This is a genomic window from Hamadaea sp. (genome assembly GCF_013362815.1).
In the GTDB taxonomy this organism is placed as follows: domain Bacteria; phylum Actinomycetota; class Actinomycetes; order Mycobacteriales; family Micromonosporaceae; genus Hamadaea.
This window is the reverse complement of record NZ_JABFVK010000096.1, coordinates 1-45,130: the sequence shown is the minus strand read 5'-3', so window position 1 is coordinate 45,130 and position 45,130 is coordinate 1. Positions and strand designations below refer to the sequence as shown.

General features: G+C 68.8%; 44 protein-coding genes and 1 pseudogene. 25 read left to right on the top strand and 20 right to left on the bottom strand.

Annotated features, from left to right (window positions below; genetic code table 11):
* The first annotated feature begins 34 nt into the window (after nt 1-34).
* Nucleotides 35-1,936: a transcription termination factor Rho gene (gene rho / locus HOV77_RS31315; RefSeq protein ID WP_290868842.1), complete on the top strand. Its 1,902-nt coding sequence runs from the start codon at nt 35-37 to the stop codon at nt 1,934-1,936.
* Nucleotides 1,937-2,258: 322 nt separating this feature from the next.
* Here the strand turns inward: rho and HOV77_RS31310 are convergent, their stop codons facing one another.
* From HOV77_RS31310 to HOV77_RS31300, 3 genes are read right to left on the bottom strand one after another with little or no spacing between them, the layout of a single operon-like run.
* Nucleotides 2,259-3,146: an AAA family ATPase gene (locus HOV77_RS31310; protein WP_290868834.1), complete on the bottom strand. Its 888-nt coding sequence runs from the start codon at nt 3,144-3,146 to the stop codon at nt 2,259-2,261.
* Entirely contained in the window at nt 3,146-3,850 is a 705-nt protein-coding gene (locus tag HOV77_RS31305; protein ID WP_290868831.1) for a nucleotidyltransferase domain-containing protein, read from the bottom strand. The genes HOV77_RS31310 and HOV77_RS31305 overlap by 1 nt, the downstream gene beginning before the upstream one ends.
* Entirely contained in the window at nt 3,840-4,916 is a 1,077-nt protein-coding gene (locus tag HOV77_RS31300) for an RNA ligase (RefSeq protein WP_290868828.1), read from the bottom strand. The genes HOV77_RS31305 and HOV77_RS31300 overlap by 11 nt, the downstream gene beginning before the upstream one ends.
* A gap of 208 nt (nt 4,917-5,124) precedes the next feature.
* On the opposite strand from HOV77_RS31300, the gene rpmE reads away from it, so the two are divergent.
* From rpmE to prmC, 3 genes are all read left to right on the top strand, one after another.
* Nucleotides 5,125-5,346 carry a 50S ribosomal protein L31 gene (gene rpmE / locus HOV77_RS31295; protein ID WP_290868825.1) on the top strand — a complete coding sequence of 74 codons (222 nt, stop codon included), beginning with the start codon at nt 5,125-5,127 and terminating at the stop codon, nt 5,344-5,346.
* A gap of 88 nt (nt 5,347-5,434) precedes the next feature.
* Entirely contained in the window at nt 5,435-6,523 is a 1,089-nt protein-coding gene (prfA, locus tag HOV77_RS31290; RefSeq protein WP_290868822.1) for a peptide chain release factor 1, read from the top strand.
* Nucleotides 6,524-6,533: 10 nt separating this feature from the next.
* Nucleotides 6,534-7,376: a peptide chain release factor N(5)-glutamine methyltransferase gene (prmC, locus tag HOV77_RS31285; protein ID WP_290868819.1), complete on the top strand. Its 843-nt coding sequence runs from the start codon at nt 6,534-6,536 to the stop codon at nt 7,374-7,376.
* A 2-nt stretch (nt 7,377-7,378) separates the two neighbouring features.
* Here prmC and HOV77_RS31280 read toward each other — a convergent pair whose 3' ends face one another.
* Nucleotides 7,379-7,969, bottom strand: coding sequence for a Uma2 family endonuclease (locus HOV77_RS31280; protein ID WP_290868816.1), 591 nt, complete (start codon nt 7,967-7,969; stop codon nt 7,379-7,381).
* Between the two features lie 110 nt (nt 7,970-8,079).
* On the opposite strand from HOV77_RS31280, the gene HOV77_RS31275 reads away from it, so the two are divergent.
* From HOV77_RS31275 to HOV77_RS31265, 3 genes are read left to right on the top strand one after another with little or no spacing between them, the layout of a single operon-like run.
* Nucleotides 8,080-8,733, top strand: coding sequence for an L-threonylcarbamoyladenylate synthase (locus tag HOV77_RS31275; RefSeq protein WP_290868814.1), 654 nt, complete (start codon nt 8,080-8,082; stop codon nt 8,731-8,733).
* Between the two features lie 14 nt (nt 8,734-8,747).
* Entirely contained in the window at nt 8,748-9,338 is a 591-nt protein-coding gene (locus HOV77_RS31270; protein ID WP_290868839.1) for a phosphotyrosine protein phosphatase, read from the top strand.
* Between the two features lie 9 nt (nt 9,339-9,347).
* Nucleotides 9,348-9,737, top strand: coding sequence for a hypothetical protein (locus HOV77_RS31265; protein ID WP_290868811.1), 390 nt, complete (start codon nt 9,348-9,350; stop codon nt 9,735-9,737).
* A gap of 4 nt (nt 9,738-9,741) precedes the next feature.
* Here the strand turns inward: HOV77_RS31265 and HOV77_RS31260 are convergent, their stop codons facing one another.
* Entirely contained in the window at nt 9,742-10,155 is a 414-nt protein-coding gene (locus HOV77_RS31260) for a hypothetical protein (protein ID WP_290868808.1), read from the bottom strand.
* A gap of 213 nt (nt 10,156-10,368) precedes the next feature.
* Here HOV77_RS31260 and HOV77_RS31255 point away from each other — a divergent pair, with 213 nt between their 5' ends.
* The 10 genes from HOV77_RS31255 to HOV77_RS31210 all read left to right on the top strand — a co-directional run bounded on the left by HOV77_RS31255 (nt 10,369) and on the right by HOV77_RS31210 (nt 17,985).
* On the top strand, nt 10,369-10,593 hold the full coding sequence (locus HOV77_RS31255; protein WP_290868805.1) for a hypothetical protein: 225 nt from the start codon (nt 10,369-10,371) through the stop codon (nt 10,591-10,593).
* 16 nt (nt 10,594-10,609) lie between these two features.
* A complete protein-coding gene (gene atpB, locus HOV77_RS31250; RefSeq protein ID WP_290868802.1) occupies nt 10,610-11,392 on the top strand; it encodes a F0F1 ATP synthase subunit A in 783 nt (260 codons plus the stop codon).
* 72 nt (nt 11,393-11,464) lie between these two features.
* A complete protein-coding gene (atpE, locus tag HOV77_RS31245) occupies nt 11,465-11,695 on the top strand; it encodes an ATP synthase F0 subunit C (protein ID WP_290868799.1) in 231 nt (76 codons plus the stop codon).
* Between the two features lie 32 nt (nt 11,696-11,727).
* Nucleotides 11,728-12,252 (top strand): F0F1 ATP synthase subunit B, encoded by a 525-nt coding sequence (locus HOV77_RS31240; RefSeq protein WP_290868796.1) that lies wholly within the window; start codon nt 11,728-11,730, stop codon nt 12,250-12,252.
* A complete protein-coding gene (locus HOV77_RS31235) occupies nt 12,252-13,064 on the top strand; it encodes a F0F1 ATP synthase subunit delta (protein ID WP_290868793.1) in 813 nt (270 codons plus the stop codon). The genes HOV77_RS31240 and HOV77_RS31235 overlap by 1 nt, the downstream gene beginning before the upstream one ends.
* 90 nt (nt 13,065-13,154) lie before the next feature.
* Nucleotides 13,155-14,792 (top strand): F0F1 ATP synthase subunit alpha, encoded by a 1,638-nt coding sequence (atpA, locus tag HOV77_RS31230; RefSeq protein WP_290868790.1) that lies wholly within the window; start codon nt 13,155-13,157, stop codon nt 14,790-14,792.
* A gap of 4 nt (nt 14,793-14,796) precedes the next feature.
* The gene (locus HOV77_RS31225; protein ID WP_290868787.1) at nt 14,797-15,729 is read left to right on the top strand and encodes a F0F1 ATP synthase subunit gamma; all 933 of its coding nucleotides are present in this window, start codon (nt 14,797-14,799) and stop codon (nt 15,727-15,729) included.
* Complete coding sequence (gene atpD / locus HOV77_RS31220) at nt 15,729-17,156, top strand: F0F1 ATP synthase subunit beta (protein WP_290868785.1); 1,428 nt, start codon at nt 15,729-15,731, stop codon at nt 17,154-17,156. The genes HOV77_RS31225 and atpD overlap by 1 nt, the downstream gene beginning before the upstream one ends.
* Nucleotides 17,157-17,220: 64 nt before the next feature.
* On the top strand, nt 17,221-17,505 hold the full coding sequence (locus tag HOV77_RS31215) for a F0F1 ATP synthase subunit epsilon (protein WP_290868783.1): 285 nt from the start codon (nt 17,221-17,223) through the stop codon (nt 17,503-17,505).
* 18 nt (nt 17,506-17,523) lie between these two features.
* Nucleotides 17,524-17,985, top strand: coding sequence for a DUF2550 domain-containing protein (locus HOV77_RS31210; RefSeq protein ID WP_290868780.1), 462 nt, complete (start codon nt 17,524-17,526; stop codon nt 17,983-17,985).
* 127 nt (nt 17,986-18,112) lie between these two features.
* Here HOV77_RS31210 and HOV77_RS31205 read toward each other — a convergent pair whose 3' ends face one another.
* From HOV77_RS31205 to HOV77_RS31195, 3 genes are all read right to left on the bottom strand, one after another.
* On the bottom strand, nt 18,113-18,919 hold the full coding sequence (locus HOV77_RS31205) for an ABC transporter permease (RefSeq protein WP_290868777.1): 807 nt from the start codon (nt 18,917-18,919) through the stop codon (nt 18,113-18,115).
* Nucleotides 18,916-19,878, bottom strand: coding sequence for an ATP-binding cassette domain-containing protein (locus tag HOV77_RS31200; protein ID WP_290868774.1), 963 nt, complete (start codon nt 19,876-19,878; stop codon nt 18,916-18,918). Before HOV77_RS31200 ends, HOV77_RS31205 begins: the two co-directional genes overlap by 4 nt.
* 77 nt (nt 19,879-19,955) lie before the next feature.
* Entirely contained in the window at nt 19,956-20,534 is a 579-nt protein-coding gene (locus HOV77_RS31195; protein WP_290868771.1) for a cob(I)yrinic acid a,c-diamide adenosyltransferase, read from the bottom strand.
* A gap of 64 nt (nt 20,535-20,598) precedes the next feature.
* Between HOV77_RS31195 and murA the strand changes: the two genes are divergently transcribed.
* Together murA and HOV77_RS31185 are read left to right on the top strand one after the other, a co-directional pair.
* Nucleotides 20,599-21,912 (top strand): UDP-N-acetylglucosamine 1-carboxyvinyltransferase, encoded by a 1,314-nt coding sequence (murA, locus tag HOV77_RS31190; protein WP_290868837.1) that lies wholly within the window; start codon nt 20,599-20,601, stop codon nt 21,910-21,912.
* Between the two features lie 32 nt (nt 21,913-21,944).
* Complete coding sequence (locus HOV77_RS31185; protein WP_290868769.1) at nt 21,945-23,186, top strand: enolase C-terminal domain-like protein; 1,242 nt, start codon at nt 21,945-21,947, stop codon at nt 23,184-23,186.
* Here HOV77_RS31185 and HOV77_RS31180 read toward each other — a convergent pair.
* Complete coding sequence (locus tag HOV77_RS31180) at nt 23,180-24,028, bottom strand: 3-hydroxyacyl-CoA dehydrogenase family protein (RefSeq protein WP_290868766.1); 849 nt, start codon at nt 24,026-24,028, stop codon at nt 23,180-23,182. The two genes, HOV77_RS31185 and HOV77_RS31180, sit on opposite strands and share 7 nt — an antisense overlap.
* 112 nt (nt 24,029-24,140) lie before the next feature.
* Here HOV77_RS31180 and HOV77_RS31175 point away from each other — a divergent pair, with 112 nt between their 5' ends.
* Complete coding sequence (locus tag HOV77_RS31175) at nt 24,141-24,458, top strand: hypothetical protein (protein ID WP_290868762.1); 318 nt, start codon at nt 24,141-24,143, stop codon at nt 24,456-24,458.
* Nucleotides 24,459-24,559: 101 nt separating this feature from the next.
* On the opposite strand, the gene HOV77_RS31170 is transcribed toward HOV77_RS31175, so the two are convergent.
* Both HOV77_RS31170 and HOV77_RS31165 read right to left on the bottom strand, forming a co-directional pair.
* Nucleotides 24,560-25,339 (bottom strand): ABC transporter permease, encoded by a 780-nt coding sequence (locus HOV77_RS31170; protein WP_363261284.1) that lies wholly within the window; start codon nt 25,337-25,339, stop codon nt 24,560-24,562.
* Nucleotides 25,336-26,187 (bottom strand): ABC transporter ATP-binding protein, encoded by an 852-nt coding sequence (locus HOV77_RS31165; RefSeq protein ID WP_290868760.1) that lies wholly within the window; start codon nt 26,185-26,187, stop codon nt 25,336-25,338. Before HOV77_RS31165 ends, HOV77_RS31170 begins: the two co-directional genes overlap by 4 nt.
* A gap of 100 nt (nt 26,188-26,287) precedes the next feature.
* Between HOV77_RS31165 and HOV77_RS31160 the strand changes: the two genes are divergently transcribed.
* Nucleotides 26,288-28,267 carry a protein meaA gene (locus tag HOV77_RS31160; protein WP_290868757.1) on the top strand — a complete coding sequence of 660 codons (1,980 nt, stop codon included), beginning with the start codon at nt 26,288-26,290 and terminating at the stop codon, nt 28,265-28,267.
* Between the two features lie 212 nt (nt 28,268-28,479).
* Here the strand turns inward: HOV77_RS31160 and HOV77_RS31155 are convergent, their stop codons facing one another.
* The 6 genes from HOV77_RS31155 to HOV77_RS31130 all read right to left on the bottom strand — a co-directional run bounded on the left by HOV77_RS31155 (nt 28,480) and on the right by HOV77_RS31130 (nt 34,850).
* Nucleotides 28,480-29,103 carry a hypothetical protein gene (locus tag HOV77_RS31155; protein ID WP_290868754.1) on the bottom strand — a complete coding sequence of 208 codons (624 nt, stop codon included), beginning with the start codon at nt 29,101-29,103 and terminating at the stop codon, nt 28,480-28,482.
* On the bottom strand, nt 29,100-31,736 hold the full coding sequence (locus HOV77_RS31150) for an FtsK/SpoIIIE domain-containing protein (protein WP_290868751.1): 2,637 nt from the start codon (nt 31,734-31,736) through the stop codon (nt 29,100-29,102). The genes HOV77_RS31155 and HOV77_RS31150 overlap by 4 nt, the downstream gene beginning before the upstream one ends.
* Nucleotides 31,723-32,691: a hypothetical protein gene (locus tag HOV77_RS31145; protein ID WP_290868747.1), complete on the bottom strand. Its 969-nt coding sequence runs from the start codon at nt 32,689-32,691 to the stop codon at nt 31,723-31,725. Before HOV77_RS31145 ends, HOV77_RS31150 begins: the two co-directional genes overlap by 14 nt.
* On the bottom strand, nt 32,691-32,951 hold the full coding sequence (locus HOV77_RS31140; protein ID WP_290868745.1) for a hypothetical protein: 261 nt from the start codon (nt 32,949-32,951) through the stop codon (nt 32,691-32,693). The genes HOV77_RS31145 and HOV77_RS31140 overlap by 1 nt, the downstream gene beginning before the upstream one ends.
* Nucleotides 32,952-33,116: 165 nt before the next feature.
* Nucleotides 33,117-34,178, bottom strand: a complete 1,062-nt coding sequence (locus HOV77_RS31135; protein ID WP_290868743.1) for a hypothetical protein — start codon at nt 34,176-34,178, stop codon at nt 33,117-33,119.
* Between the two features lie 54 nt (nt 34,179-34,232).
* Nucleotides 34,233-34,850, bottom strand: coding sequence for a DUF4126 domain-containing protein (locus HOV77_RS31130; protein WP_290868740.1), 618 nt, complete (start codon nt 34,848-34,850; stop codon nt 34,233-34,235).
* 242 nt (nt 34,851-35,092) lie between these two features.
* On the opposite strand from HOV77_RS31130, the gene nucS reads away from it, so the two are divergent.
* The gene (gene nucS / locus HOV77_RS31125; protein ID WP_290868738.1) at nt 35,093-35,752 is read left to right on the top strand and encodes an endonuclease NucS; all 660 of its coding nucleotides are present in this window, start codon (nt 35,093-35,095) and stop codon (nt 35,750-35,752) included.
* An 18-nt stretch (nt 35,753-35,770) separates the two neighbouring features.
* Here the strand turns inward: nucS and HOV77_RS31120 are convergent, their stop codons facing one another.
* The gene (locus HOV77_RS31120; RefSeq protein WP_290868734.1) at nt 35,771-37,297 is read right to left on the bottom strand and encodes an aldehyde dehydrogenase family protein; all 1,527 of its coding nucleotides are present in this window, start codon (nt 37,295-37,297) and stop codon (nt 35,771-35,773) included.
* Between the two features lie 133 nt (nt 37,298-37,430).
* A complete protein-coding gene (locus HOV77_RS31115) occupies nt 37,431-38,129 on the bottom strand; it encodes an SDR family NAD(P)-dependent oxidoreductase (RefSeq protein WP_290868731.1) in 699 nt (232 codons plus the stop codon).
* Nucleotides 38,130-38,198: 69 nt separating this feature from the next.
* On the opposite strand from HOV77_RS31115, the gene HOV77_RS31110 reads away from it, so the two are divergent.
* From HOV77_RS31110 to HOV77_RS31100, 3 genes are all read left to right on the top strand, one after another.
* Nucleotides 38,199-39,083, top strand: a complete 885-nt coding sequence (locus tag HOV77_RS31110) for an alpha/beta hydrolase (RefSeq protein ID WP_290868728.1) — start codon at nt 38,199-38,201, stop codon at nt 39,081-39,083.
* A 96-nt stretch (nt 39,084-39,179) separates the two neighbouring features.
* A complete protein-coding gene (locus HOV77_RS31105) occupies nt 39,180-42,872 on the top strand; it encodes a PQQ-dependent sugar dehydrogenase (protein ID WP_290868725.1) in 3,693 nt (1,230 codons plus the stop codon).
* Between the two features lie 89 nt (nt 42,873-42,961).
* Nucleotides 42,962-44,743, top strand: coding sequence for a 3-hydroxybutyryl-CoA dehydrogenase (locus tag HOV77_RS31100; protein ID WP_290868722.1), 1,782 nt, complete (start codon nt 42,962-42,964; stop codon nt 44,741-44,743).
* A gap of 66 nt (nt 44,744-44,809) precedes the next feature.
* Here HOV77_RS31100 and HOV77_RS31095 read toward each other — a convergent pair.
* Nucleotides 44,810-45,130: pseudogene (locus HOV77_RS31095) on the bottom strand (hypothetical protein); the annotation flags it as partial.

The following is a 45,130-nucleotide window of genomic DNA, read 5'->3' as shown; positions in this document are numbered from 1 at the left end:
CCGGGCAGCTCGGCCCATCGAGGGAAGGAATCCATTGAGCGACACCACCGACACCACGTCGGATGTCTCCACCGTCGCTGACGACGCCTCCGCCGGCACCGCCCGGCGCCGCCGGTCGGGCAGCGGCCTGACAGCGATGCTGCTCCCCGAACTGCAGAGCATGGCCGCCTCGCTCGGCATCTCGGGCACCGCCCGGATGCGCAAGGGCGAGCTCATCTCCGCCATTCAGGAGCGTCAAGCCGGTACGCCTCGGCCGCGCGCCGAGGTAGCCGCCACCGCCGGCAACACCCGCGATGAGGTGCGAGCCGAGGTACGCGACGCGGCCGCCACGACCACGGAAGCGCCCGCCGAGCGCCCGGCCGAGCGGGAGCGTCCGCGTCGGGCCAGCCGCGCCGCCGGTCCGCCCGCCGAGCGGACTCGCGACACCGACCGGTCCCGTGACACGGCCCAGTCGGCCGAGACCGCTGCGGCACCGGCCGCCCAGGAGGAAGGCCGCGCCGAAGCGGCCGAACGCCCGCAGCGCGAGCGCCGGGACCGTCGCGAGCGCAACAGCGACCGCAGCGGCAACGAGCGTGGCGAGCGCACTGAGCGTGGCGAGCGCAACGAACGGGGCAACCGCGACCAGTCCGGCGACGGCGACGGCGACGACAAGCCGCGCGGCGAGCGGGGCAACGATCGCGATCGCAACTTCGACGACGACGAGGACGGCGGCCGCCGTGGACGGCGCAGCCGCTTCCGGGACCGTCGCCGTGGCCGTAACGAGCGCGACGGCGACAGCCCGCGCGAGCCGCAGGTCAACGAGGACGAGGTGCTCATCCCGGTCGCCGGCATCGTCGACGTGCTGGAGAACTACGCGTTCGTCCGCACGAGCGGCTACCTCTCCGGGCCGAACGACGTCTACGTCGCGATGTCTCAGGTCAAGAAGTACGGCCTGCGCCGCGGTGACGCCATCACCGGTGCGGTTCGGTCCGCCCGCGAGGGTGAAGGCCGCCGCGACAAGTACAACCCGCTGGTCCGGCTCGACACGATCAACGGCATGGAAGCGGAGGAGGCCAAGCGCCGCCCCGAGTTCTACAAGCTGACCCCGCTCTACCCGCAGGATCGCCTGCGGCTGGAGACCGAGCCCAACGTGCTCACCACCCGGGTCATCGACCTGGTGATGCCGATCGGCAAGGGCCAGCGTGCGCTGATCGTCTCCCCGCCGAAGGCGGGTAAGACCATGGTGCTGCAGGCGATCGCCAACGCGATCACCCACAACAACCCGGAGACCCACCTGATGGTCGTGCTCGTCGACGAGCGCCCGGAAGAGGTCACCGACATGCAGCGCTCGGTCAAGGGTGAGGTCATCGCCTCCACCTTCGACCGTCCGCCGATGGACCACACCACCGTCGCCGAGCTGGCCATCGAGCGCGCCAAGCGACTCGTCGAGCTCGGACACGACGTGGTCGTGCTGCTGGACTCGATCACCCGTCTCGGCCGGGCGTACAACCTGGCCGCGCCGGCCTCGGGCCGCATCCTCTCCGGCGGTATCGACTCGACCGCGCTCTACCCGCCCAAGCGCTTCCTCGGCGCCGCCCGCAACATCGAGAACGGCGGCTCGCTCACCATCATCGCCACGGCGCTGGTGGAGACGGGCTCCATGATGGACACGGTCATCTTCGAGGAGTTCAAGGGCACCGGCAACGCGGAGCTCAAGCTCGACCGGAAGATCGCCGACAAGCGCATCTTCCCGGCGATCGACATCGACCCGTCCGGTACGCGTAAGGAAGAGATCCTGCTCGCGCCGGAGGAGCTGGCGATCGTCCACAAGCTCCGCAAGGTCCTGCACTCGCTGGATTCGCAGGCCGCGCTGGACCTTCTGCTCGACAAGCTCAAGCAGACGCGGACCAACATCGAGTTCCTCATGCAGATCGCTAAGACGACTCCTGGGGAGTAGTCCTCGCGAACAGAGGGGGATGGGTTCCCACGGAGGGCGGTCAGGCTTGATCCCTCCGTGGGAACCCATCCCCCTCTTGCGTGGGCGATCTCCGCAGAGTCGGCGCGGCCTGCGTGAGAAACGCGGTGGTCCGTGTCGGCGGGCTTGCCGAGCGAGGTCCTGCGCGGCGCGCCGGCCGCTCGTTTCGGTGGCGGTCGGTGGTTGCCCGACGTGGGAAGTTGACCTTGGCTAGTTTGGGTCGCTATGGCGACCGAAAGTCGCCAAGGTCAACTTGGCCGCCCCCCGGTGGGCACCCGCGACGTGCGCAAGGGCGGGGCGCGGGTTAGAAGTTGCCTTCGGCTACTTGGAAGACTGTGAGGCCCAGGTCTCGCCACATGCGTACGACTTGGTTGCGATCGTCGAAGACGCAGGTCACTCGGAACGAGCTGCGGATGTGCTGCTCGAACAGTTCACGCTTCACCACCGAGTCCTTCCGGCTGTCGCCGGTCGCTCGCATGTAGAGGCCGGCGTACGGGACGCCGACGTGCTTGTCGAGCCAGGCCTCCGTCTTCGCCCGGCCGTCGTCGGTCCGGCCGGAGCAGTAGACGATGGTGTGCCCGGCGGCGTGCATGGCGCGTACCGCCGCGATGACGGGTTCGTTGGGCGAGTCCAGGTGCACCCGGGTCACGTCGTAGGGCGAGCGGTCGCCCATCAGGGCCACCGTCCCGTCGAGGTCGACGAGGATCGCGCTCGGCCGGTCCGCGGGCGGCTCATAGGCCGCTGTAGGCGCGGCCACGGGCAGGTCCAGCCGCGTTCGCTTGCCCGCCAGGTAGCGGGCGTGCATGGCTCGGATCGCCTCCTCGCCGACCGGGTTCGGTCGCCCGGCGTCGCGTTCGATGCACACCTCCAGCGGTACGCCGGTGAAGTCCTCGACGACGACAGCGGCTCCGCAGGCCATCCCGAGGTCGGCGAGTTCCCGGACGTAGCGGGACCGTAGGTTGGTGTCGTCGCAGATGACGTCGACCCCGGCGCGCAGCAGGGCCTCGATCGACGCCCGGTGGGCCATCGTGACCTGGTTCTCCGCCCACGACTCGCCCAGCCGGCCGCCGTGCAGCATCGCCCGCAGGTCGTCTCGGTTGACCCGGGTCGCCTTCGGCTGCTGAGCCTTCGCCCAGGTGGTCTTCCCGGAGCCGGGCAGGCCTCGGGTGATCGTGAGGGTGGGGGTACGCATCAGTCTCCATCCAGATAGAAAGCGCGTACGCGCAGCAGCCAGCGTTCGACCGCCGCCTCGTCGGGCTCTTCCGGGAGAACGGTACGCGCGGCGGCGAACCGTTCCCGGGCCTCTTCGAGCACCGGCCCGGCCAGGCTGGGGTCGGCCTCGACGTGCAGACCGAAATCGAGGTACCTAGCGGGGTCGGCGAGCCGGATCGGCAGCACCCCGGTCTCGTAGAGCGCCAATCCCTGGTCGATCAGGCGCAACATGTGCCGGGCGTGCTTGGCCGCGCGCCGATCCAGCCAGTTGCCCGTACGCCGTTTGCTGGTGAGGCGGGTGAGCTGCTGGGAGGCGTACCCGACGAAGGCGTCGCGCACTCGGGACGCCGAGAGGAACGCCGACCGGAGCCCGATCAGCTCGTCGCCGAGCGGCGTACGCACCTCGTAGAGCTCGTCGGGCAGCCAGAGCAGCTCGATGGCGGTGGGATTGCCGGAGAGCGCCAGACGGCAGTACTTCCCGGCTTCGTGCAGCGTCCGGTCCGGATCGTGCTCAACGACGGACTCCTGGGGCGGGTGCAGTCCGTGGAAGGCAACCGTGGGCGCGGCGAAGACACCCAGCCGGTCCACATCGGACTGAGGACCGGCCAGGCCGTACGCCGTCGACCCGACGATGCCCTCCAAAAGCACCGCGTTGCCTTCCCGAAGCACCGCGTCATTCGTCATCGAACGACCTTCCATGGGGCGTCTCGCCGGCGACCGGCTTGGCCGCCTGCCAGAGGGCGGGCCGGAGATCCTTGCCGTCGAGCCGGGCGAACAGCAGACCCCGCAGGTGGTGCCGGCCCGCCACGAGGGCGAAGTCCTTGCGGCTGAAGCCCTCTGGCAGGCCCGCCACGATCTCGCCGAACGCCCGCTCGACCTCGGCCACTCCGGCATCGACGGAAGCGTGCAGCCGGTCGGCCACGTCCCGAGCCCAGCTGTGGAACTCGTCGGGCAGCGGCTCGCATACCTCGGCGACGGTCGCCCCGGCCACCAGCGCCTCCCAGACCGAACGGGAGGTCAGTCCCGTGACGATCTTGTGCAGGCGGAGGTAGTCGGCGTACTTGATCTTCACGCGCTCACCGGTGGCGGGGGCGTGGACGACCAGGCCCTCCCGGTTCGGCCGAGCCGGGGCAGCCAGCGCCGCGCCGAAGGTGGCGTACGCGAAAGTCTCGACCTTCGGGCCCGGCCAGGCGACCTCGGCCGGGGAGAGCGAGCGGCCGGACTCGACGTCCACCGCGCCCAGCAGGACGAGATCCTCCATGCCCCCATAGTCGACCACGATCCGGTTCTCGGGGTAGATGATCTCGAAGAGAACCGTCTGACCGGGCGGCGGAGTCCAGTCCGGGTACCGCTTGCGCAGCAGCGCGGTCGCCCGAACCGCCTGATCGGAGGCGAACGAGCCCCGGGTGGCGACGGCGTACCCGTCAGGCACCGGGTAGAGGACGCCGAGCGAGCCGTCCGCCTTGTCGGTGACCTCGACCGCCTCGTCGAGCGCAAGGGTCGGCGCGCCGGGCTGGCCGTGGTTGAAGAACTTCCGGTACGGCCGCGCCAGGACCTCGCCGGTCTGGGCATGGACGATGAGTCCTCGGCAGATCAGGGTGGTTTCGTCCCAGGCGCCCTCGTATGCGCACTTCTCCGTGTAGTTGTAGATCATCAACGGCAGCTCGGGATGATCCTGAGTGCGCAGGAAGCCCGCGTCGAGCGCAGCCTGGAGCGCGCCCGCCGGGAAGAGGTCGGTGAGCGTGACCACAATCGGGCCCTTTCGAGAGGTGGCGGAATAGCAGAAGGGGCCGTCACGTTATCGATCTCGTCACCTGCTGCGCATCTCAATTGGGGCGCGTGGCAAGATGGACAACCGGCCCGGCAACCGCCGGGGCGCTGGTTCACGCCCGAGCTTTCCGGTACCTGAGGAGGCGTCGACGGCGACCCAGCGCACAGCCATGAGAGGACCTGAGGCTATGAAGTCTGGTATCCACCCGGAGTACAACGTGACCACCGTCACGTGCTCCTGCGGCAACTCGTTCACGACCCGCAGCACCGCCAAGAACGGTCAGATCCACGCGGAGTCCTGCAGCGAGTGCCACCCGTTCTACACCGGCAAGCAGCGTGTCCTGGACACCGCCGGCCGCGTGGCCAAGTTCCAGGCGAAGTACGCCAAGGTCGGCAAGGCCGCCAAGTAGCTGCTCCGAGGGGCGGCGCCCGTGTTCGAAGGGACGCGGAGCGCCGCCCCTTCTGCGTGTATTCGAGGCGAAAACGTGGAGGTGGGCGATGAGCACTGATCGGCTGACGGAGCTGCTGGCCGAGTACGACCAGCTGGAGAAGACGCTGGCTGATCCGGCGATCCACGCCGACCAGGCCGCGGCCCGCAAGGTCGGCCGCCGGTTCGCCGAGCTCACCCCCATCCACAAGACCGCCGCGGAACTCGACCAGGCCCGCGCGGATCTCGCCGCGGCGAAGGAACTCGCCGCGCTCGACGCCGATTTCGCCGCGGAGGCGGAGACGCTCGAGGCCCGCCTGCCCGAACTGGAGGAACGGCTCGCGGAACTGCTCATGCCGCGCGATCCCAACGACGCCAAGGACGTGATCCTCGAGATCAAGGCGGGCGAGGGCGGCGAGGAATCCGCACTCTTCGCGGGGGACCTGCTCCGAATGTTCCTGCGATACGCCGAAAGGCGCGGTTGGGTCACGGAAGTCCTCGACGCGCAGGACTCCGACCTCGGCGGATACAAGGACGTCGCGGTCGCGGTCAAGACCAAGGGCGTACCGGACGGCGGTTATGGGGTCTGGTCGCGGCTGAAGTGGGAGGGCGGCGTACACCGGGTTCAGCGGGTGCCGGTGACCGAGTCGCAGGGCCGCATCCACACCTCGGCGGCGGGCGTACTGGTGACGCCGGAGGCGGAGGAGACCGAGGTCGTCATCGACCCCAACGACCTCCGGATCGACGTGTATCGCTCGCAGGGGGCGGGCGGGCAGTCCGTCAACACGACCGACTCGGCCGTACGCATCACGCACCTGCCGACCGGGATCGTGGTGACCTGCCAGAACGAACGGTCGCAGCTCCAGAACAAGGACCGCGCCATGCGCATGCTGCGGGCCAAGCTCGCCCAGGCCGCCGAGGAAGAGGCGGCGGCAGCCGCCTCCGACGCGCGCAAGGCCCAGGTGCGTACGGTCGACCGGTCCGAGCGCATCCGCACCTACAACTTCCCGCAGAACCGGATCACCGATCACCGGATCGGATATACGGCGTACAACCTCGATCTAGTGCTTGCGGGGGACATGGACGGCGTGCTCGACGCGCTGACCGCCGCCGACCGCGCCGCCCGCCTCGCGGGTGAGACCGAGCTGTCCCGGCAGTAGACTGACTACCGTGCAGGCCGGTGAATCTGCGCAGGTCACGGCCCTTCTCCGGGAGGCCGCCGACCGGCTGCGCGGTGCCGGGGTGGACAGCCCGCGGACCGACTCGGAGCTGCTGCTGGCCCACGTGCTCGAATGCGACCGAGGCCGGCTGTATCTGCTCGACGTCATCGACGACGTACAGGCCGAGCGATTCCAGGCCGTCGTCGAACGCCGGGTCGCCCGGGAGCCCCTCCAGCACATCACCGGCAGCGCCTGGTTCCTCGACCTCGATCTCCAGGTCGGCCCGGGAGTCTTCATCCCACGCCCCGAGACCGAAACGCTCGCGCAATGGGGGATCGACAACATCGCCGGCATGGAACGGCCCACCGTCGTCGATCTGTGTAGCGGCAGCGGAGCCCTCGCCTTAGCCGTCGCACGGGCCCGCCCGGACGCCACCGTGTATGCCGTCGAAGTGTCGCCGGCCGCGCTGGAATGGTTGGGCCGCAACGCTTTCGGTACGCGAGTCCGCGTCGTGGCGGGGGATGTGCGCGATCCCGATCTCCTCGCCGAGGTACGCGGCGAAGCCGATCTGGTCGTCTGCAACCCGCCCTATGTGCCCGCTGCTCAACGCGTACCCGTGGAAGTGAAGGCGGACCCGCCGCTGGCGGTCTTCGCCGGTGTGGACGGCCTGGACCTGATCCCGGCGGTGGCCGAACTCGCCGCGGACCTGCTGCGCGACGGCGGCCGGGCGGGTATCGAGCACGACGAGTCGCACCCGGAGGAGGTCGCGCGCATCCTGGAGCGGCACTTCCGTGACGTACGCGGCCTGGCCGATCTCGCGGGCCGCCCCCGCTTCACTACCGGCGTGAAATGACCTCAGCCGACTAGATCGGCGACGGAGACCTTGGCCCACGGAAGGCCGGCCGCCGCGACGACGTCGCCTTCGACGAACTTTCCGGTGAAGGCGTAGGAGCCCTGGGGCCCAAGTTGGTGGGTGTGGATCGCGACAGACGGGCGGGGCTCGACGCGCCAGTAATGCTCGATGCCAGCGGCGGCATATTCGGCCGGTTTGTGCAGCCGGTCGACCGTCTCCGTATGCGGACTGACCACCTCGACGACCAGCAGCGTGTCAGCCGGGCTGAACCAATAGCGGTCGTCGTTGTCCGCCTCGGCCTTGATGATCATGATGTCGGGAACGCGGCGGTGGTCGTTCTTGATGCGGAGCTCCTGCTCACGCACGACGACGTAGTTGGGAGGGCAAAGACGGCGACAGGCGGATTTGAGAGCGTCAACGATTTCCTGGTGGCGACGAGTAGCGGGGGTCATGACGCGCACAACTCCGTCCACGAGCTCTAGCAGGCGGCTTTCCGGAAGCGACTCGTATTCCTCGGGGCTGACGACTTGAGCTTCCTGAATGGCTTCCAGCAGGGCTTCCCACTTGCGTGTCGGCTCTAGCACACTGGTCATCGTCCACCCTCCTCTCGCCTGCGAGCCTACGCCCGGGCACCGACACGCGGCGGGTCTGCGCGCCCAGGGGGCGGGAGGGTGCGGCGGGCCGCCGGGCCGGAGTGGCAGGATTGCACCTCGTGAGGCTCTATGACTGCCGTAACGTCGCCGAGCGCGACCTGGGGATCGAGGCCGCCGTCTCGGCGGTGAAGAGCGGCGACCTCGTCGTCCTGCCCACCGACACGGTGTACGGCGTGGGCGCGGACGCGTTCAAGTCGTGGTCGGTGACGGCGCTGCTGAATGCCAAGGGGCGCGGCCGCCAGATGCCGCCGCCGGTCCTCGTGGGCTCCCGGAACACCCTGGACGGGCTGGTCTCGCGGATGCCGTCGCGCGCGCGTGACCTGGTGGAGGCGTTCTGGCCGGGTGCGCTGACGATCGTCGTCGAGCAGGCCGCGAGCTTGCAGTGGGACCTGGGCGAGACCAACGGCACGGTGGCCGTGCGGATGCCGTTGCACCCGGTGGCGCTGGAGATCTTGCGCCAGACCGGGCCGATGGCGGTCTCCTCCGCGAACCTGACCGGCGAACCCACCGCGAACACCGCGGAGGAGGCGCGTGAGCAGCTCGGCTACAAGGTCAGCGTCTACCTGGAGGCCGGTCCCGCGCCGGAGCCGGTGCCGTCGACCATCGTCGACCTGACCCAGGAACGCCCGGTCGTGCTGCGGCAAGGCGCGATCACGTTCGACCAGCTGCGCTCGATCGTGCCCGACATGCAGGCGGCCTCGTGATGTCGACCCATCACCTGCCCCCGTTCACCGTGCTGCACGTCTGCATGGGCAACATCTGCCGGTCTCCGATGGCCGAACGCCTGCTCGCCCACGATGTACGCCAGGCGGGCGGGTCGGACGATCTGGTGCACTCGCACAGCGCCGGCACGGGTGGCTGGCACGAGGGCGAGGAGATGAACCCGCCCGCGGCCCGGCAGGTGAAGGCGCGTGGGGCGGACCCGTCCGACTTCGCCGCCCGGAAGCTGCGCGCCGACCACATCGACGCGGCGGACCTCATCCTGACCGCCACCGCCGACCAGGCGGAGTACGTGACCGCGCTGCGGCCGGACGCCGAGAGCCGCACCTTCGTCCTCGGCGAGTTCGGTCGGCTGCTGGGTGTGGTGGATCTCGGTGAGCTGCCGCCGGTCGGGGACAGCCCGGAGGACATCCAGATCCGGGGTGAGGCGCTCGTCGCCGCCGTGAATCGCGTACGCGGAACGGCGGCTCCGCTGCACGACGACGATCTCGACGACCCCTGGGGCCGGGGCGACCAGACCTTCTCCCGGGTGGCCGACGAGATCGAAGCCACCGTGGGCCCGCTCGCCGCCGCCCTGCTCAACCGGTAGCCTTTTCCCGTGACCAGCTCCGCGACCGGATACCTGCGCCCGGCCCTCCTCGTGACGGGGGCAGTGGGCGTACTCGGAGCGATCGTGGGGCTCGTCGTCCGCGGGTGGCCGGGTCTGTTCGGCGTCCTGGCCGGGACGGCGATCGTCGTGCTCAGCTACCTGATCTCGACCTTCGTCGTCGCCTGGGTCGACAAAGTCAAGCGCAGCATGCTGCTGGTCGCCGCCCTCGGCACCTATGCGATCAAGTTCACAGTGCTCTTCGTCTTCGTCGGCTGGATGGCCTCGTTGCACTGGGCCGGGACGTTGCCGCTGGCGGCGGGCGTCCTGGCGGCCGTGCTCGCCTGGACCGGTACGCAGATCTGGTGGACTTCGCGGGCCAAGTTCACCCTCGAAGTCTGAGTCGTCAGTCGTCGCCGAACAGCGACTTGCACGGATCCTTCATCGTCCCGCTGGTCAGGTTGTCGCTTTCGGTGTCCCCGCGAGACACCCGGCTCCAGTCGACGACGGTACGGAATGTGCCGAGTTTGCAGCCGATGCTGACCGTCCGGTTCTGATACTTCAGTTCGGCCGCGACCGTCTCCGAACCCTTCAACGTGAAGGACTTGCTGGTCACGGTCTTCCAGGAACTGCCCGACTTCTGCTCCATCCGGATCTTCACGCTGAGCTTCTCGGCGCCTGGTTTGCCGCAGCGGAAGCGTACGCGTCCTTCGATGCGCTCGCCGGCGTCGGTCTTCTCCGGACCGTCCACGACGACGGTGCAGTTCACCGGCTTCGGCCCCTCACCGGCATGGGTGGGCTCGCACCCCGTGAGCAGCACGGTAAGCACCAACAAGACAGCAGGTACAGTTGTCCTAGGCATCTCGGGGCACCAACCTTGGGAGGGGTAGGGGTTGCTGTCAATGAGACAGCGTCCGAGGGCCAACGCGCAATGCCGATATTTGACTGACTGTGCCGGTCTGCTCACACAGCGAACCATGAGCAGGGGGGCGCTGCGACACACCGCCGTAACGACTGATAAGGTTCGCGCGTCATGGCCGGTGACCAGTCCCCTCAGAAGCGCCCCACTCCTCAATCGGGTGCTAATGCAGGCTGGACTGCCGTCGGTTACCTGATCGCCGGGATCGGCGTTTGGGGCGGCATCGGGTGGCTTGTCGATAAGTGGCTGGACGTGCCCATGCACTTCGGCACCCTGGTCGGCATGCTGGTCGGCATGGCCGGGGCGGTCTACCTGATCGTCAAGAACATGGGCACGTGATCGAAAGGATGGACGGGTGAGCCTTCAGCTTGCGCCACTGGCAGATAGCAGCGTGCCGTGGCCTCCGAGCGTCGAAGAATTCTTCCCGCCGGGACTGGTCGGAAACTGGGTCACCAAGTTCTCGATCATGGTCTGGATCGCAGTCGCGGTCATCATCGTCTTCTTCCTGGTCACGCAGCGGAATCCGAAGATCGTTCCGAACAAGGCCCAGTGGCTGGGCGAGTCGGTCTACAGCTTCGTGCGTAACGGGATCGCGAAAGAGGTCATCGGACACGAGGGGCCGCGTTTCGCGCCGTACCTCACGAGCCTCTTCGTCTTCATCTGCTTCATCAACATCTTCGCGGTCATTCCTGGCTTCCAGATTTCGCCGAGCTCGCACATCGCCTTCCCGGCGGTGCTCGCGCTGATCAGCTTCGGCCTGTACTGGTATCAGGGCATCAAGAAGCACGGCCTCGGGCACTACATCAAGACGAGCGTCCTGCTGCCGGCGCCGTGGTGGGTGCAGCCGATCCTGCTGCCGATCGAATTCGCGCAGATCCTCATCATCCGGCCGTTGACGCTGGCCGTCCGGCTCTTCGCCAACCTGTTCGCCGGCCACCTGATCCTGCTGGTCTTCACGCTCGGCGGCTTCATGTTGTGGAACGCGGGCAACATCGCCTTGGCCGCGGTCGGCGTGATCTCGTGGGGCATGGCGATCGTCATGACGCTCTTCGAGGCCGGTGTGGCGCTGCTGCAGGCATACGTCTTCGTCCTGCTGACCGCCAGCTACGTGCAGACCTCGCTCGCGGACGAGCACTGATCTTCTAGATCCACCCAAGTTCGCACCACAAGCGCCGCGTGAGAGTCACGCGCATATCAGGAGGAAAGAACAATGGCTCTTGCCGAGATCACCGGCGACATCAGCTCGATCGGCTACGGCCTCGCCGCGATCGGCCCCGGCATCGGTGTGGGTATCGTCTTCGCCGCCTACATCCAGGCGACGGCGCGCCAGCCGGAGTCGGCCGGTCTGACCCGTCCGTACCTCTTCATGGGCTTCGCGCTCTCCGAGGCGCTGGCGCTGTTCGGCCTGGTCCTCGCCTTCGTCTTCTCCAACCCGGCCTGACGCCGGACCCGGCCTGAGACCGGAGGTACATCATGTTTCTTGCTGAGGGTGACCACACGCCGAGTCCAGTCTTTCCGATCTGGCAGGAACTGGTCGTCGGCACCATCGCCTTCGGCGTGCTCTGCTTCGTGCTGATGAAGTACGTCTTCCCCCAGATGGAGAAGACCTTCAAAGCACGGGTCGACGCGATCGAGGGCGGCATCGAGCGGGCCGAGCGGGCCCAGGCCGAGGCCAACGCGCTGCTGGACCAGTACAAGGCTCAGCTCGCCGAGGCCCGGACCGAGGCTGCTCGCATCCGCGACGAGGCCCGGGCGGACGCCGAGGGCATCCGCGCCGACATCCAGGCGCAGGCCCAGCAGGAGCGCGACCGCATCGTCGCCGCCGGTCGCGAGGCGCTGGCCGCCGAGCGGCAGTCCATCATCAACGAGCTGCGCGGCGAGATCGGCACCCTGGCGGTCGACCTGGCCGGCAAGATCGTCGGTGAGTCGCTGGAGGACGAGGCCCGCCGTAAGGGCACCGTCGACCGGTTCCTCTCGGATCTGGCGGGAGCGCGCTGATGCAGGGAGCGAGCCGGGAGTCCTACGCGGCCACCCGAGCCGAGCTGGAGCAGCTCACCGACGCGGCGGCGCTGGCGACGGCGGCGGAGGAGATCCTCGCCGTGGCCGGGCTGCTGCGGGCTGAGCCACGGCTCCGGCGGGCCGTCTCCGACCCCGCGCGTACGGGCGAGGAGCGGGCTCAGCTGCTGAACGGGCTGATCGGCGGGCAGATCGGGGAGACCGCGCAGAAGCTGCTCGGTTCCCTGGTCGCGGGCCGCTGGTCCAGCCCGGCCGACCTGCTGGACGGTGCCGAGCGGCTGGGCGTGGAGACGCTCGTCGTCGGGGCCGACCGGGCCGGTGAGCTCGCCGAGGTCGAGGACGAACTGTTCCGGTTCGGCCAGATCGCCGGGGGCGACTCGGCGCTGGCGGCCGCCATCGGCGATTCCACCGTGTCCGTGCGGCGCCGGTTCGACCTGGTCGAGCAGCTGCTGAGCGGCAAGGCGAAGGCGGCCACCGTGCTGCTGGCCAAGGAGGCGGTCAAGGGCTTCGGCGGACGGTCGTTCGCCGGCGCGCTGACCCGGCTCGTCGAGCTGGCGGCGGAGCAGCGTGACCGGAGCGTCGCGTACGTCACCGTCGCGCAGCCGATGACCGACGCCGACGAGGCGAAACTCGGCGCGGAGCTGTCCCGGCGGTACGGTCGTGAGGTGGCCCTCAAGGTCACCGTCGACCCGAAGGTGCTGGGCGGGGCCCGGGTTCTGGTCGGTTCCGACCTCTACGACGGCACCGTGGCGCGCCGCCTTGGTGACGTGCGCAACGCGCTGGCGGCCAAGTAGCGCCGCGCCGGGCACGCTAGAGGCGCGAGCCCGAGCAGCTGACACACAAGACGATTTTTCGAGCACCACGACACCGATAGGAAGCTGAGGATGGCCGAGCTGACCATCTCGTCCGAGGAGATCCGGGGAGCGCTGGAGCGCTTCGTCTCCTCGTACACACCGGAGATCTCCCGTGAGGAGGTCGGTATCGTCACCGAGGCCGGTGACGGTATCGCCAAGGTTGAGGGCCTGCCCTCGACCATGGCCAACGAGCTGCTGGAGTTCGCCGACGGCACCCTCGGTGTCGCGCAGAACCTCGACGTCCGGGAGATCGGTGTCGTCGTCCTCGGCCCGTTCGAGGGCATCGAGGAAGGCCAGACCGTCAAGCGGACGGGCCGGGTCCTGTCCGTCCCGGTCGGCGACAAGTTCCTGGGCCGGGTCGTCAACCCGCTCGGCGAGCCGATCGACGGGCTGGGCGAGATCGAGAACGAGGGCTCCCGCGAGCTCGAGATCCAGGCCCCCAACGTCATGGTCCGCAAGAGCGTGCACGAGTCGCTCGCGACCGGCATCAAGGCCATCGACTCGATGACCCCCATCGGCCGTGGTCAGCGTCAGCTGATCATCGGCGACCGGAAGACCGGCAAGACCACCATCGCCCTGGACACGATCATCAACCAGCGCGCGAACTGGGAATCCGGCGACCCGAAGAAGCAGGTCCGCTGCATCTACGTCGCGATCGGCCAGAAGGCCTCCACCATCGCGTCGGTCAAGGGCACGCTCGAAGAGCACGGCGCGATGGAGTACACCACCATCGTCGCGTCGCCCGCCTCCGACCCGGCCGGCTTCAAGTACCTCGCCCCGTACGCCGGTTCGGCCATCGGCCAGCACTGGATGTACGCCGGCAAGCACGTCCTGATCATCTTCGACGACCTGAGCAAGCAGGCCGAGGCGTACCGCGCCGTGTCGCTGCTGCTGCGTCGCCCGCCGGGCCGTGAGGCGTACCCGGGTGACGTCTTCTACCTGCACTCCCGGCTGCTGGAGCGCTGCGCGAAGCTGTCCGACGAGCTCGGCGGCGGTTCGATGACCGGCCTGCCGATCATCGAGACGAAGGCCGGTGACATCTCGGCGTTCATCCCGACCAACGTCATCTCGATCACCGACGGCCAGATCTTCCTCGAGGAAGGCCTGTTCAACTCGGGTGTCCGCCCGGCGATCAACGTCGGCACCTCGGTCTCCCGGGTCGGTGGCGCCGCGCAGGAGAAGCCGATGCGCAAGGTCGCCGGCCGCCTGCGGCTCGACCTTGCCCAGTTCCGTGAGCTGGAGGCGTTCGCCGCCTTCGCCTCGGATCTGGACAAGGCCTCCCGCGCGCAGCTGGACAAGGGTTCGCGGCTGGTCGAGCTGCTCAAGCAGCCCGCCTTCTCGCCGTACCCCGCGGCCGAGCAGACCGTGTCGATCTGGATCGGCACCGAGGGCAAGCTCGACGACGTCCCGGTCGGCGAGATCCGCCGCTTCGAGGCCGAGTTCCTGCAGTACCTGCGGCACTCGCAGAAGTCCACGCTGGACGCCATCGCGGGTGGCACCTGGGACGACGACGTGGCCGCCGCGCTCGACGAGGCGGTCGTCAAGTTCAAGGGCATGTTCCTCGCCAGCGATGACAAGGTCGTGGTGCACGACGCCCCGGCCGAGGCGCTCGAGGGTGAAGGCGCGGAGACCGTGACGCGGGTCGTGCCCACCCCGAAGAAGAAGTAATCCGATGGCTGGACAGGTACGGACTCTTCGTCGGCGGATCCGCACGACCCGCTCGATGAAGAAGATCACCAAGGCGATGGAGCTGGTTGCGACCAGCCGCATCGCCAAGGCGCAGGAGCGGGTCGCCGCTTCGCTGCCGTACGCCCGGGCGATCACCCATGTCCTGACCGCGCTCGCGAGCAACGCCAACATCGACCACCCGCTGCTCACCCCGCGTCCGGTGATCCGCCGGGCGGGGGTGCTGCTGGTGACCAGTGACCGGGGTCTGTGCGGCGGCTACAACGCCAATGCGATCCGGACCGCCGAGCAGCTCATCGCGAAGCTGAAGGACGAGGGCAAGGAAGTCCTGCTCTACGTGGTGGGCCGGAAGGCGATCTCGTACTACCGGTTCCGGGGTCGGGAGATCGAGGCGAGCTGGTCGGGCTTCTCCGAGCAGCCGCGCTTCGAGAACGCCCGGGAGGTCGGCGAGACGCTGATCAAGGCGTTCGTGGCGGGCGCAGACGACACCGACGAGCACCACGGCGCCGACGGCGTACGCGGGGTCGACGAGCTCCATGTCGTCTACACGCAGTTCAAGTCGCTGATGTCGCAGACGCCGACCGCGACCGAGCTGGCTCCGATGCAGGTCGAGGAGCGCACCGCCGAAGAGGCGGGCGTGCTGCTGCCGGCGTACGAGTTCGAGCCGGACGCGGACGCGTTGCTCGACGCGCTGCTGCCGAAGTACATCAACACGCGGATCTACGCGGCGTTGCTGGACTCGGCGGCCAGTGAGTCGGCGTCGCGGCGGCGGGCGATGAAGAGCGCGACGGACAACGCAGATGAAATGATCAAGGTGCTGACGCGGGAGATGAACTCCGCGCGGCAGGCCGCGATTACCCAGGAAATCAGTGAGATCGTCGGCGGCGCGAACGCGCTCGCGGCGGCGGGGAGTGAATGATGACTACTGACACGCAGACGGGCGTCGGTCGGGTCGTCCGGGTCATCGGCCCGGTCGTCGACGTAGAGTTCCCGCGCGACGCGATGCCCGAGATCTACAACGCGCTCAAGGTCGACGTGACGCTGGCCGAGGGCACCAAGACGCTGACCCTCGAGGTCGCGCAGCACCTCGGTGACAACGTCGTCCGTACCATTTCGATGGGCACGACCGACGGCATGATCCGCGGCGCCGAGGTCACCGACACGGGTTCGGCGATCAGCGTCCCGGTCGGCGACGGCACCAAGGGCCGGGTCTTCAACGTCATCGGCGACTGCCTCAACCTCGAACCGGGCCAGAAGCTCGAGGTCAGCGACCGGTGGACCATCCACCGCAAGCCGCCGGCCTTCGCCGACCTGGAGCCGAAGACCGAGATGCTGGAGACCGGCGTCAAGGTCATCGACCTGCTCGCCCCGTACGTCAAGGGCGGCAAGATCGGTCTGTTCGGTGGTGCGGGCGTCGGCAAGACGGTCCTCATCCAGGAGATGATCATCCGGGTCGCGCGTAACTTCGGTGGCACCTCGGTCTTCGCGGGTGTCGGCGAGCGTACGCGTGAGGGCAACGACCTCATCCACGAGATGACCGACGCGGGCGTGCTCAAGGACACCGCGCTGGTCTACGGCCAGATGGACGAGCCCCCGGGTACGCGTCTGCGGGTGGCCCTCTCGGCGCTGACCATGGCGGAGTACTTCCGTGATGTCGCGAACCAGGAGGTGCTGCTCTTCATCGACAACATCTTCCGGTTCACCCAGGCCGGTTCGGAGGTGTCCACCCTGCTGGGCCGGATGCCGAGCGCCGTGGGTTACCAGCCCAACCTGGCCGACGAGATGGGTGAGCTGCAGGAGCGGATCACCTCCGTCCGGGGTCGCGCGATCACCTCGCTGCAGGCGATCTACGTTCCCGCCGACGACTACACCGACCCGGCCCCGGCGACCACGTTCGCGCACCTCGACGCCACGACCAACCTCGAGCGGAAGGTGTCCGACAAGGGCATCTATCCGGCCGTGGACCCGCTGGCGTCGTCCTCGCGAATCCTGGCCCCGGAGTACGTCGGCGCCGAGCACTACGCGGTCGCCTCCGAGGTGAAGCGAATCCTGCAGAAGTACAACGACCTGCAGGACATCATCGCGATCCTCGGTATGGACGAGCTCTCCGAAGAGGACAAGGTCACGGTCGGCCGCGCGCGGCGGATCGAGCGGTTCCTCTCGCAGAACACCCACGCGGCCAAGCAGTTCACCGGTGTGGACGGCTCGGACGTGCCGGTCAAGGAGACCGTCGAGGCGTTCAAGAAGATCGCTCAGGGCGACTACGACCACGTCCCGGAGCAGGCCTTCTTCATGTGCGGTGGCCTCGACGACCTCGAGCGCAACTACCGCGAGCTCACGAAGTAGTTCTTCAGGGCGCGGGCGGCGGTGACGTCGCCCGCGCCTCTAGTCAGTCAGGAAAGGTGGGGACGTGGCGAAGGAACTCCGCGTCGAGCTGGTCGCCGTCGAGGAGCGCATCTTCACCGGCACCGCCGAGCTGGTGACCGCTCGCACGACCGAGGGCGAGCTGGGCGTGCTGCCCGGTCACGCCCCGATGCTCGGCCAGCTCGCCGAACCCGGCCAGGTACGCCTGAAGCTGGCGAGCGGCGAGACCCAGGTCTGGGACGTCACGGGCGGGTTCATCTCCGTGACCGGCGAAGGCGTCACAGTCCTCGCCGAGGAATGCTCTCCGGCTTCGGCCGCAGACCGGCACTGAGTCCGAGCGCGGCGGCCGATGGGGATCCTCAAGGCGATCGCAGTCGGCCTGATCGTTGTCTTCGCGCTACTGGCGGCGCTGTTCCTGCGCCGTGAGTGGTTCGCCCGGCGTGGCGGCACCGTCGAGATCTACATGCGACTGAGCATGATGGTCGAGGGGCGGGGCTGGGCGCCGGGCTTCGCTCGTTTCGCCGGCGACGAACTTCGCTGGTATCGCATGTTCAGCTTCTCGCCGCGCCCGCGCCGTATCCTGCATCGCCGGGATCTCTCGCTGGTCGGCCGCCGCGTGCCGAGCACGGCCGAGCAGGTCCTCGTCCCGGCCGAATGGGTGGTCGTGCGGCTGCTGCGTCCGACGCGTACGGTGCAGCCCGATCCGCTCCCGGACGACAAGCTGGTCGAGATCGCCATGTCGCCGACCGTCGTCACCGGGTTCCTGTCCTGGTACGAGTCCGCCCCGCCGGGGCCCTCCCACCTCACCTGACCCGTCCGGCCGGTGGCGGGAGCTTCGGCGGCGGATCACGGATCCGGGTCGTATCTTGGCGCAAGATTCGGCCGAGAACGCTGATCCAGCGCAGTCCGCGCCGTCATGCGTACCACTTGATCGACCGTCAGCGGGAAGCGGCCTTGCGGTAGCGGGAGATCGCGAGCGGGACGAAGATGATCAGAATGAGCACGATCCACCCGATGGCCAGCGGAATCGCGTGCTCGGCCGGGAAGCCGCTGCCGTTGTAGACCGGGTCGGACGAGACGTTGCCCCAGAGTTTGCGCAGGGACAAGACCATCGAGGAGATCGGGTTCCACTCGGCGACCGGCTGTAGCCAGCCCGGCAGCGTGGCGGTCGAGACGAAGGCGTTGGACAGGAACGTCAGCGGGAACATCCAGATGAAGCCCGCGCTCTGCGCGACCTCAACGGATTTGACCGACAGGCCGATGACTGCGCTGATCCAGCTCATCGCGTAGCCGAAGGCGAACAGCAGCAGGTAGCCGTAGATGCCGTCGAGGACGCCGGTGTGGATGCGCCAGCCGACCAGCAAGCCGGTGACCGACATGACGACTACGACGAAGATGTTGTTGATCAGGTCCGACGTCGTACGCCCGACGAGGACCGCCGCACGCGACATCGGCAGTGATCGGAACCGGTCGACGATGCCCTTCTGCAGGTCGTCGGCGAGACCGATGGCGGTGATGCCGGCCCCGAACGCCACGGTCTGCACGAAGATGCCCGGCATGAGGAATTCCCGGTAGGAGATCCCGGGGATGATGATCGCCCCGCCGAACACGTACGCGAACAGCAGCACGAACATGATCGGCTGGATCGTCGAGAAGATCAGCAGGTCGGGGATGCGCTTGATCTTGATCAGGTTCCGCTTGGCGACGACCCAGCCGTCGGCCAGCGCTGCGGTGACGGCACTCATCGGTTCTCCGCCTCCTCCGCCTCGGCCTCGGCTGTGGTGCCGGTCAGCTTCATGAACACGTCGTCCAGGCTGGCCCGGGTGATGCCGATGTCGACCGGTTCGATGCCGGCTGCGTCGAGGCGGCGTACGGCCTCGATCAGGGTCCAGGCGCCCTTCGTGATCGGGGCGGTCACCTGGTGATCGACGACGGTTGCGGGACCGGCGCTCACCTGACTCAGGATGTCCTTGGCGACCTGCGTCTCCGCCCGGTTCCCCACGGTCACCTGCAGGCGTTCGCCGCCGACCTCCTTCTTCAGCTCGTCCGGCGTACCGTGCGCGATCGCCTTGCCCCGGTCGATCACGACGATGTCGTCGGCCAGCTGATCGGCCTCCTCGAGGTACTGCGTGGTCAGCAGCAGGGTCGACCCCGCGCGTACGCGTTCACTGATGACGTCCCACATCCCCATCCGGCCCCGTGGGTCGAGGCCGGTCGTGGGTTCGTCGAGCACGATGATCGGCGGCGAGATCACCAGCGCCCCGGCCAGGTCGAGCCGGCGGCGCATGCCGCCGGAGTAGGTCTTGACCGGGCGGTTGGCGGCGTCGGTCAGGTTGAACCGTTCCAGCAGGTCCTCGGCTCGCGATCGGGCGGTGCGCTTGCCCAGGTGGTAGAGCCGGCCGATCATCTCCAGATTCTCCCGGCCGGTCAGGTACTCGTCGACGGCGGCGTACTGGCCGCTGACGCCGATGATCTTGCGGACGTCATGCGGGCGCTCGGTGACGTCGATCCCGTTCACGAGGCAGCGGCCCTCGTCGGGCCGCAGCAGCGTGGTGATGATCCGTACCGAGGTGGTCTTTCCCGCGCCGTTCGGCCCCAGCAGTCCGAGCACGGTTCCCTCGGGTACGCGCAAGTCCAGCCCGCTCAGGGCCCGGACGCTGCCATACTGCTTGACGAGGCCGTCGGCGACGATCGCATCCGCCATCACCTCAACCTAGCGACGATCATGTCCCACGGGGCCGGATCGCCGAGTTGATCAAGCCATGCCGCAGGGATGGCAGGTCAGCGGGACCCGCCCGGGACCCACTTCACATCGCCCGCGCCGTCGGCGTTCGCCACCCGAGACAGGATGAACAGCAGATCGGAGAGCCGGTTGAGGTACTGCGCGGCGAGCGAGGAGGTCCGCTCCGGGTCGGCCTCCAGCAGGGTGAACGTCGCCCGCTCTGCGCGCCGGGCCACCGTACGCGCGACGTGCAGCAGTGCCGCGCCCGGCGTACCTCCCGGCAGCACGAACGAATCCAGTTTCGCCAGCCGCGCGTTGAACTCGTCGCACCAGCCCTCCAGGCGGGTGACATAGTCGGCGGTTACACGCAGCGGCGGGTACTTCGGATCGGGGGTGATCGGGTTGCACAGGTCTGCGCCCACATCGAACAGATCGTTCTGGACTAAGGTGAGCACAACGCGCACGTCTTCGGGCAGTTCGCCCAAAGCCAGCGCCACGCCCAACGCGGCGTTGCACTCATCCACATCGGCGTACGCGCCGATCCGTGGATCGGTCTTCGCCACCCGCTCGCCGTTGCCGAGCGCGGTGGTACCGGCGTCGCCGGTCTTGGTGTAGATGCGGGTGAGGTGAACGGCCATGCACAGCAGCGTACTCACGCGGCCTGCCGACGACGGCTGGGGTAACGGCAGCAGCCTGCCTACGATGACGGATGTGGACGTGATCAGAGTCGCCGGACCGGCCCGACTGACCGGCACCGTCGGCGTCGTCGGCGCGAAGAACTCCGCTCTCAAACTGATGGCGGCCGCCCTGCTCGCCGAGGGCGGCAGCGCGGTCACCAACGTCCCCCGGATCACCGACATCGCGCTCATGGGCGAGGTGCTGCGCCGGCTCGGGGCCGACGTCCGGTTCGACACCGCCGATGACGGCAGTGGCACGGTCGAGATCGGCGTACCGGCGAAGTTGCATCACGAGGCGGACTATGACCTGGTCCGGCGGCTGCGGGCGTCGATCTGCGTACTAGGGCCGCTGCTGGCCCGGTGTGGCAAGGCGCGGGTGGCCCACCCCGGCGGCGACGCGATCGGCTCGCGGGGACTGGACATGCACGTCGGCGGGCTGGCCCGGATGGGTGCCGAGATCGGCAGCGAGCACGGGTTCGTGCTGGCCGAGGCGCCGTTCGGTCTCCGTGGGGCGGAGATCTGGCTCGACTTCCCGAGTGTCGGCGCGACCGAGAACCTCCTGATGGCGGCGGTGCTCGCCAAGGGCGTCACGGAGATCGACAACGCCGCCCGGGAGCCGGAGATCGTCGACATCTGCCGGATGCTCACCGAGATGGGCGCGCGCATCGACGGCGCGGGCACGTCCAAGCTCACGATCGAAGGCGTCGACGCCCTCCAGCCCGTCCGACACGCCACCGTCGGCGACCGGATCGTGGCCGGCACCTGGGCGTTCGGCGCGGCGATGACTCAGGGGGACGTCACCGTCACCGGCATCGACCCGCACTTCCTCGACATCGCGCTGGACAAGATCGCTCAAGCCGGCGGGCTCGTCGAGACCCGGCCCGACGCGCTGCGCGTACAGATGGATCAGCGTCCGCGCGCGGTCGACGTGGTCACCCTGCCCTACCCGGGCTTCGCGACCGACCTGCTCCCGATGGCCATCGGCCTGGCCGCCGTCTCCGACGGCGTCTCGATGATCACGGAGAACATCTTCGACGGGCGCTTCATGTTCGTGCAGGAGATGGTCCGGCTCGGCGCGGAGATCAAGACCGACGGCCACCACGCGGTGGTCCGGGGCCGTCCACTGCTGTCCTCGGCCGAGGTCCGCGCGACCGACATCCGTGCGGGTGCGGGCCTGGTCATCGCGGGTCTTTGCACCGACGGGCCCACGACGGTACGCCACGCGCACCACATCGATCGCGGTTACCCGGATTTCGTCGGCGACCTGCGTTCGCTCGGTGTCACGGCTGAGCGGCTGGAGGCTCCGGCCGACCCCGAGTACAGCTTCCCGACCGCTTGACGGTGTACGGCCCGGGTGATCGGATCACTGGCGTGAAGATCGCCGACATCCGGGCCACCACCGTGACGGTGCCGTTGCAGGCTCCGTTGCGGCACTCGAACGGTGCCCACTGGGGTCGCTTCGTGCGTACGATCGTCGAAGTCGAGGCGGACAACGGGCTCATCGGGCTGGGTGAACTCGGCGGGGGCGGGGAGAGCGCCGAGGCGGCGATCCGTAGCCTCAACGACTATTTGCGCGGGCACGACCCGGTTCAGTTGGAGGCGCTGCGCTTCGCCATCACCAACCCGACGGCCAGCCTCTACAACAACCGCACCCAGCTGCACGCCGCGATCGAGTTCGCCTGCCTCGACCTGGTGGGGCAGCAGTTGGGCGTACCGGTGCACGATCTGCTCGGCGGCAAGCTGCGCGACCGCGTGCCGTTCGCCTCCTACCTCTTCTTCCGGTACGCCGACTCGGCCGGTGAGGGCGAGGTGCGTACGCCGGAACAGGTGGCCGCGGCGGCGGTGGAACTGAAGCAGCGGCACGGATTCACCGTGCACAAGCTCAAGGGCGGCGTGTTCCACCCCGACTACGAGCTGGAGTGCTATCGGGCGCTGGCCGCTGCGGTTCCCGGCGACCGGCTGCGCTACGACCCGAACGCAGCGCTCTCCGTCGGTGAGGCGCGCCGGTTCGGCCGGGCGATCGCCGACCTGCCCAACGACTACTTCGAGGATCCGACCTGGGGACTCAACGGGATGCGGCAGCTACGCGATCTCGGCCTGCCGCTCGCCACCAACACGGTCGTGATCAACTTCGAGCAGCTCGCGACCAACGTCCGAGATCCCGCAGTCGACGTGATCCTCCTGGACACGACGTTCTGGGGCGGCATCCGGCCCTGCGTCAAGGCGGCGGGCGTCTGCGAGACCTTCCAGCTGGGCGTGGCTGTGCACTCCTCAGGAGAACTCGGCATTCAGCTCGCGACGATGCTGCATCTCGGCGCGGTGCTGCCGAATCTCGCGTACGCCGCGGACGCGCACTATCACCATCTGCGCGACGACGTCATCACCGGCGGACTGATGTCCTATCAGGATGGCTCGATTGCGGTTCCGGCCGGACCGGGTCTGGGCGTCACCCTCGACCGCGCCAAGGTCGCCGAGTACGCCGAGCTCTACAGAGAACTCGGCGGGTACGCGTACGACCGGGATCCGGGGCGGCCGGGATGGTATCCGTTGATCCCGAACGACCGGTGGGCCGACCCGTCGGAGAGCCGGCCCGTTCGGCTGACGGCTCAGTAGGTGTAGAAGCCCTTGCCCGTCTTGCGGCCGAGGTCTCCTGCGGCCACCATGCGTTGCAGCAGCTCGGGCGGGAAGAACTTCGGGTCGGCCGTCTCGGTGTAGATGTTGCGGGCGGCGTGGGCGAGGATGTCGACGCCGGTCAGGTCGGTCGTGGCCAGCGGGCCCATGGCGTGGCCGAAGCCGAGCTTGCAGGCGATGTCGAGGTCCTCGGGGGAGACGACGCCGTTCTCGACGAGCTTCACCGCCTCCACGACGAGCGCTGCGATCAGGCGGGTGGTCACGAACCCGGCGACGTCCCGGTTCACCACGATGCAGGTCTTGCCGACCTCCTCGGCGAAGCTGCGGGCGGCGTCCAGCGTCTCGTCGGTGGTCTTCAGGCCCCGGACCAGCTCACACAGCTTCATCATGGGGACCGGGGAGAAGAAGTGCGTACCCACGACCGACTCCGGTCGCGAGGTCACCGCGGCGATCTGCGTGATCGGGATGGCGCTCGTGTTGGTCGCGAGCACGGTTGTGTCCTTGCAGATCGCGTCGAGCGCCCGGAAGACCTCCTGCTTGACCTCGATCGACTCGAACACCGCCTCCACCACGATGTCGGCGTCGGCGGCCGCGTCGAGCTCGGTCGTCGGAGTGATCCGCGCCAGCGCTCCGGCGGCGTCGTCAGCGGTGATCGTGCCCTTGGCGGCGAACTTCTCCAGGGACTTCTTGATTCCGTCCAGGCCCCGCGTGGTGGCGGCGGTGTCCAGGTCGCGCAGGGTCACGTCCCACCCGGCCTGGGCTGCCACCTGCGCGATGCCGGAGCCCATCAGCCCGGCGCCGATGACCGTCAGCTTCTTCGTCATGGCCCCACCTTAACGAGCGCTCAGCCAGAAGCAGAATCGGACAAAAAAGGTGAATAAGAGCCGTTCTCGCGATCTGATGCGGAGAGCGACCAGACAGTGGCAGACTGTGGCCATGCTCGCGCTGGACGGCCCTTATGTGATCGGTCCGGTAGTCGCCCTGATGGTCACCGGCTTCCTGGCTTTGCTGCTGCACCGGGCCCTTCACCGGCAGGAGGCCGAGGCGGCTCGCCCACCGGTGCCGTCCCGCCCCGACGACTACGGCCTGCTCGTGCCGGTCGCGAGCTGCCGCGATCGGGTGGACGCCGACCTCGTCCGGGAGCATCTGGCCACGGCGGGGATCCGGTCGACGCTGACGACCGGCGTCGACGGGCGGATTCGCGTACTGGTCTTCGCCGACGCACTCGACCGGGCCCGCCGCCTCGTCGGCTGAGATGACCCGGCCGAGACGCGCCGGATCACGGACCCCGGTCGAATCTTGAGCCAAGATTCGCCCCAGAACCCTGATCCGGCGTTCCATGAAGCGAGCCCGGGTCAGCCGTCGCGCTTGGTGGTCCACCGGAAGAACCGCAGGCTCGCGAGCAGCCCGACGACACACCACACGCCCAGGATCAGGGCGACCTTGCCCAGCTCGAACGAACCGGCCGGTTCCGAGGCGGCGAACGAGTCCGGCAGGAATGCTGCGCGCATACCCTGGCACATCCACTTGAGCGGGAAGATCGCGGCGATCTGCTGCATCCAGTGGGGCAGCTCGGTGAACGGGAAGAACACCCCGGAGATGAACTGCAGGATCAGTGCGATCGGGGTGACGACGGCCGGCCCGCTCCGCCCCGTACGCGCAGCCGCCGAGAAGGCGATGCCCAGCAGCGTGCAGGCGGTCAATCCGAGCGCCCACACCCAGACGAGGGTGAACCACTTCGCCGCACTCGACGGCGGGTTGAGACCGTAGAACATGCCGATGACCAGCAGGATCGCCGTCGCGAAGAAGCCGATGACGCCGACCTGGATGATCTTCCCGGCGAAGAACACCCACTTCGGCATCGGCGTACTGCGGTAGCGCTTCAGGACCCCGCGATCCCGTTCGATCGGGATCATGATGGCCAGGTTCTGGAAGCCGGACGACATCAGGCCCGAGGCGATCATGCCCGCCGCGAAATACTGCTTGAACGAGATGCCGTTGATGTCACCGGAGAAGATCGCCCCGAAGATCAGCAGGATGATCGCGGGGAACACGAGGGTGAAGACCAGGGATTCGCGCGTACGCACGAACTGCTTGATCTCGATCTGCCCCTGAGCCAGCGCCAAAGACGTCATGACTGCGCTCCGATCATCTTCAGGTAGACGTCCTCCAGGGTCGGCCGGTGCACCACCAGTTCGGGCACCTCGCCGCCGAACTCCGCGGATAGCCGCTGGACCACCGCCGTCGGCGAGTCCGTCCGTTCGGAGCCCAGCGAACCGTCGGGTGCGCGCCAGGTGACAGTGGCCGAGGCGGTGTTGCGACCGCCGAGCGAAGCCGGAGTAGCGACTTCGAGCATGCGACCGGCGGCGATCACCCCGACGCGGTCGGCGAGTTCCTCGGCTTCCTCCAGGTAGTGCGTGGTGAGCAGGATCGTCGTCCCGCTCTCCCGCAGCCCGCGGATCAGCTCCCAGAACTCGCGGCGGGCGGCCGGGTCGAAACCGGTCGTCGGCTCGTCGAGGAAAAGCAACTCGGGGCGGTTGACGATGCCGAGTGCGACGTCGAGGCGGCGCTTCTGGCCGCCCGACAGGGTGTGCGTACGCGCGTCGGCCTTGTCGGCCAGCCCGACCTGCTCGATGACCGACACCGGATCGGCGGGTTCCGGATAGAACCGGGCGAAGTGGCGTACGACCTCGCCGACCTTGAGCTCGTCGAACTCACCGGTGCCCTGCAGCACGACCCCCACCCGCGTACGCCATGACAACGGCGCGTCGGCCGGATCGACGCCGAGGACGTCGACCGTTCCGGCGTCTCGCGTACGGAAGCCTTCGAGGATCTCGACCGTCGTCGTCTTCCCTGCGCCGTTCGGCCCGAGGAGGGCGAAGATCTCGCCTCGGGCGACCGTCAGGTCGAGTCCGTCGACGGCGGTCTTATCTGGGTAGGACTTGCGCAGCCCTGAGACGGAGATCGCCAGATCGGAAGTCACCGGGTCACTCTAGAACTCCGTGCCGAGTGGGTCGCGGCACAGACCCCGGGTGAGGTTTTTCACCGGCCCAAGTTACTTAACGGTCATTTAGACTCCGAACATGGAGAGCGTCGAGGGCAAACTCCCCGAGCGGGATCGGCCCTGGGTGATGCGCACGTACGCCGGCCACTCCAGCGCGGCGGCGACGAATGCGCTGTTCCGCCGGAACCTGGCGAAGGGGCAGACGGGGCTGAGCGTCGCGTTCGACCTGCCCACGCAGACGGGGTACGACCCGGATCACGAGCTCGCCGCCGGGGAGGTGGGCCGGGTCGGGGTGCCGATCGCCCATCTCGGCGACGCCCGGGTGCTCTTCGACGGCATCGACCTGGGTCAGGCGAACACGTCGATGACCATCAACGCGACAGCGATGTGGCTGCTGGCCCTTTACGTCGCGGTGGCGCAGGAGCAGGGTGCGCCGGTCGAGAAACTGGCCGGGACGACGCAGAACGACCTGATCAAGGAGTACCTCTCCCGGGGCACCTACATCTTCCCGCCCGGCCCGTCGCTGCGGCTGACCACCGACATGATCGCGTGGACGGTGCAGAACACTCCACAGTGGAACCCGGTCAACATCTGCAGCTACCACCTCCAGGAAGCGGGCGCGACCCCGGTCCAGGAGGTCGGCTTCGCGATGGCCACGGCGGTCGCCGTCCTCGACGCCGTCCGCGACAGCGGCCAGGTCGCGCCCGAGCGGATGGGCGACGTCGTCCAGCGCATCTCCTTCTTCGTCAACGCCGGCGTCCGGTTCGTCGAGGAGATGGCGAAGATGCGGGCGTTCGGCCGCCTCTGGGACGGCATAACCCGGGAACGATACGGCGTCACCGACGCGCGGCAACGACGGTTCCGGTACGGCGTACAAGTGAATTCACTGGGATTGACCGAGGCGCAGCCCGAGAACAACGTGCAGCGCATCGTCCTGGAGATGCTGGGCGTGACGCTTTCGCGCGACGCGCGGGCGCGGGCCGTGCAGCTGCCCGCGTGGAACGAGGCGCTCGGCCTGCCGCGGCCGTGGGACCAGCAGTGGAGCCTGCGCATGCAGCAGGTTCTCGCCTTCGAGTCCGACCTGCTGGAGTATCCCGACCTCTTCGAAGGCTCGCACGTGGTCGAGGCGCTGGTGGACGGCATCGTCACCGGTGCGCGCACCGAACTGGAGCAGATTCTCGACCTCGGTGGCGTGGTCGCGGCGGTCGAATCGGGCTATCTCAAGAGCGCGCTGGTCGCGTCGCTCGCGGCCAAGCGCGGGCGCATGGAGTCCGGTGAGGACGTCGTGATCGGCGTCAATCGCTTCACCGAAACCGAGCCGTCGCCGCTCACCGCCGCGGGCGCGCAGGCCATCGAGCAGATCGATCCCCGCGTCGAGGAACAGGCCGCGTCGGCGGTCGCGGAGTGGCGCGCCATGCGGTCGCCCGACGCGGTCCGCGAAGCCCTCGACCAGCTCCGCGCGGATGCGGCGACGTCCGCGAATCTCATGCCCGCGACGCTTCAATGTGTACGCACAGGGGTGACCACGGGAGAGTGGGCCGCAGCGCTGCGAGCCGTGTTCGGCGAGTACCGCGCGCCGACCGGGCTGTCGGGCGTATCCCCGTCCGCGTCCGGCACCTCCGTCCGCGCCCAGGTGCAAGAACTGGCCGCCGAACTAGGCCACCCGCCGCGGTTCCTCGTCGGCAAACCCGGACTCGACGGCCACTCCAACGGCGCCGAGCAGATCGCCGTACGCGCCCGCGACGCCGGCTTCGAAGTCGTCTACCAGGGCATCCGGCTGACCCCGGCGCAGATCGTCGCCGCTGCCGTCGCCGAGGACGTCGACCTCGTCGGACTCTCCGTCCTTTCCGGATCGCACCTTTCGCTGGTTCCTCTCGTCCTCTCCGGTCTCCGGGACGCCGGTTCCACTGTGCCGGTGGTCGTCGGCGGCATCATTCCTTCTGCCGACGTGTCCGTGCTGCTCGCCGCTGGCGCGGCTCGCGTGTTCACTCCCAAGGATTTTGCTCTCTCCGACATCATGTCCGATTTGGTGGCGGTTATTCGTGAGTCGGGCTCTTGAAGAGCGCACCGGAGAGGGTGGGTGCGGGGCTTCGCTGCTTGCGTTTTGTCCGATTCCCATGATCAATGGAGAAAAAGTGGGGTCATGGCACCGCGAATCTTCCGCTGATCATGGAAATCGGACAAAACACCGACTCGCGAAGCCCAGCCCTCACCCTCTTCGGTGTGCTCTTCCAACCCCGCGCCGAGCGAAGCCGCAGCCAACCCACCGCGTCAGCGGAAAACAGCGACAGAACAGGTAGCGAGCATCCCGCCAAGAACGGTGAGTCCGATGGCGCCGGTGTCGAGCCGAGTGGCGGCCCAGTAGTCGACCCACCGGGCGGCGAAGGGGATCCCGGCGAACGGGGCGAACATGAACAGCGGCCAGCTGAGCCAGGGGAGCACGCCGACGCCGCCGGCGAGCAGGCCGACGGCGACGGCGGCGAACCCGCCGATGAGGGCGAGCGAGAGCAGGAGCGGGAGCGGCAGCGCTTCGGCGCCGCGGCGGGAGCGGGCGACGCGGGCGGCGGCGGAAGCGATGAGCGCCGCCGGGTCGCCCGGGTTCGGGCCTACGGCGGGGGCCGGTAGCGGGCCTGCCCGGCGAGCGCGCCAACGATGGCCCGCCAGCAGTTCGGCCCAGATCCGGTCGGCTTGGCGGTCGACGTCGGCGACGGCCGACTCACGCGACGCGACGACTTCGGCGCAGGCGACGTGGATGCGGCTGGCGGCGGTCAGATCCTGGTCGACGACGGCGACACCGTCCAAGTAGGACTGCGTAGCGGCAGTGACGGCGACGTCCCGACGGCGGGTCGCGGCGACGAGTTCGGCCACCAGCGACCGGTATTCCGCTGCGCTCACAGGGCCACCTCGTACGGGATGAGGATCTCCGGGGCGCGGTGGGTCGCCCGGTCGAAGAACAGTCCCCGGTGCGGCCGGGGATACCAGGCGGGCCCGCCGGGCTGCGCCGACAGCGGGGCGAGCTCCTGGCCGTGGACGTCCAACGCGATCCACGCGCCGATGGAGTCCAACCGGGCGGCGATGCCACCGAGGTCGTCGCGCAGCCGGGGAACCGAGCGCCACCAGCCGAGCAGGTGCGTACGCCGCTCGGGGCCCCGCTGCAGAAGAGTGCGCAGCAGGTCGTGCCCGGTCGGTTCGCCCGGCCCCGGTTTCGCGGCGAGCGTCTGGGTGGCCGCGTCCACGGCGAAGGCGAAGACGTAGCGAGGCCGATCCGTGTCGAGCCGGGCCAGCTCGGCCAGCATCGGCACCAGACTGTCCTCGTCGTGCCAGGCGCAGCCGGGCAGTTCGACGGCGAGCGCCTTGGCGGCGGGTTCGGCGTCCGGGTCGAGGCAGACGACGAAGAAGTCCGCGGTACCCGGTTCGTGCTGGCGGGCCAGCGTACGCCCGGCGGAGGTGAGGATCGCGCAGGCTTCCGGCGTACGCGTGCCGAGGACGGCCAGGTTGCGCCCGGGACTGCGGGTCAGCCGGAGGGTGGCCGGGCGCCGGGCGACGTCGATGGTCTCCCCGAGCAGGGCGACCGCGCCGTCCTTGGCGAAGTCGGGCGGTGTGCTCGGCAGCACCGGGAAGGTGGGCACCGCTTCGCCGTCGAACAGGCGCGGCGGGTCGAGCAGCCCGTCGGTCATCGTCCAGAACTGGGTCTGGATCTCCTGCCAGCGCGTACGGTCACCGGCGTCGGGGAGCTTGACGATCTGGTTCGCCCCGACGGCTCCGGAGTCGGCGTTGACCACGGCGTGATGCCGGGGGATCAGTTCGGCGGCGAGGTTCGTCTCGCTCAGGATGCGGCGCGCTTTCGGCAACGCGATCCGCAGCGTGAACTGGGCGACGAGCGCGGAACGGCCCCAGAGTGCTTCGATGCCGGTAACGTCCTGGCTGGCCAGGACGAGGTGGATGCCCTGCGAACGGCCCCGGCGGGCGAGGTCTTCCAGCAACGCGACGGCTTCGGTGGTGACCGCGTCCCGTTCGCCGAGCAGGACTTGGAACTCGTCGATGACGGCCACGATCCGTGGCCAGTGCCCCTCCGGGTCCTCGGCTCGCAGCTCGGCCAGTTTGGTCGCCTCGTGCTGCTTGGCGGCGGTCGCCCGGCGCTTCAGCTCGGCGGCCAAGTGACGCAACAAGGCCAGCCCGAACTCACGGTCGGAGTTGATGTTCACGCCGACGAGGCGTACCTGTGGAAGCCAGCTGGGATCGCGCGGCGAGGGAGCGAACCGCGAGAAGGAGACGCCTTCCTTGAAATCGAGCAGGTGGAGCTCGAGTTCCTCGGCGGAGTAACGAGTGGTGAGTCCGGCGAGCCAGCAGTAGAGCAGATTGGTCTTGCCGGAGCCGGACGGGCCGCCGATGAGCGCGTGTGGCGGGTCGTCGCCCAGCGTCAGCTCCACCAGCTCGCCTTCAGTGCCCTCGCCGATGGGCGCGCGCAGCTCGCGAGCGGAGGACTCGGTCCAGAACTCGGCCGGGAGCAGGGAGTCCACTGTGGCCGGTGGCGGTCCGGCCGCCATCTCCTTGGCGAAGCCGGTGACCAGCTCGGCCGGGGGAGGCGGATCGAGCAGGACGGTCAGCTCGCCCGTGAGACTGGTACGCGCAGCCCACCCGTCCAGGACGGACACGGTCTGCACGTCCTCCCGCGTGGGCAGCGGAAGTCCGCGGCTGATCACGTGGACGCCGGCCGCCACGCCGGAGCGTACGACCCGATCCAGCTGCGCCTGCTGAGCGCTGGACAGGTCGGTGGAGTCGGCGAGCAGCACCAGCACCCGCCAGGGCTCCGGGCGCCGGCCGAGTACGCGAGCCGCTGCCGCGACGCTGGGATGTTCTCCGGCGAGGACGGTCTCGTTGATGCGCTGGATCTGGGCGGCCAGCTCGTCGAGAGTGGCCGACAGCCCGCCGGGGCCGACGTAGCTGGTGACCTCCGCGGCGGCGAGCGGGGCGAATCCGGCGAGCGCACCACCCAGGCGACCCGGATCGTAGATCCAGAGGCGTACGCCGCCGGCCGGGACCGAGCCGAGCATCCGGAGCAGCAACCCGGCGATGACACCGTCCAACGTGGCCGGATCGGGCCCGTCCAGGGCCAGATGAGCCGAGTCGAGCAACGGCAGCAGAGCGGGGAGCGGCGGATCGTGGTCGATGACGCCGGCGCGCAGCAACCCCGGTCCAGGCGACGATGGCGTAGCCGACCAGGCGGGCCAGGTCTCCCCGGCCGCCCCGGGCGCGGCCGATCCCGCGAGCGCCGAGAGCGCCTCGGTCACCGTCGCCGTCTCCCGGCGCAGCTTCTCGTCAGCCGCTTGGATCAGGGCGTCTCGTTCGGCCGCCAGTGCTCGATGGCGCTCCGGGCTCCGCCCGGCTACCGCATCCCGCTGCGCCTGAGCCTCGGCGTGCGCGACAGTGGCCGCGATCAGAGCCGAGCGGGCAGCCGCCCGCGCGGCGGCGAGCTCCCGGCGTACTGCGGAGACTAGTGGTCCCCGCGGGAAATCAGGAGGCACCACCGACCGGCGTCTCGTCGGCGAGCGCGTCGACCGCGCTGCGGCGCCGCGACGGATCTCCCACTCGCAGGGCTCGGCGCATCGTCGAGTCGGCCGCGGCGTTCCGGCGGCGCTGTTCCTCCTCGACGACGGCGTGCAGTTCGCTCGCACCCCGGCCGGTGGCGGCCAGCAGACCGGCGGTGATCAGCACCGCTGCCGCCGCGGCGTCGACCGGATGCGTCGGGGAGCCCTCACCTCGGCGCTGGGGGGTCGCGTGACAGACCCGGGCGACGATCTCCTCGGCCGCCTCCGGGGGCAGCTCCGGCAGCAGTCCCGTGTGGACCAGGGCCGCTCGGCGTACCCTCGCCAAATCCTCGAGACGCGGAGGGTGACCGACCAGCTCGGCCGCGAGGTGCCGGAGCAGGGGCGGCGCGACCGCCGCGAGGCCCAGACCCACGGCCGGACCGGCCGATCCCAGCTCGCGATGCAGCTTGGCCGGGCGCTCGTCGAGCGTCGCGGACACGCACCGGCGCAACAGTTCCGTGCTGGTCTCCGCCGGGTCGTCGGTGGCGGCGGAAGTGATCAAGTCGTCGAGTGCATCGCGACCGGCCAGGACGCGGACCCGCTCGGCCCACCAGTCGCTGAGCGGCGCGTCCGTCGTGCGGGTCTGCGCCGGAACGACCGGAGCCGCCGCGCCCCAGGACTGCGTCGTTCCCACCGAGTCGGCCGCCAGGCCCAGAGCCAGCGCGTACGCGTCGAGCGCGTCATGGGCCGAGCGCATCAAGCCGGCGGCGGATTCCAGACGGTCGGCCGCCCCGCCCAACTGCGGTACGCGTTGCGGGTCGCCGGTGGCGTGCATGACCCAGGCGAGCAGCCCACCGGCCATCCGCAGCCGTTCGGCGGCCGCGCTCACCTCGGCGATGGGCAGATCCTCCCGGACGACCCGGAGCTGGTCGGCGAGATCCTGGACGAGACTCATCACAACCCCGCTACATACGTCTGGGCCTGGTCGACCGCGGTCAGAGTGGCGGTGAGGCATTCCTCGAGCTCGCTTGCCGCCTGAGCCAGGGCGGCCTGGGCGGCGGTGACGTTGTCGTGGCCGGAGCCCTCGACCGCTACCGCCAGGCTGAGCTGAGCCTCGCCGAGCCGATCGTTGGCGGCCCGGACGGCGTCCTGGCTCTCCTGGACGTGCAGCATGGCGGCGTCGATGGCCGCCTTGACCTCCGCGACGCTCGCCACGGCACCTCCAGAGGGTGGTTACGTGCAGTTTTACACCATTTTGTCCGTTAAGTATTCCGCGCGACTCCGGCGTTGCGGAACGGCGACACGCCGATTCATGAAGCTCAACGAATCGCGGCAAGCGTTGGTACCGGGTCGGCTTCCGGCTCGGGTCCGGCGGCTGGTTCAGCGGGTCCGGCGGCGGCCGGCGATCAGCAGCACCGCGCCGGAGAGCAGGATGATCGCTCCGGCCGCGAGGAGACGCGCGGTGTGCTGACCGGTGTCCGCCAGCTGCGGGACGTTGATCGCGAAGATGCCGGCCGGAACCTTGACCGGTCCTTTGCTCGTGTCGACGACGATCGGGTAGTACGGGTCCTTCACCGTCTTGCCGCACTCGGACTTCAGCATGTGCAGCTGATAGCTGCCGTCCGTCACCGCCGGAAAGGTAGCCGTCCCGTTCGCGTCCGTGGTCGCTGTGACCGGCTTACCGACGATGTCCAGGACCGGGATGCCTTCGGCGTTGTCGAGTTCGATGGTGGCCGGGCAGTCCTCGGTGGTCCCCTTGACCGGAATCATCACCGGGACGGCCTTGGCCGCGAGCCACAGCTGGAAGATCGGCGCTCCGATGATCCGGGAGAACCGGAAGGTCAGCGTCTTGACGGCGACGGTCGGCTGGAACCAGGCCGCCGCGCCGAACGTGTCGAGCGTGTTGCCGACGAGCGTGGCGGTGTCGGCCGACCAGGTCGGCACGTCGGTGAACGGGCCCGGCCCGGTGCAGCCGGACGGCTTGGGCGAGTACGCGCAGTAGTTGAAGGTGCCCTCGAACCCCAGATCGGCGGGGGAGATCGGGTCGCCGTTCGCGTCGGTGCCGGTGATCGTCAGGGAGTCGGCGTCCAAGTCGCCGATGACGAAGGCCCAGTTCTTCGCTGGAGTCGCGGCGTCGAACGTCATCGTCGTCGTCGAGGTGTCGAACCCCTTCGCGGTGCTGACGTTCAGGTACGTCTGCCCCTGCGAGCTGCCGTAGACCTGCCCCGGCGGCGTCTGCGGGCCCAGGAACGTCGACGCTCCGGAGGGCACCGTCACCGAGGAGGCGTTCGAGGTGACGTCCGCGACCGGGAATCCGGCTGCGGGCGTACCGGTCGCCTGCCAGGCTCCGGTGCCACCGGTTCGGGTCCAGTCGGCGTACTCGCCGTTGGCAGCGGCGTACGCCGCCTCCGGGAGGGCCAGCACGGCCAGGGCAATAGTCACAAAAGCGGCAAAACGCGTACGCACATCGAGATCAACGTACGCCCGGAGCAGCGGTTACTGCGTGTACTGCGTTGCTCCGGCCGCAGCCCGGGCTCGCGCCCGCCGTCGGCGCCGGGTGATCACCCACCACATGAGCCAGATGAAGAAGCCGATGAACACGATCACCAGGACCGGGATGATGATCGCGACCACCGAGAGGGTGGCGCTGGTGGCATCCTCGGCGGTCGACACGACGGGCGTACCGATGCCGAGCGTGAACGTGTTGATCACCGGTCTGGCCGCGGCCTTCGTCAGGTGGACCGCGCCGGCCAGGACGATGCCGATCAGCATCGGAACCCATTGCTTGGACTCGAAGAAGCTCGCCGGATCGGTCACCGTGACCGTCTCGGACGTCGAACCGGCGGTGAACGCGAGCCCGCCCGCAGTCGGCCGGACGACCGTCTGAATGACGTCGTTGGCGTGGTCCACCAGCGGGATCTTGTCGGCCACCAGCTCGACGGCGAGCAGGATGCCCAGAATGATCAGGACCCAGCCGTTGCTCAGCCACTTCCAGCTGTCCGGCAGGGTGATCACGTTGGTGTAGCGGTCGAGCAGGCCGATGGCCAGGAGCGGGATGTAGGCGTTGAGCCCGGCCGCTCCGGCCAGACCTGTCCCGGTGAGCGCTTCAAGCACGGTTTCAGGATGCCAGGCGGAATCCACTCCCGCCCGGATGCCGCTCCGGACCATGATCGTCGGAAGCCGACAGTCTTGAGCGTTCCGGCTTCCTTGATCGTCGGAAGCCGACATTCGTGGGCGTATTCGTGCATTGATCGTCGGAAGCCGACGATCTTGCAGGCCGAGCGCCCGCCGACGATCTTGCGCTGAGGCTGGCGTGCGCGACGCAGCGCCGAATCGGGAGACGTTAGGCTCGCTTCGTGCGATTGGTGATTGCTCGGTGTTCAGTGGACTATGTCGGACGACTCGCGGCACACCTGCCGAGTGCCACTCGGTTGATCATGGTGAAGGCCGACGGCTCGGTCTCGATCCACGCCGACGATCGCGCGTACAAGCCGTTGAACTGGATGAGCCCGCCGTGCAAGCTGACGGTCGGCGAAGGTGTCTGGCGCGTGGTGAACAAGGCGGGCGAGGAACTCCGGATCACCCTTGAGGAGGTCCTCAGCGACAGCTCGCACGAGCTGGGCGTGGACCCCGGCCTGCAGAAGGACGGCGTCGAGGCGCACCTGCAGCAGCTGCTCGCCGATCAGCCCGAGACCTTCGGGCTGGGCTACTCCCTCGTACGCCGTGAGCACATGACCGCGATCGGCCCGGTCGACCTGCTCTGCCGGGACGGCGAGGGCGCGCACGTCGCCGTCGAGATCAAGCGGCGGGGCGAGATCGACGGCGTCGAGCAGCTCACCCGGTATCTGGAGCTGATGAACCGGGACCCGCTGCTCGCCCCGGTAGCCGGGATCTTCGCCGCCCAAGAGATCAAGCCACAGGCACGCGTCCTCGCCGAGGACCGCGGCATCCGGTGCGTCGTCGTCGACTACGACCGGCTGCGCGGCTTCGTGAAGGACGAGCTGACGCTGTTCTAGCAGCTGGTACGCCGCCGCTCAGCGGGAGCGGCCGTGCATCAGCCGCACGATCCGCTGTGCCAGCGCGACGCTCTTCTCGGTATGCCGATAGGTCAGCAGCGGAACGACGCTGGGCAGCCGGCGCTTGGCGATCGACGAAGCCCGGGCGAACTCGCGCAACCCGTCCTGACCGTGAATGCGGCCGAAGCCGGACTGGCCCACCCCGCCGAACGGCAGTTCGGGGAGTACGGCGAAGGCGAAGGTCGAGTTGACCGCCACCATGCCGGCGCGCAGTCGCCGAGCCAGCGCCACCCCGTGCCGCCGGGAGAAGACCGCACCGCCGAGCGCGTACGGCGTCGCATTGGCCTTCGTGACTGCCTCGTCCATCGACGCGACCTTCGCGACCGTCATCGTCGGGCCGAACGTCTCCTCGCAGACCGCCGGGTTCGACTCCGGCACGTCGACCAGGATGGTCGGGCGGGCCACCGGACCGCGTACGGAGTCGGGGCCACCGAGCAGGGCGCGGCCGCCGTCGGCGAGCGCGGCATCGATGTGCCGCCGAATCGTCTCGCGTTGCCCCGGCATGGTGATCGGACCGATGTCCTGCTTCGGGTCGTCGCCGAAGCTCAGCTTCTCGGCGTCGGCCACGAGGATTCGCAGGAACTCGTCGTAGACCTTCTCGTGTACGTAGACGCGCTCGATGCCCACACAGGACTGCCCGGCGTTGGTCATCGCGCCCCACAGCGCCGCGTCGGCGGCTGCGCGTACGTCGGCGTCCGCGTCGACCAGCAGCGCGTCCTTGCCGCCGCACTCCACGAGGACGGGAGTGAGATTCTCGGCGCAGGCCGCCATGACCTTCTTGCCCGTCGCGGTGGAGCCGGTGAAGGCCAGCTTGTCGACGCCGGAGCGGCACAGGTTGGCACCCACGTCCCCGAGTCCGTGCACGATCTGCAGTACGGGGTGCTCGGGGACGACCTCGTTGAAGAGGTCCACATACCACTGGCCGACCGCCGGGGTGTACTCGCTCGGCTTGAAGACCACCGCGTTGCCGGCCGCGAGGGCGTACGCGATCGACCCCATCGGGGTGAACAGCGGATAGTTCCACGGGCCGATGACGCCGACGACGCCGTAGGGCCGGTACTCCAGGCGACCCGAGTACTCCGGTTGCAGCAGCGAAGTGCCGACGCGGCGCGGGCCGAGCACCTTGCGGGCGTGCTTGGCCGCCCACGCGATGTGCTCGACGGTCACGAAGATCTCCATCGTGGCGTCGATCCTGGGCTTGCCGCCCTCGGCGGTCATCACGGCGGCCAGGTCGTCCATCCGCTGGGTCATCAGGCTGCGGAAACGCAGGAGACGACGCTTGCGTTCGGCGTACCCGAGCCGCTCCCACCAGACGCTCGCCGCGCGGGCGCGTTCGACCGCTGCCGCGACGTCCGCCGGCCCGGCGACCGGGAACCGCGCGACCTCTTCACCGGTCGCGGGGCTCGTCGAGACGAGGTGCCCGTCGACGATGCCGCTCGCGCCGGGAACCTGCGTGAGCGCGGAGCCTTCACTGGTAGCCGTCACGGCGCGAAGTCTAGTCCTACCGGCCGGTAACGCGAAAGATACTCACTCGGAGTGAGCTGGGCGTTGATCAGGGTGTCAAGAGATTGATCAGGGCGTGGGGGACACGACACGCCGGCCGATCATGCCTGTTAGTTCATGATCGGCGAGAAAAGGAGGGGCGGGGGAGGGCGGCGGCGAGGATCTCGGCGGCGACGACGGCGGGCGGGCGCAGCTCGCCGCGCGCGTGGCGGTCGACGAAGCGCTGCCGTTCGGCGAAGTCGGCCGAGCGGATCTCGGCCTGCATACCGGTGTCCATGACGCCCGGGTTGACGCTGACCGCCGTGATCAAGTCATCCGCGGTGGAGGAAGCGGACAAATGAGTGAAGAACTCCTCGCCGCCCCGTTTGGTCGCCGAGTACGCCGACCAGCCGCTGATGACGTGGTGAGCCGCACCGGAAGACACGAAGACCACCCGCAGCGGTACGCCGTGCGGCCGGGCGGCGACGGCGGAGTTGGTGAGCAGCATCGGCGCGGTGAGGTTGACGGCGACCGCGCGGGTCAGCTCGTCGGGGTCGAGCGTGCCGATCTCGCCGATCGGCTCGACGACGGCCGCGTTGTGGATGAGCACGGTCTCCGTCGCCCCGACGAAGAACTTCGCGAGTTCGCCGGCGTCGGGCAGGCTGGCCGGGTCGGCCAGGTCGCCCGGCCAGGTGGTGATCTGCGGGTGCTCGAGTTGCTCGGCGGGAAACGATCGGGCCAGCGCCAGCACCCGGGTGCCGGCGTCGGCCGCGAGCCGGTCGAGGAGGGCCTGCCCCAGGCCGCGGTTGGTTCCGGTGATCACCACATGACGCATGGCGTCAGCCTAAACCGGTGTGGGCCGGACCCATGGTCAAGCCGCCGAGCCTGTGGCAGCATCCCGCGCATGATGGCGTACCTGCGGTCGACCGTGGCGGTGACGGGCGGCGAGCTCGCCCTCGGATGCTGGGGTGAGGAGGGCCCGCTCGTCGTGGCGGTGCACGGGATCACCTCGTCCCATCTCGCCTGGACGCTCGTCGCCGAGCAGCTGGCGAGCGATCACCGATTCGTCGCGGTCGACTTGCGCGGGCGCGGAGACAGCCGGGATCTGCCACCGCCGTACGGGATCGACCGGCACGCCGACGACATCGCCGAGGTCATCCGGGCGTATGGGGAATCGGCGGTGCTCGTCGGGCACTCGATGGGCGCGTTCGTCGCGGTGGCGACGGCTCGGCGTCATCCCGACCTCGTTCGCCGGTTGGTCCTGGTCGACGGGGGTGCGCCGTTGCCGCTTCCGCCCGGCGTACCAGTTGATGCGACTGAAGCGGACCTGAAGGCGGCGATCGAGCTGACGGTAGGCACGGCCTTCGCGCGGCTCACGCAGACTTTCGCGGACCGCGCGGCCGTGGACGCGCTCTGGCGATCGCACCCCGCGCTGACGGACTGGAACCCGGCCATGACCGCCTACGCCGACTACGACGTGGTCGAGACCGACGGCGGGCTGGTCACCAAGTGCCGGCTCGAGGCCGCGGTCCGCGACGCCCAGGACATCTATGCCACGAGCTCCGCGCGGTCCGCGGCCTTGCCGGTCCCCGGGGTCTTCCTCCGCGCGGAACGCGGCATGCTCGGGGGACCCACGCCGCTTTATCCCCACGGGTACGCGAGCCGCTGGCTACCGGGCATCGAGGAGTACGCGGTGGCGGGCGCGAATCATTACACGATCACGTTGAGCCCGTCGCCGGCAGTGACCGTCGCCGACGCCGTACGCGACGATCGGCGAGTTGTGGCCTGACCGACCGGTCAAAAGATCTGTCAGCTAGCGGACTGTCCGGCTTGGCCGGGCCGCCCCCTCCCTAACGTTCCCTCCACAGGGGAGGGGTGTGTCTTGATGCTCGGTGGGATTTCGCGTGCCCGGCGGTTCGTTCGCGCTGCCGTGGCGACGGCGCTCGTGGCGGCCGCGTTCGCGCCGTTACGCGGGCCTTCCGTCGCGCAGGCGGCGTCGCTGCCCTCCGGCTTCCAGGAGCAGATCGTGTTCAGCGGGCTGGCACAGCCCACGAACATCGAGTTCGCCCCGGACGGCCGCGTCTTCGTCACCGAGAAGGCCGGCGTCATCAAGGTCTTCGACGACCTGTCCGACACCACCCCCACCGTCTTCGCTGACCTGTCGGCCGAGGTGCACAGCCAGTGGGACCGGGGTCTGCTCGGCATCGCCATGCCGCCGGACTTCCCCAGCAACCCTTATCTCTATGTGCTCTACACGTACGGCAAGCCGCTCGGCGGCACCACGACTTGGGACGACCTGTGCACCGGCGCGAAGAACGGCGCCAACGGCGGTTACTGCATCGTCTCGGCTCGCCTCTCCCGGTTGCAGGCCAACGGAAACACCATGGTGCCCGGCTCGGAGCAGGTGCTCATCAACGACTGGTGCCAGCAGTACCCCAGCCACTCCATCGGCGACCTGCATTTCGGCCCGGACGGCAAGCTGTACGTCTCGGCGGGCGACGGCGCGAGCTTCAACGCGGCCGACTACGGCCAGCTGCCCACCGCTGCCCCGAACCCGTGTGGCGACCCGGCCAAGGAGGGCGGCGCCCTCCGGGCGCAGGACATCGTGACCAGCGGTGACTCCACCGGACTGGACGGAACCATCCTCCGGCTCGATCCCGCCACGGGCGCGGCCGCCGCCGGCAACCCGAACATCGGGTCGGCCGATCCCAACACCCGCCGCATCATCGCGAACGGCATGCGGAACTCGTACCGGTTCACCTTCCGGCCGGGCACGAGCGAGATCTGGGCCGGTGACGTCGGCTGGTCGACGTGGGAGGAGATCAACCGGGTGGTCAACCCGACCGCCACGACCACCAACTTCGGCTGGCCTTGTTACGAGGGCGCGGCGGCTTCTTCGTACATGAGCGCCGATCTGCCCATCTGCAACTCGATGACCAACCCCGTCGGGCCGTACTACACGTACAACCATGCGTACGACATCGTGCCGAACGAGGGCTGCAGCACCGGTGGCGACGCGATCACCGGTCTCGCCTTCTACCCGGCCAGCGGTGGCAGCTATCCGGCGGCGTACGGCGGCGCCCTGTTCTTCACAGACGTCTCGCGCAACTGCATCTGGGCGATGAAGCCGGCCTCGCCGGGCGGGCTGCCCGCCACCGGGAACATCGAGCTCTTCGCCAAGGACGTGTCGCTGCCGGTCGACCTGGCCGTCGGCCCGGGCGGTGAGCTGTACTACGTGGACCTCGGTTCGACGACGGGTGGCAACACCGGCACGGTACGCCGCATCCGGTACTACGCCGGCAACCAGCCGCCGGCTGCGGTCGTCGAGGCCACCCCGACCAGCGGCAAAGCACCGCTGACAGTCGCCTTCAACGGCGCGAACTCGACCGACAACGACCCGGCGGACCAGGGCCGGCTCACCTACGCCTGGGACTTCACGAACAACGGCAGCACCGACTCCACCGCCGCCGCGCCGTCGTTCACCTACACGGCCAACGGCACTTACACCGCGAAGCTGACGGTGACCGACACGCTCGGGGCGACGAACTCCGCGACGGTCACCATTCAAGTCGGCAACGATGCTCCGACCGCGGTCATCGACACCCCGGCTGCCGGGACGACCTGGGTCACCGGGCAGCAGATCACGTTCTCCGGGCACGGCACCGATCCGCAGGACGGCAACCTCTCCGGAAGTTCGCTGTCGTGGTCGCTGACGATGGAGCACTGCGCCACGATCGACAGCTGCCACACGCACCCGTTGCAGACCGGCACCGGATCGAGCGGCTCGTTCATCGCGCCCGACCACGAGTATCCGTCCTATTTGGAGCTCGCCCTCACCGTCACCGACAGCGCCGGGCTCACCAACACCGTGGTACGCCGGCTCGACCCGCAGACGGTCGACCTGACGTTCACCAGCACCCCCTCCGGGCTGAACCTCACTGTGGGCGGGACGACGCAGGTCACGCCGTTCACGCGTACGGTGATCAAGGGTTCCACGCTGACCGTGAGCGCACCGACGCCGCAGACCAACCTCGGCGTCAAGTACTCCTTCCAGAGCTGGTCCGACGCGTCCGGCAACACCCATGTGATCGAAGCGCCCGACACGCCCGCCACCTACACCGCGACGTTCACCGGCGTACCGGTCGCCTGCTCCGACGCCTTCGGCTACTTCTGCACCGAGTCCACCGCCAGTTGGAGCGGCGCCACCACTTTGCGGAACCTGTCCGGTGACGACGCGTACGAGTCGGTGGCGTTGCCCTTCGCGATGCCGTTCTACGGCTCGACCTACACGACGGCGTGGATCGACACGAACGGCGTACTGAGCTTCGGTACGCAACCGCAGGGTCCGTCGTGGAACCACGGGGCGATCCCGTCGGCCCCCGCCTGGAACACTCCGAACGCCGCGGTCTACCCGCTCTGGGACGACCTGATCGTGGATTCGAGCTCGGGCGTCTACACGTCCACCAGCGGCAGCGCGCCGCACCGCCAGTTCACGGTGGAGTGGCGCAACGTCCGGTTCTACTCCGACTCCGCGACGCGGGTGAGTTTCAAGGTCGTGCTGAACGAAGACGGCAAGATCACGCTGGCGTACACCGGCATCGGGGCGTCGACGATCGAGGAGGGGTCCACCGCGACGATCGGCATCGAGAACGCCGCCGGCACGGTGGCCCTCCAGTACTCGCTGAACCAGGCGAAGCTCATCGACGGGCGGACGATCACGTTCACCCCGCCGGGTGCTCCGCCCGAGACGTCGACGGGCACCGTCACGGGCGTCGTCTCCTACAACGGAGTCGGCGTACCCGGCGCGATCGTCTCGCTGACGAACACGGCGTACTCCGCCACCACCGACGCGAACGGGCGCTACACTATCGTGGCCGCCCCCGGGGGGTACGCGATCACGGCGACCGCAGCCGGTGGCCGGTGCGCCGGATTGACCGGTAGCGGGTCTGCGGCCGTCGTCGCGGGGACCACAACGACGACCAACCTCGCGCTCGCGGCGTCGCCGGGAACGGGTTACTCCTGCGCCGAAGGGGACTTCTCCTTCATTTCCGGGACGACGGCGTCGACCTTGACGGGAGACGACGCGTACCAGTCGGTGACGTTGCCCTTCGCGATGCCGTTCTACGGCTCGACCTACTCGACGGCGTGGATCGACACCAACGGCGTACTGAGCTTCGGCGCGCAGCCGCAGGGGCCGTCGTGGAACCACGGGGTGATCCCGTCGGTCGCCGCCCCGAATACGCCTAACAACGCCGTTTATCCGTTCTGGGACGACCTGATCGCCGACGGCTCGTCCAAGATCCTGACCACCAGCATCACCGACGGCTTCGTCATCGAGTGGCGGAACATGGCGCTGTTCTCCACCCCCGGCGCTCGGGTCACCTTCGAGGTGGTGCTGTACAAGTCGGGCAAGATCACGGTGGCGTACAAGGACCTCGACGCCGGAGTCCCGGCCGAGCGCGGGCAGACGGCCACGGTCGGCGTGGAGAACGGCACCGGTTCGGCCGCCCTGCAGTACTGCCACAACGAGGCGGTGCTGACGTCGGGACGGGGGATCACCTTCACCCCGGCGGCCTGACGATCGATGTTTCTCACACCTGCTTCCGCTATCAGGCGTCCGGCGGGCCATGGCAGACTCAGGGCACTTGAACGCTCGTTGAGGAGGTCATGGTGGGGATCAACACGGTCGGCGTGGTCGGACTGGGCACCATGGGCGCCGGCATCGTCGAGGTCTTCGCCCGCAACGGGCTGAACGTGGTCGCGGTCGAGATCTCCGACGGCGCCCTCGACCGGGGCCGGGCCAACCTGACCGGGTCGACCGATCGCGCGGTCGCCAAGGGCAAGCTAGCCGCCGAAGACCGGGACGCGCTGCTCGCCCGCGTCGACTTCCAGGTCGGCCTGGGCGCTCTTGCCGAGGTCGACTTCGTCATCGAGGCGGTGCCCGAGCACCTCGACCTGAAACAGAAGATCTTCGCCGAGCTGGACCGGGTCTGCAAGCCCGAGGCCATCCTCGCCACCAACACCAGCTCGCTGAGCGTCACCGAGATCTCGGTCGCCACGCACCGGCCGAACCGGGTCATCGGCGTGCACTTCTTCAACCCCGCCCCGGTGATGAAGCTGGTCGAGGTCATCAAGACCGTGGTCACTGCGGACGAGGTCGTCGCCGACGTCGAGGCGCTGTGCGCCCGGCTCGGCAAGGTGGACGTGACCATCGCCGACCGGGCCGGATTCATCGCCAATGCCCTGCTGTTCGGCTATCTCAACCACGCGGTCGCCATGGTGGAGGCCCGGTACGCCACTCGGGAGGACATCGACGCGGCGATGCGGCTCGGCTGTGGGCTGCCGATGGGCCCGCTCGCACTGATGGACCTGATCGGCCTCGACACGGCGTACGAAATCCTGGACACGATGTACCGGCGCGGCGGCCGCGACCGCCGGCACGCGCCCGCACCCCTGCTGAAGCAGATGGTGACCGCGGGCCTGCTGGGCCGCAAGTCCGGGCGTGGGTTCTACACGTACGAGAAGGCCGGTTCTCCGGTCGTGGTGGCGGATGAACTGACCCCGGCCGAGGGGACCAGCGTCGAGGGCGCGCGAGCGGTCGGCACCGTGGGCGTCGTCGGGTCCGGGACCATGGCCACCGGCATCATCGAGGTCTTCACAAAGGCCGGTTTCGAGGTCACGAGCGTGACCCGGGGCGGTGAGAAGTCCGCGAAGCTGTGCGAGGCGCTCAAGGTCAACCTGAACAAGTCGGTCGTCCGCGGTCGGCTGACGGAGGAGGAGCGCGACGCGATCCTCAACCGGGTCACCTGGTCGACCAACCTGGAACACCTGTCCGATGTGGACATGGTGGTGGAGGCGGTCGTCGAGGAGCTGACCGTCAAGAAGGCCTTGTTCGCCAGCCTCGACGAGATCTGCAAGCCCGGCGTCGTGCTCGCCACGACCACCTCCAGCCTGCCGGTCATCGAGTGCGCGATGGCGACCCAGCGCCCGGCCGACGTCGTGGGCCTGCACTTCTTCAACCCCGCGCCGGCGATGAAACTGGTCGAGGTGGTCCGCACCATCCGCACCTCGTCGTCGACCGAGGCGACCGCGCTCGCGGTCTGCGACCGGCTCGGCAAGCACGGCGTACGCTGCGAGGACCGATCGGGTTTCATCGTGAACGCGCTGCTCTTCCCGTACCTCAACGATGCGGTGAAGATGCTGGAGGCGTCGTACGCCACCGCTGACGACATCGACTACGCGATGAAGCTCGGCTGCGGTTATCCGATGGGGCCGTTCGAGCTGCTCGACGTGGTCGGCCTGGACGTCGCGCTGGCGATCCAGCGGGAGCTGTACCTGGAGCTGCGGGAGCCCGGCTTCTCCCCGGCGCCGCTGCTGGAGCACTTGGTCACGGCGGGCTACCTCGGGCGCAAGGCCGGCCGCGGGTTCCGCGACCACACCGGGCGCTGAGTTCCGGCAGATCCGCATCGCAGGGGCGCGCCCGGCCGAGATCGGGCGCGCCGACTGATCGTGCGGTCAGAGGATCTGATCGAAGCTGCTCCAGCCCTTGCCGATCTGGTACGCCTCGTCGGTGCTGTACGGGATGCCGTTGTCGCGTTCGATGTTGTTGGGGTAGAGCCACAGCGTGCCGTCGGTTTTGCGGCCGATGAGGTCGGTGTAGCCGTCGCCGGTGACGTCCGCCCCGACGATCCGATCGAAGACGCCCCAGCCCTTGCCGATCTGGTACGCCTCATCCGTGCTGTACGGGATGCCGTTGTCGCGTTCGATGTTGTTGGGGTACAACCACAACGTCCCGTCAGACTTCCGGCCGATGAGGTCGGTGTATCCGTCGCCGGT

Coding starts and splice junctions, on each gene's coding strand:
- HOV77_RS31310 (WP_290868834.1), bottom strand. CDS start 3,146: ATGCGTACCCCCACCCTCACGATCACCCGAGGCCTGCCCGGCTCCGGG.
- HOV77_RS31305 (WP_290868831.1), bottom strand. CDS start 3,850: ATGACGAATGACGCGGTGCTTCGGGAAGGCAACGCGGTGCTTTTGGAG.
- rpmE (WP_290868825.1), top strand. CDS start 5,125: ATGAAGTCTGGTATCCACCCGGAGTACAACGTGACCACCGTCACGTGC.
- prfA (WP_290868822.1), top strand. CDS start 5,435: ATGAGCACTGATCGGCTGACGGAGCTGCTGGCCGAGTACGACCAGCTG.
- HOV77_RS31280 (WP_290868816.1), bottom strand. CDS start 7,969: ATGACCAGTGTGCTAGAGCCGACACGCAAGTGGGAAGCCCTGCTGGAA.
- HOV77_RS31255 (WP_290868805.1), top strand. CDS start 10,369: ATGGCCGGTGACCAGTCCCCTCAGAAGCGCCCCACTCCTCAATCGGGT.
- atpE (WP_290868799.1), top strand. CDS start 11,465: ATGGCTCTTGCCGAGATCACCGGCGACATCAGCTCGATCGGCTACGGC.
- HOV77_RS31240 (WP_290868796.1), top strand. CDS start 11,728: ATGTTTCTTGCTGAGGGTGACCACACGCCGAGTCCAGTCTTTCCGATC.
- HOV77_RS31235 (WP_290868793.1), top strand. CDS start 12,252: ATGCAGGGAGCGAGCCGGGAGTCCTACGCGGCCACCCGAGCCGAGCTG.
- atpA (WP_290868790.1), top strand. CDS start 13,155: ATGGCCGAGCTGACCATCTCGTCCGAGGAGATCCGGGGAGCGCTGGAG.
- HOV77_RS31225 (WP_290868787.1), top strand. CDS start 14,797: ATGGCTGGACAGGTACGGACTCTTCGTCGGCGGATCCGCACGACCCGC.
- atpD (WP_290868785.1), top strand. CDS start 15,729: ATGACTACTGACACGCAGACGGGCGTCGGTCGGGTCGTCCGGGTCATC.
- HOV77_RS31210 (WP_290868780.1), top strand. CDS start 17,524: ATGGGGATCCTCAAGGCGATCGCAGTCGGCCTGATCGTTGTCTTCGCG.
- HOV77_RS31205 (WP_290868777.1), bottom strand. CDS start 18,919: ATGAGTGCCGTCACCGCAGCGCTGGCCGACGGCTGGGTCGTCGCCAAG.
- HOV77_RS31200 (WP_290868774.1), bottom strand. CDS start 19,878: ATGGCGGATGCGATCGTCGCCGACGGCCTCGTCAAGCAGTATGGCAGC.
- HOV77_RS31195 (WP_290868771.1), bottom strand. CDS start 20,534: ATGGCCGTTCACCTCACCCGCATCTACACCAAGACCGGCGACGCCGGT.
- murA (WP_290868837.1), top strand. CDS start 20,599: ATGACGGATGTGGACGTGATCAGAGTCGCCGGACCGGCCCGACTGACC.
- HOV77_RS31180 (WP_290868766.1), bottom strand. CDS start 24,028: ATGACGAAGAAGCTGACGGTCATCGGCGCCGGGCTGATGGGCTCCGGC.
- HOV77_RS31175 (WP_290868762.1), top strand. CDS start 24,141: ATGCTCGCGCTGGACGGCCCTTATGTGATCGGTCCGGTAGTCGCCCTG.
- HOV77_RS31170 (WP_363261284.1), bottom strand. CDS start 25,339: ATGACGTCTTTGGCGCTGGCTCAGGGGCAGATCGAGATCAAGCAGTTC.
- HOV77_RS31160 (WP_290868757.1), top strand. CDS start 26,288: ATGGAGAGCGTCGAGGGCAAACTCCCCGAGCGGGATCGGCCCTGGGTG.
- HOV77_RS31145 (WP_290868747.1), bottom strand. CDS start 32,691: ATGAGTCTCGTCCAGGATCTCGCCGACCAGCTCCGGGTCGTCCGGGAG.
- HOV77_RS31115 (WP_290868731.1), bottom strand. CDS start 38,129: ATGCGTCATGTGGTGATCACCGGAACCAACCGCGGCCTGGGGCAGGCC.
- HOV77_RS31110 (WP_290868728.1), top strand. CDS start 38,199: ATGATGGCGTACCTGCGGTCGACCGTGGCGGTGACGGGCGGCGAGCTC.
- HOV77_RS31105 (WP_290868725.1), top strand. CDS start 39,180: ATGCTCGGTGGGATTTCGCGTGCCCGGCGGTTCGTTCGCGCTGCCGTG.
- HOV77_RS31100 (WP_290868722.1), top strand. CDS start 42,962: ATGGTGGGGATCAACACGGTCGGCGTGGTCGGACTGGGCACCATGGGC.